General features: G+C 70.0%; 48 protein-coding genes, 1 tRNA gene and 4 pseudogenes. 35 read left to right on the top strand and 18 right to left on the bottom strand.

What is annotated here, in order from left to right:
- Positions 1–143: 143 nt before the first annotated feature.
- Complete coding sequence (locus ACWC09_RS35950; protein WP_450855198.1) at positions 144–1,799, bottom strand: hypothetical protein; 1,656 nt, start codon at positions 1,797–1,799, stop codon at positions 144–146.
- Positions 1,800–1,968: 169 nt separating this feature from the next.
- Positions 1,969–3,291 (bottom strand): type VII secretion integral membrane protein EccD, encoded by a 1,323-nt coding sequence (eccD, locus tag ACWC09_RS35945; protein WP_450855205.1) that lies wholly within the window; start codon positions 3,289–3,291, stop codon positions 1,969–1,971.
- A 211-nt stretch (positions 3,292–3,502) separates the two neighbouring features.
- Between eccD and ACWC09_RS35940 the strand changes: the two genes are divergently transcribed.
- The 20 genes and pseudogenes from ACWC09_RS35940 (at position 3,503) to ACWC09_RS35845 (ending at position 27,279) form a co-directional block, all read left to right on the top strand.
- Positions 3,503–4,264, top strand: coding sequence for an IclR family transcriptional regulator (locus ACWC09_RS35940; RefSeq protein ID WP_450855197.1), 762 nt, complete (start codon positions 3,503–3,505; stop codon positions 4,262–4,264).
- A 229-nt stretch (positions 4,265–4,493) separates the two neighbouring features.
- Positions 4,494–5,519 (top strand): annotated as a pseudogene (locus ACWC09_RS35935) (PP2C family protein-serine/threonine phosphatase); the annotation flags it as partial.
- A gap of 416 nt (positions 5,520–5,935) precedes the next feature.
- Complete coding sequence (locus tag ACWC09_RS35930) at positions 5,936–6,334, top strand: response regulator (protein ID WP_450855196.1); 399 nt, start codon at positions 5,936–5,938, stop codon at positions 6,332–6,334.
- Complete coding sequence (locus tag ACWC09_RS35925; RefSeq protein WP_450855194.1) at positions 6,334–6,708, top strand: response regulator transcription factor; 375 nt, start codon at positions 6,334–6,336, stop codon at positions 6,706–6,708. Before ACWC09_RS35930 ends, ACWC09_RS35925 begins: the two co-directional genes overlap by 1 nt.
- Positions 6,705–7,805: a HEAT repeat domain-containing protein gene (locus ACWC09_RS35920; protein ID WP_450855193.1), complete on the top strand. Its 1,101-nt coding sequence runs from the start codon at positions 6,705–6,707 to the stop codon at positions 7,803–7,805. Before ACWC09_RS35925 ends, ACWC09_RS35920 begins: the two co-directional genes overlap by 4 nt.
- Positions 7,802–9,292 carry a glycosyltransferase family 2 protein gene (locus ACWC09_RS35915; RefSeq protein ID WP_450855191.1) on the top strand — a complete coding sequence of 497 codons (1,491 nt, stop codon included), beginning with the start codon at positions 7,802–7,804 and terminating at the stop codon, positions 9,290–9,292. The genes ACWC09_RS35920 and ACWC09_RS35915 overlap by 4 nt, the downstream gene beginning before the upstream one ends.
- Positions 9,289–11,406, top strand: coding sequence for an ATP-binding protein (locus tag ACWC09_RS35910; RefSeq protein ID WP_450855189.1), 2,118 nt, complete (start codon positions 9,289–9,291; stop codon positions 11,404–11,406). The genes ACWC09_RS35915 and ACWC09_RS35910 overlap by 4 nt, the downstream gene beginning before the upstream one ends.
- A 286-nt stretch (positions 11,407–11,692) precedes the next feature.
- Positions 11,693–14,482, top strand: coding sequence for a response regulator (locus tag ACWC09_RS35905; protein ID WP_450855187.1), 2,790 nt, complete (start codon positions 11,693–11,695; stop codon positions 14,480–14,482).
- Positions 14,483–14,541: 59 nt separating this feature from the next.
- Positions 14,542–16,083, top strand: coding sequence for a diguanylate cyclase domain-containing protein (locus tag ACWC09_RS35900; protein ID WP_450855185.1), 1,542 nt, complete (start codon positions 14,542–14,544; stop codon positions 16,081–16,083).
- Positions 16,084–16,290: 207 nt separating this feature from the next.
- Positions 16,291–16,692, top strand: coding sequence for a PepSY domain-containing protein (locus tag ACWC09_RS35895; RefSeq protein WP_450855184.1), 402 nt, complete (start codon positions 16,291–16,293; stop codon positions 16,690–16,692).
- 163 nt (positions 16,693–16,855) lie between these two features.
- Positions 16,856–17,575 (top strand): response regulator transcription factor, encoded by a 720-nt coding sequence (locus tag ACWC09_RS35890; protein WP_450855182.1) that lies wholly within the window; start codon positions 16,856–16,858, stop codon positions 17,573–17,575.
- Positions 17,572–18,981 carry a sensor histidine kinase gene (locus ACWC09_RS35885; RefSeq protein ID WP_450855181.1) on the top strand — a complete coding sequence of 470 codons (1,410 nt, stop codon included), beginning with the start codon at positions 17,572–17,574 and terminating at the stop codon, positions 18,979–18,981. The genes ACWC09_RS35890 and ACWC09_RS35885 overlap by 4 nt, the downstream gene beginning before the upstream one ends.
- 136 nt (positions 18,982–19,117) lie before the next feature.
- Positions 19,118–19,465 carry a zinc ribbon domain-containing protein YjdM gene (locus ACWC09_RS35880; RefSeq protein WP_450855180.1) on the top strand — a complete coding sequence of 116 codons (348 nt, stop codon included), beginning with the start codon at positions 19,118–19,120 and terminating at the stop codon, positions 19,463–19,465.
- Between the two features lie 154 nt (positions 19,466–19,619).
- Positions 19,620–19,970: an ArsR/SmtB family transcription factor gene (locus ACWC09_RS35875; protein ID WP_450855179.1), complete on the top strand. Its 351-nt coding sequence runs from the start codon at positions 19,620–19,622 to the stop codon at positions 19,968–19,970.
- Between the two features lie 92 nt (positions 19,971–20,062).
- Positions 20,063–20,545 carry an NADH-quinone oxidoreductase subunit B family protein gene (locus ACWC09_RS35870; RefSeq protein ID WP_450855178.1) on the top strand — a complete coding sequence of 161 codons (483 nt, stop codon included), beginning with the start codon at positions 20,063–20,065 and terminating at the stop codon, positions 20,543–20,545.
- On the top strand, positions 20,542–22,575 hold the full coding sequence (locus ACWC09_RS35865; RefSeq protein WP_450855177.1) for a proton-conducting transporter transmembrane domain-containing protein: 2,034 nt from the start codon (positions 20,542–20,544) through the stop codon (positions 22,573–22,575). Before ACWC09_RS35870 ends, ACWC09_RS35865 begins: the two co-directional genes overlap by 4 nt.
- Positions 22,576–22,585: 10 nt before the next feature.
- On the top strand, positions 22,586–23,542 hold the full coding sequence (locus ACWC09_RS35860) for a respiratory chain complex I subunit 1 family protein (RefSeq protein WP_450855175.1): 957 nt from the start codon (positions 22,586–22,588) through the stop codon (positions 23,540–23,542).
- Positions 23,539–24,219, top strand: coding sequence for a hypothetical protein (locus tag ACWC09_RS35855; protein WP_450855173.1), 681 nt, complete (start codon positions 23,539–23,541; stop codon positions 24,217–24,219). The genes ACWC09_RS35860 and ACWC09_RS35855 overlap by 4 nt, the downstream gene beginning before the upstream one ends.
- The gene (locus ACWC09_RS35850) at positions 24,219–25,793 is read left to right on the top strand and encodes a proton-conducting transporter transmembrane domain-containing protein (RefSeq protein ID WP_450855171.1); all 1,575 of its coding nucleotides are present in this window, start codon (positions 24,219–24,221) and stop codon (positions 25,791–25,793) included. Before ACWC09_RS35855 ends, ACWC09_RS35850 begins: the two co-directional genes overlap by 1 nt.
- 4 nt (positions 25,794–25,797) lie before the next feature.
- Entirely contained in the window at positions 25,798–27,279 is a 1,482-nt protein-coding gene (locus ACWC09_RS35845; protein WP_450855170.1) for a hydrogenase large subunit, read from the top strand.
- 53 nt (positions 27,280–27,332) lie between these two features.
- Here the strand turns inward: ACWC09_RS35845 and ACWC09_RS35840 are convergent, their stop codons facing one another.
- From ACWC09_RS35840 to ACWC09_RS35795, 10 genes are all read right to left on the bottom strand, one after another.
- On the bottom strand, positions 27,333–27,512 hold the full coding sequence (locus tag ACWC09_RS35840; RefSeq protein ID WP_450855168.1) for a DUF6126 family protein: 180 nt from the start codon (positions 27,510–27,512) through the stop codon (positions 27,333–27,335).
- 35 nt (positions 27,513–27,547) lie between these two features.
- Positions 27,548–28,021: an ATP-binding protein gene (locus tag ACWC09_RS35835; RefSeq protein ID WP_450855167.1), complete on the bottom strand. Its 474-nt coding sequence runs from the start codon at positions 28,019–28,021 to the stop codon at positions 27,548–27,550.
- Complete coding sequence (locus tag ACWC09_RS35830; protein WP_450855165.1) at positions 28,018–28,356, bottom strand: ArsR/SmtB family transcription factor; 339 nt, start codon at positions 28,354–28,356, stop codon at positions 28,018–28,020. The genes ACWC09_RS35835 and ACWC09_RS35830 overlap by 4 nt, the downstream gene beginning before the upstream one ends.
- A gap of 5 nt (positions 28,357–28,361) precedes the next feature.
- On the bottom strand, positions 28,362–28,568 hold the full coding sequence (locus tag ACWC09_RS35825) for a hypothetical protein (protein ID WP_450855164.1): 207 nt from the start codon (positions 28,566–28,568) through the stop codon (positions 28,362–28,364).
- A 207-nt stretch (positions 28,569–28,775) separates the two neighbouring features.
- Positions 28,776–29,564, bottom strand: a complete 789-nt coding sequence (locus ACWC09_RS35820) for a G1 family glutamic endopeptidase (protein WP_450855163.1) — start codon at positions 29,562–29,564, stop codon at positions 28,776–28,778.
- A gap of 27 nt (positions 29,565–29,591) precedes the next feature.
- Positions 29,592–31,940, bottom strand: a complete 2,349-nt coding sequence (locus ACWC09_RS35815) for an RNA polymerase sigma factor (protein ID WP_450855162.1) — start codon at positions 31,938–31,940, stop codon at positions 29,592–29,594.
- Positions 31,941–32,057: 117 nt separating this feature from the next.
- Positions 32,058–34,529 (bottom strand): pectinesterase family protein, encoded by a 2,472-nt coding sequence (locus ACWC09_RS35810; RefSeq protein ID WP_450855160.1) that lies wholly within the window; start codon positions 34,527–34,529, stop codon positions 32,058–32,060.
- A gap of 108 nt (positions 34,530–34,637) precedes the next feature.
- Positions 34,638–34,874 carry a hypothetical protein gene (locus tag ACWC09_RS35805; RefSeq protein WP_450855159.1) on the bottom strand — a complete coding sequence of 79 codons (237 nt, stop codon included), beginning with the start codon at positions 34,872–34,874 and terminating at the stop codon, positions 34,638–34,640.
- A gap of 426 nt (positions 34,875–35,300) precedes the next feature.
- Positions 35,301–35,747 (bottom strand): PIN domain-containing protein, encoded by a 447-nt coding sequence (locus ACWC09_RS35800; RefSeq protein ID WP_450855157.1) that lies wholly within the window; start codon positions 35,745–35,747, stop codon positions 35,301–35,303.
- On the bottom strand, positions 35,744–35,986 hold the full coding sequence (locus ACWC09_RS35795) for a type II toxin-antitoxin system Phd/YefM family antitoxin (RefSeq protein WP_073757835.1): 243 nt from the start codon (positions 35,984–35,986) through the stop codon (positions 35,744–35,746). The genes ACWC09_RS35800 and ACWC09_RS35795 overlap by 4 nt, the downstream gene beginning before the upstream one ends.
- Before the next feature lie 413 nt (positions 35,987–36,399).
- Here ACWC09_RS35795 and ACWC09_RS35790 point away from each other — a divergent pair, with 413 nt between their 5' ends.
- A complete protein-coding gene (locus tag ACWC09_RS35790; RefSeq protein WP_450855155.1) occupies positions 36,400–37,425 on the top strand; it encodes a zinc-binding dehydrogenase in 1,026 nt (341 codons plus the stop codon).
- Positions 37,426–37,457: 32 nt separating this feature from the next.
- Positions 37,458–39,332 (top strand): glycoside hydrolase family 15 protein, encoded by a 1,875-nt coding sequence (locus ACWC09_RS35785; protein WP_450855153.1) that lies wholly within the window; start codon positions 37,458–37,460, stop codon positions 39,330–39,332.
- A 446-nt stretch (positions 39,333–39,778) separates the two neighbouring features.
- On the opposite strand, the gene ACWC09_RS35780 is transcribed toward ACWC09_RS35785, so the two are convergent.
- The 4 genes from ACWC09_RS35780 to ACWC09_RS35765 form a co-directional block, all read right to left on the bottom strand.
- A complete protein-coding gene (locus ACWC09_RS35780; RefSeq protein ID WP_450855152.1) occupies positions 39,779–40,210 on the bottom strand; it encodes a hypothetical protein in 432 nt (143 codons plus the stop codon).
- A gap of 173 nt (positions 40,211–40,383) precedes the next feature.
- Positions 40,384–41,916, bottom strand: coding sequence for a D-alanyl-D-alanine carboxypeptidase/D-alanyl-D-alanine endopeptidase (dacB, locus tag ACWC09_RS35775; RefSeq protein ID WP_450855150.1), 1,533 nt, complete (start codon positions 41,914–41,916; stop codon positions 40,384–40,386).
- Between the two features lie 620 nt (positions 41,917–42,536).
- Positions 42,537–43,103 (bottom strand): Uma2 family endonuclease, encoded by a 567-nt coding sequence (locus tag ACWC09_RS35770; RefSeq protein WP_450855149.1) that lies wholly within the window; start codon positions 43,101–43,103, stop codon positions 42,537–42,539.
- Between the two features lie 544 nt (positions 43,104–43,647).
- Entirely contained in the window at positions 43,648–43,938 is a 291-nt protein-coding gene (locus ACWC09_RS35765; RefSeq protein ID WP_450855147.1) for a CPCC family cysteine-rich protein, read from the bottom strand.
- Between the two features lie 256 nt (positions 43,939–44,194).
- Between ACWC09_RS35765 and ACWC09_RS35760 the strand changes: the two genes are divergently transcribed.
- The 5 genes from ACWC09_RS35760 to ACWC09_RS35740 all read left to right on the top strand — a co-directional run bounded on the left by ACWC09_RS35760 (position 44,195) and on the right by ACWC09_RS35740 (position 47,935).
- The gene (locus tag ACWC09_RS35760) at positions 44,195–44,461 is read left to right on the top strand and encodes a DUF6959 family protein (RefSeq protein WP_351584166.1); all 267 of its coding nucleotides are present in this window, start codon (positions 44,195–44,197) and stop codon (positions 44,459–44,461) included.
- Positions 44,462–45,277: 816 nt separating this feature from the next.
- Positions 45,278–46,327 carry a glycosyltransferase gene (locus tag ACWC09_RS35755; protein WP_450855146.1) on the top strand — a complete coding sequence of 350 codons (1,050 nt, stop codon included), beginning with the start codon at positions 45,278–45,280 and terminating at the stop codon, positions 46,325–46,327.
- Between the two features lie 46 nt (positions 46,328–46,373).
- On the top strand, positions 46,374–46,547 hold the full coding sequence (locus tag ACWC09_RS35750) for a hypothetical protein (protein WP_351584160.1): 174 nt from the start codon (positions 46,374–46,376) through the stop codon (positions 46,545–46,547).
- Positions 46,548–46,559: 12 nt separating this feature from the next.
- Positions 46,560–47,150 (top strand): class E sortase, encoded by a 591-nt coding sequence (locus tag ACWC09_RS35745; protein WP_351584157.1) that lies wholly within the window; start codon positions 46,560–46,562, stop codon positions 47,148–47,150.
- A 53-nt stretch (positions 47,151–47,203) separates the two neighbouring features.
- Positions 47,204–47,935: a TetR/AcrR family transcriptional regulator gene (locus ACWC09_RS35740; RefSeq protein ID WP_427168507.1), complete on the top strand. Its 732-nt coding sequence runs from the start codon at positions 47,204–47,206 to the stop codon at positions 47,933–47,935.
- Positions 47,936–47,969: 34 nt separating this feature from the next.
- Here the strand turns inward: ACWC09_RS35740 and ACWC09_RS35735 are convergent.
- Positions 47,970–48,161: pseudogene (locus ACWC09_RS35735) on the bottom strand (short-chain dehydrogenase); the annotation flags it as partial.
- Between the two features lie 980 nt (positions 48,162–49,141).
- Here ACWC09_RS35735 and ACWC09_RS35730 point away from each other — a divergent pair.
- From ACWC09_RS35730 to ACWC09_RS35720, 3 genes and pseudogenes are all read left to right on the top strand, one after another.
- Positions 49,142–49,618, top strand: a complete 477-nt coding sequence (locus ACWC09_RS35730; protein WP_450855144.1) for a hypothetical protein — start codon at positions 49,142–49,144, stop codon at positions 49,616–49,618.
- Between the two features lie 269 nt (positions 49,619–49,887).
- Positions 49,888–50,670: a calcium-binding protein gene (locus ACWC09_RS35725; protein ID WP_450855143.1), complete on the top strand. Its 783-nt coding sequence runs from the start codon at positions 49,888–49,890 to the stop codon at positions 50,668–50,670.
- A gap of 138 nt (positions 50,671–50,808) precedes the next feature.
- Positions 50,809–51,048 (top strand): annotated as a pseudogene (locus tag ACWC09_RS35720) (tyrosine-type recombinase/integrase); the annotation flags it as partial.
- Positions 51,049–51,103: 55 nt separating this feature from the next.
- On the opposite strand, the gene ACWC09_RS35715 reads toward ACWC09_RS35720, so the two are convergent.
- Positions 51,104–51,179 (bottom strand) — tRNA-Arg (locus ACWC09_RS35715).
- Between the two features lie 290 nt (positions 51,180–51,469).
- Between ACWC09_RS35715 and ACWC09_RS35710 the strand changes: the two genes are divergently transcribed.
- From ACWC09_RS35710 to ACWC09_RS35690, 5 genes and pseudogenes are all read left to right on the top strand, one after another.
- Positions 51,470–51,598: a hypothetical protein gene (locus ACWC09_RS35710; RefSeq protein ID WP_450855142.1), complete on the top strand. Its 129-nt coding sequence runs from the start codon at positions 51,470–51,472 to the stop codon at positions 51,596–51,598.
- Between the two features lie 283 nt (positions 51,599–51,881).
- Positions 51,882–54,203 (top strand): MMPL family transporter, encoded by a 2,322-nt coding sequence (locus tag ACWC09_RS35705; RefSeq protein ID WP_450855141.1) that lies wholly within the window; start codon positions 51,882–51,884, stop codon positions 54,201–54,203.
- Positions 54,204–54,495: 292 nt separating this feature from the next.
- Positions 54,496–55,572: an NAD(P)-dependent oxidoreductase gene (locus ACWC09_RS35700; protein WP_450855140.1), complete on the top strand. Its 1,077-nt coding sequence runs from the start codon at positions 54,496–54,498 to the stop codon at positions 55,570–55,572.
- Between the two features lie 3 nt (positions 55,573–55,575).
- On the top strand, positions 55,576–57,093 hold the full coding sequence (locus tag ACWC09_RS35695; protein ID WP_450855139.1) for an FGGY-family carbohydrate kinase: 1,518 nt from the start codon (positions 55,576–55,578) through the stop codon (positions 57,091–57,093).
- Positions 57,094–57,487: 394 nt separating this feature from the next.
- A pseudogene (locus tag ACWC09_RS35690) lies at positions 57,488–57,671 on the top strand (sugar ABC transporter substrate-binding protein); the annotation flags it as partial.

Raw genomic sequence — 57,671 nt, 5'->3', positions numbered from 1 at the left:
TTTCGGCAGCTATTTCGAAACGTTCGGGAACGGAAAATGCTCTTCGGGTGGATCTCGAATTGTTTTCGCAGCTCGCGGCTAGATCAAATCATGCGCTCAATTCTTCGAATGTTTCGAAGAATTCCCGGTATCTTATGTCCGCGTCAGCGGACCCGTACCGCCCGCTGCAACGCCTCCGCCGCCAGCCGAGTGGCCGCGCGGCGTGTGGCCGAGCCCAGCAGGTCGGTACGGATGGGGCCACCGGCGGCGAGATGACGGTCGTAGGGCAGATGCACGATGGAAACCCCGGTCTCGCGCAGATGTGCGGTGGCCGTCTTCAGATCGAGGTTGAGGTCCGGGGTGCCGGAAATGAGCGCTACGACGGTGCAGGCCAGGGCCTTGTGCGGCAGTTGGGCGAGCCAGTCCAGGACGACACGGGTGCCGCCGACGCCCTCGGCGGTGAGCGGGGCGACGACGACACGGGCGTGCGCGGTGTCCATCGCCGTACGGGCGACCTCCCCGGGCAGCGTCTCGCAGTCCACGACCGTGACGGCGAAGTGGCGGCGCAGGGCGAGGGTCACCTTGCGGTACGTCCGGATGTCGAGCGGCGCGCCGACGCGCCCCTGGCTCGCGGGCAGCAGCCAGCCGCCGCCGGACACCGGCACCAAGTAGCCGATGACATCCGTGAGTTGCATGGACGGCGTGAGGATCTGGGCGAGGTCACGGGCCGACCAACGGACCGTCTGCGCACCGAGCCGCACCGGCAACGTCCCCAGCGCGGCGTCCGCTTCGAGGGTGAGGACGGGGTCGTGGCGGTAGTGGGTGAAGGCATGGGAGAGGAGCGCGGTGGTGGTCGTCTTGCCCACCCCGCCCCGGATGGACGTCACGGCGATGACGCGTCCGGTGCCGACCGGCTGCTGCAACTCCCGCCCGATACGCGTCTCTTCGGCCACCTCGTGGGAGGCGGAGGAGGTCAGCCGACGCAGGGACTGACCGGTACGCCGGCTGAGGGAGTCGCCGTGCGGGGGTTTGCCGAGGGCGAGGGCGAGACGGGGGTCGAGGGTGGGGACGGATTCGGGGGTGGGGGTGGAGAGGGTCGGGGCGGTGGGGCGGGGGCGCACTACGGGGGTGGTGCTGGTGGCTTGGGGGTGGTGGGTGGCCGGGGCGGGAGAGGGCGTGGACGGCTGGGGTGCGGTGGCAGGGGGCGGGGGCGTCGCCGGGTGCGCGGCCGTGGGCGGGACGGGCTGTGCGGGCGCGGCGGGATACGCGGGGGCGGGGGCGGTGATGGTGTTGCCGGGAGTCGGCAGGGGGTGAGGGCGAGGGGGGACGGGGACGGGTTGAGGTGCCGGTTGCGGGGCGTGCGCGGGCAAGGGCTGGGCGGCCTGTGCGGGCAGCGGCTGCGCGACGTGCTCGGGGGAGGGGTGAATGACCTGTGCGGCGGGCAGAGGCTGTGCGGCTTGCGCGGACGCGGGCTGCGCAACCTGTGTCGGCACGGGCTGAGCGACCTGCTCGGGTACGGGCTGCGGGTCGAAGTCGGTCAGCGGCCCGGCCTTTTCCTGCTCCTGTTCCTGCTCCTCCTGAGGCCGCTCCACGTCCCCGGAGGCCGCCCCGGACCCGTTGCGCGAGCGGCGCCGCCGCCAGTGCGCCGGGTTGGGCCGCTCCTCGTCGGGCCGACGAACCGGAAGCGGAGCCTTGGCCCCGGCAGTCCCCGAAGGCTCTGAAGTTGCCGAAGCCGCCAGGTGGATGGTGCCGTCGGTCTCCTCGACGCCGGCCGAACGCTCCGCAGCCCCCGGGTCGACGGCAACGTGAGGAGCGACCACAGCCTCAGGGCCGCCCGCACTCTCAGGGCCGCCCGCACTCTCGGAACCGCCCGCACTCTCGGAACCGGCCGTACCGCCCCTCAGTTCCCGCGGCACCTCGTCCTGCCGGCCGTCCCGACCACTGCCCTGAGCCCGGTTCATCCCTGCCGCCTCATGCTCACGCTCTCGCTCACGCGAAGGTGCCGAGCAGTCGCCCGTACACCCCGAAGACGCCGATCACCAGCGGGAACAGTGCGATCACCCCGACCGACTCGAGCAGATCACCGAACCGCCGCACCCGCACCCGTACCTGCTCGGGCGGCCGCACCACCAGCACACCCAGCGCCACGACGGCCGGCACGCCGACGAGGACGAGCGCCCCGCCGGCCCCGCCCCGCCCGGCCCACACCCAGGCCAGCCGTACGACCACCACGGCAGCCGCCCCGAGCAGCGCCACGACCTCCGGCACCAACGGATAGGCCCGAGCCCGCAGCCCCAGCACCACCGCGACGGCGACCGTGAGCAACACGGTCCACACCGTGACCGTTCGCAGCACAAGCACCGCACCCACGGCGGCGGAAGCGGCCGTCACCACGGTCGCCGGCGCAAGTTCCTGATGGGTGGCCGCAAGAGCCGTAGCCACCTGATACCGACTGACGGACGCGCCGCCGGACCGCCGGTCGTCAAGCCCGGACAACCCGGAGGCCATCAAGGCGAACCGAGGAAGCAGCCCGAGCACGATCACGGAAACCGCGGTGATCAACGCTCCGGCGCGCCAGGTTGCCTGCACCCCGAGCGCAAGCTCCCAGCAGACCGCGCCCACCACGACCGCACCGGCCCCGAAAACCCCACCGCGCCCCAGCGACGAACACCACCCGAGCAGCAGCGACGCAACGGCCGCCACCCCGGCAACCCCGGCGAGCCGTACACCCCCCGACCAGCCCTGGGCATCCCCGAGGCTCCACACCCCGACAACCCCCACGGCCCCGCCGGCGACGACGAGCGTGGCGGCAACCGGACGCAGCTCCGCACCCCGCGCGACGACGACACCCACCCCACCGGCAAGCGCGGCGGCAAACAGGAGCACGACCCCGACGCCCAGCGCGGCGAACTCCTGCCGAGCGAGCACGGAGGCCACCAGCGCCCAGCCCACGACCGCACTCCCGGCGACCCCCCGCACCGCCGCAGGACCCCACCGCCAGGCCCGTACATCGAGCTCCGCGACCGCCTCATCGGTGACGCCCTGCGCGTAGGGCGCGGGCGGCGCGTCCTCGACCGGCACCAGCCGCAAGACGGCCCCGTCCACAACGCCCGCCGACTCCAAGCTGGCGTCAGGGTCGAGAACGGCACCGTCGACCCCGACCAGATGCCGCGTTTGCGGCCGCGTACCCGTTCGGTCGTCAAGCAGCCGCAACACCTCGGGGAGCAGCCGTCCGACCGGCTCCTGCGAAGGCAGTACAAGCTCGACGCGCCGACGTTCACCCACCAGGGTGATCCGGCTCAACGCCGGCACCGTACGGCTCGAAGCCCCCGTAGATATCACGCGTTCGAACTTATCACCGGCCGGAAGCCCCCTGGTCGGCCATCACTTCGGGCGCACACAACACCGCGGCGATCCCCACACCAGCAAACGGGTCAGTCCTTCGTCTACCCGCGATCGGATTGATCATGCGAGAAGGGGCGCGCGCCTTGCCTGCGTCGTGTGCTCGGCGCACGCTGGTCGTATGGGTGCTCACGACGGTGGCCCTACGCTCATCACTTCCGTGCAGCGGGCCCTCCGACTGCTGGAGGCGGTGAGCACGCACGAGAACGGCGCGCCGGCGAAGCAGCTGGCACGTGAGACGGGACTGCCCCTGGCCACCGCCTATCACCTGCTGCGGACGCTGGCCCACGACGGATACGTACGGAAGCTGGACGACGGCGGGTTCGTCCTGGGCGACAAGCTGCAGACGCTGCACACCACGGGCCGCGGGCAGGTGTTGCTCAGCCGTGTCCGTCCCACGCTCGCCGCTCTGCGGGACGAGCTCGCGACCGCCGCCTACCTCACCTTCTACGAGGACGGCGAGATCCGGGTCGCCGAGATCGTCGACGGCCCCCAGGCGCCCCGTGTCGACCTGTGGGTGGGATTCGAGGACGCGGGGCACGCCACCGCCCTGGGCAAGTCCGTGCTGAGAGAACTGGATGACGCCTCCCGCAAGGACTACCTCTCCCGGCACCCCCTCGCCGACCTCACCCCACGGACCATCACCAGCCCTCCGGAACTGCTCCGGCAACTCGACTCCTCACCCGTGGCCCCGGCCGTCACGGATCTGGAGGAGTACGCCCTCGGTACGGTCTGTGTCGCCGTGCCCGTCTACAGCGGGGACACGCTCGGCTCGCTCGGCGTCTCACTGCGGGCGGACCGGCTCTCCCGACTCGAGGAGATCCTGGGGCGGCTGATCCCGACCGCGAGTCGCGTGACCAGGGGTCTCTCGCTCACTATCTGAAAATCCTCGCCTTGTGACGTCCGGGTCGAACCTCTTTCCTGGATGAAAGAGACATTTCAGGAGTGCCCCGCGCACAGGTGAGGACTACGGACGAAGCATGAGCAACGCCCGAGACCATGGCGGCGACCACTGGCGGATACGGCCGTTCGGGAACCGAGTGGCCGGTCCCGGGTCGGTGTCCAGGAAACGCGCCGCGGCACAGTTGGCCGCAGGCACACCCGTACTGCCCGTGCTGATCGTCTCCGTCGTCGTGCTCGTCGACGTCGCGTGCGGAGCAGGGACGATCTGGCTGCCGCTGCTCGCGGCCGGGCCCGCGCTGGCCGCCACCACCGGCGGGCCGCGCGGAGTCCTCTGTGTCGGCCTTCTCGCCGCGGTGCTGGGCGCGACGCTCGGAACCCGGGACGGTGTTCCGGGACATGAGCTGACCGCCGTACTGTCCGCCCTGGTGGCCGTCACGCTGGCAAGTGGCCTCGCCAGCGCGCTGCGCGGGCGCCGTGAACGGGTGCTCGCGGCCGTCCGCTCGGTCGCGGAGGCCGCCCAGCATGCGCTCCTCAAGCCCGTACCGGCGGCTGTCGGCCCGTTCCAGGTGGCCGTCCGCTACAGCGCCGCGGCGGCGGAGGCCCGTATCGGCGGGGATCTCTACGCGCTGCTGCCCACCCCGTACGGGGTCAGGCTGATCGTCGGCGATGTGCGCGGCAAGGGGCTGCCGGCCGTGGGAACCGCCGCACTCGTACTCGGTGTCTTCCGTGAGGCCGCCTACGACGAGCCCGATCTCCTCGCCGTCGTCGGCAGGATCGAACGGAGCCTGGCGCGCAATCTCGGTCACGACGACTTCGTCACCGCCGTGGTCGCCGGGTACCCGCAGGCAGGCCATCTGGAAGTGGTCAACTGTGGCCACGCGCCTCCGCTGCTGGTGCGCGAATCCGGCACCGTCGTGGCGGTGGAGCCCGCTCATCCGGCCCCGCCCCTCGGGCTGCGCGCCCTCACGGACGAGACACCCAGCCTCCAGGTGCTGCCTTTCGCCGACGGGGATCAACTGCTGCTCTACACCGACGGGGTCACCGAGGCCCGCAACCACGGCCGGGAGTTCTACCCGCTCGCCGAGGGGCTGGCCCGCCACCTGTCCGACGAGCCGGCCGACACCCTCACCGCGCTCCATGACGAACTGCTCGCGCATGTGGGCGGCCGACTGCACGACGACGCGGCGCTGCTCCTGCTCCGCAAACCAGCCGTTCCCGATGCGACCGCTTCCGCAACCGAAGCCACCGTTCCCGAAGCGACGTCGGACGCCGGTCGCGACAGCGGCTCACGCTCCGTCGCGTCCCGATGCCGGTCCTCTGCCGAGGGCGCGGGCGACGGAAGCCGGGCTGCCGAGAGGCCCGAAGGGGCGGCGGACCCAGCTGTCCCCTTCGCGTCCTTCGCGGGAGAACTTTCGGCACCGGGCGATTCGTCCGCTCACGCGAACGGCCCCGGACGAGAAGCCCGAGACCGACTGGAGCGCCCGCTCGCCGGCGGAGGCGCGTACTCCCAAGGGTGACCGCCGCCTCACACCGGGAAACGCGTGCTCGTGCCGCGCGGTGCTCCGACTGGGGCCGATGGGTCATATGTGGTGAAAGTGCGCTCTTGGTTCTAATTTGTCACTGATGGTCTGACTTCGTGGACAGGACGGTGATGAACCCACCTCGCGTGCTCGTGATCGAGGACGACCCGGACGTGAGCGCCCTGCTGACGCGGCACCTCCGCGAGCTGGGATGCCCGGTGGTCGTCGCGTCCTCGGGGGAGGAGGGTCTCGAACTCGCCTTCGCCGACCCGCCGGACATCGCGGTCGTCGACGTGCTGCTCCCCGGCATCGACGGACGGGACGTACTCCGGAGCCTGCGGGCGGACGGGCGTACGAAGGGATGCCTCTTGGTCGTCTCGTCGGTGCTCGACAAGGAGGAGCTGTACGGCCTCGGGGACGAGGTACTGGCCAAGCCGTTCAGACAGTCGGCGGTGGTGCGGCTCCTGGATTCCTACCGGAGTTCCACGGCCCACCGGAGTTCCACGGCCCAGGAGTCCCAGGAGGATTGATGGCGCGTGTCCTGATCGCCGACGACGACTCGGACATCCGGGATCTGGTGGCCTTCAAGCTGACCCAGAGCGGCCACGAGGTCACGGTCGTGGAGGACGGCATGGCCGCCCTCAAGGCGGCCCGTGAGCAACCGGTGGACCTGGCGCTGCTCGACATCCGGATGCCGGGGATGTCGGGCCTCGACGTCTGCCGGGAGCTGCGCGCGGCGCCCGAGACCGCGACCCTCCCCGTCATCATGATCACCGCTCGCTCCCAGGAGGGGGACGTCGAGGTCGGCTTCGCGGCGGGCGCCGACGACTACATCATCAAGCCGTTCAGTCCGCGGGAGCTGTCCAGCCGGGTCACCGCGGTGCTCAGCCGGGTGGAACGGTGATCTCGAACGGCATCGTCCGCGGCGCGCTGCTGTGCCTGCCGGCGATCGTCCTGGCGCTCGGCCTGCTGATCGTCTCCAACCGCTGCGTCCGCAGACTGAGGCAGCGCAGACGTGAGCGGCGGGCGGAACCGGTGCGCGGTCTGCTGCTGCAGCTCCTGTGCGCCGAGGAGGACGAGCAGAGCGAGCTGCTGCGGCGGCTGGCGGAGGTCGACAGGCGGACCTGGACCGCCCTCGAACCGTCCCTGACGGCGCTGCTGGGCAAGGTCTCCGGCGCCGCCCGCACGGCACTGGTCCGGCTGTACGAGGAGCGCGGGGCCGCCGTGGAAGCCGTCGTCGACCTCGAAAGCCGCAGCGCGGCCAGGCGGGGGCGTGCCGCACAGGTGCTCGGCCAGCTCTCGCACCGGGCCGCGGAGCCGTCGTTGTGCCGTCTGCTGGCCGACCGGGACCCCGAGGTCCGCCTTGCCGCCGCGAGGGCGCTGGGCCGCTGCGGTGGACCGGCGACCGTGCCGCACCTCCTGGACTCGCTCAGCGGATCGCGGACCGTGCCGCCCGGAGCGGTCACCGGCGCCCTCGTCTCGCTGGGGCCGGAGGCGCAGCGGAGCGTCGCGGCCGGGCTGGACCACCCCGAACCGCTCGCCAGGGCTGTGGCCATCGAGGTCCTCGGCGCGACCGGCGTGGTCGCCCGGACGTCCGACATCGCCCGTGCCCTGTGTGCGGATCCCTCCGACGAGGTACGGATCAGGGCCGCCCGCGCGCTCGGCAGACTCGGCATGCCCGACGGCCTGGAACCGCTGCTGCAGGCCGTCCGGCCCGGTCAGCCGCTCGCCCTGCGCGTCGTGGGTGCCGGGGCCCTGGGCAATCTCGGTGCAGTCTCCGCGACGGACCGGCTGGCGGAGCTGCTCGGCGACGCCAACCGGCATGTGGCCTCGACAGCGGCCCGCTCGCTGCTGCGGCTCGGCCCGACCGGGCAGAGGGCGCTGCACAAGGCCGCGGCAGGCGCTCGGGGCGAGCAGGCCGCCGCGCAGGCCCGGGCGGCGCTCGCCGAGGCCGCGGTCGCGGGCTCCCAGCACGACGTTCGCGTGGAGGTGCCGCTGTGAGCACCCTGGCCGCCGAGCCGTGGGAGTCGCTGCTGGGTGCTGCGCACACGCTGATCGCCGTCAGCGACACCGTGATCATCAGCTACTTCCTCGTCATCAACACCGGCCAGCTGATCCTCATTCTCATCGCCCTCGGGGAGTTCGTCAGACGGCTGCGCCGGGCACCCTTCGCGGGCTACGACGACGCCGCGAGCAGCACCTTCACTCCGCCCGTGTCGCTGATCATGCCCGCGCACAACGAGGCGGCCGGCATCGTCGAGGCGGTGCGGGCCATGCTGCTGCTGCGCTATCCGATGTTCGAGGTCATCGTCGTCGACGACGGCTCGACCGACGGCACGCTGGACGTCCTGCGGGAGGCCTTCGACCTCTCGGAGGTCGAGTACGTGGTGTCGTACGACGTCCCCACCCGCGGCAGGATCCTTTCGGTCAACCTGCCCAGGGGCGGCCCGGTGCCCCTGGTGGTGGCCCGCAAGGAGAACGGCGGGGGCAAGGCCGACGCGCTCAACGCCGGGATCAACCTGGCGCGCTATCCGCTGGTGTGCCTGGTGGACGCCGACTCGATCCTCGATGCCGAGGCGCTGCTCACCGTGGCCAAACCGTTCAGCGACGACCCGGTGCGGATGGTGGGCACCGGCGGGGTGATCGGTATCGCCAACGGCTGCGGCGTGGTCGCCGGACGTGTGGTCGATCCGCACGTCCCCTCCGAACTGCTCGCACGCATTCAGGTCGTCGAGTACCTGCGCGCCTTCTTCCTGGGCCGCACCGGGTGGTCCAAGATCGGCGGCCTGCTGATCATCTCCGGTGCCTTCGGACTCTTCCGCCGGGACGCCGTGGTGGCGGCGGGCGGGATGGACGCGAACTGCATCGGCGAGGACGCCGAGCTGGTCATCCGGCTCCACCGGGACATGCGCCGACAGCGCCGCGCGTACCGCATCTCCTTTGTCACCGAACCGATCTCCTGGACCGAGGCGCCCACGCGCCTTGCCGACCTGGCATCCCAGCGACGGCGGTGGCACCGTGGGCTGACCGAGATCATGCTCAAGCACTGGCGCATGATCGGGAATCCCCGCTACGGCGTCGTCGGCACGCTGGCGCTGCCCTTCTACCTCTTCTTCGAACTGCTGGCGCCGCTGGTGGAACTCTCGGGGCTGGTGCTGGTGCCGCTGAGCGTCCTGCTCGGCGCGGTGAACGCGGACTTCCTGTGGAAGTTCCTGCTCGCCGCCTATGCCTATGCGGCGGTGATCAGCCTCGTCTCGGTCGCGGTCGAGGAGTACGCCTTCCACCGGTTCTCGCGGTGGAAGGACGTCTGGGGCGCCGTCGTCGGGGTGGTCGCCGAGAACCTCGGCTACCGCCAGCTCACGGCGTGGTGGCGGTTGCGCGGCATGTGGGACGCGCTGCACCGGAGCCCCCAGGTGTGGACGCCGCTGACCCGCGCGGGATTCGACGCGCCCGGCGAGGTGAAGGAAGGCGGAGGTGATCGCGTATGAACGGCATCGCCGACCGGTTCACCGGCTCCGTGGGGCGCCGGCTCGGGTACACGTTCGGGCTGCTGACCTTTCTGATCGCGCTGTGCGGAACCGGCACGCTGATCGGTGCGCAGCTGCTGCAGGGCCAGTACGACCGGATCATCGACCGGATCCATCCCGCCGACGACGACAACCGGAGCCTGCGCACCGAGGCCATCAGCGCGCAGCGGTCGGTCCGGGGCTATCTGATCACCGGTGACCAGAGTGAGCTCGCCGCCTTCCGCGTGTCCCGGGGCCGCATTCCGTCGATCATCGGCGCCCTCCGTGGGCACGACATCGTGCACGAGAGTGACATCGCACCGCAGGAGCGAGATCTCAACGCCTACTTCCGCGTCGCCGAAGAGCAGACGCGCAGTACTCCGAGAAGCGAGCAGGCCGCCGCGCTCACCCGTGAGGCGACCCGGCGGTTCAGGGCGTTCGAGCGGGCCAACGACCGCCTGAACCGTCAACTGGCGGCGGACGAGAAGCGTATGGACCGGCACGGCGACACGGTGTTCCGGGCCGGCATGGCCGGTCTCAGTGCCACGGTGGTCCTGGCCCTGGGCCTGGCCGTGTACGCCTCCGTACGTACCACTCGCGCCCTGACGCGTCCGCTCCGCGACGTCGAGCGGACGCTCGGCCGGCTCACCGTGGGTGCGTACTCGGCGCGTGCCCAGGAGACGGGGCCGGAGGAGATCAGGGCGGTTGCCCGGTCGGTGAACTCGCTCGCCGACGAGGGCGACCGGCTGCGCGGGGTCGAGGAGGTGCGGCAGCAGCTGTCGCAGGCCGCGAGGGAGACCGGTATCAGGATCAGGGATCACCTCGACGTCGACTACGTCCTGGACACCGCGTGCCGCGGCATCGGCGAGGTCCTGGCCGCCGACTACGTCTTCATCCTGCTCGCCGAGAACCACGGCTCGGAATTTCCCGTGGCGCGGGTGTGGTCCGCCGAGCGGGGGCTGCTCTCCGACGAGGAGCGCAGGGCGATTCCGACGCTCCCGGTGGACGTGGTCCGCGACCACTACCGGCGCGGCACGGTCTGGCTGGTCACCGACCTGCCCCGGTACGTGTCCGACAGCACGCCCATGCCGGGTGCCCCGGGCTCCTTCGGGAAGACCGGTATGCCGGCCGAGAACCGCGCCGCGGCGGCGGCCCTGCATCTGGACTCGGCGGTGATCACCCCCATCGGCGTGGGAGAGGAACCCATCGGTGCCGTGTCCGTGGCCCGGACCAGCGCCGACCGACCCTGGCGTCCGGTGGACATCGAGATCGCCGAGTCCATGGCCAGTGGCGTCGGGCGGGCGCTGCACACCGCCCTGCTCTACGAGCAGGAGTCGAGCCTGGTGGAGAAGCTGCGCGCCCTGGACAAGGCCAAGAGCGACTTCCTGTCCACCGTCTCCCATGAGCTGCGCACCCCGCTGACCAGCATCGTGGGATACATCGAACTGCTGAAGGACGAGGACACCGGACCGCTCACCGAGCCCCAGCTGCACATGCTGGACGTCGTCGACCGCAACGCGAACCGCCTGCGGGCGCTGATCGAGGACCTGCTCACCCTCTCCAGGATCGAGTCGGGGGCGTTCACCTCCCGCAAGGGCCAGGTCGACCTGCGCCGGCTGGTGACCTCGGCGGTCGACGCGATCAGGCCGGTCGCCGAGGCCGCCTCGGTCTCACTGGACACGGAGTGCGACGAACGGTCGCTGGTCATGCAGGCGGACGGCGAACAACTCGACCGGGTGCTGATGAACCTGCTGTCCAACGCGGTGAAGTTCACCCCCGGCGGAGGGAAGGTCAGCGTACGGGTCGACGCGCAGGACGGGCAGGCGGTCCTGAGCGTGAGCGACACCGGCATCGGTATCCCCGCGGCCGAGCAGGAGAAGCTCTTCAAGCGGTTCTTCCGCGCCTCGAACGCCACCGAGCAGGCCATCCCGGGAACCGGTCTGGGGCTGACCATCGTGCACACGATCGTGGCGAACCACGGCGGCCGGACGGAGGTGCGCTCCGAAGAGGACCGGGGTACCACGATCACCGCCTGGCTGCCGCTCACCGGCACGGACGGTGCGGCGGGCTCCCTGAACGGTGCTGCCGCGGGGTGAGGGTTGCATATGGAAATTGAATGGCCGTCAGAAGACGGGTGCGGGAAGCCCTGGTCATGACCGTGCCCGGTAGCCGGGCCACCCGAATGCCGCAGCCAGACCCCAACTCCGGGGCGGTGTCCGCTTCCTCGATTTGCGATCTTCAGTGGTTCATTCTTTGCTGGAAACGTCCGACGAGCGGATCGCTTGATCTCCGTCGTCGCACGCCGCACCGAAACCCCAGCGACCGGTCTGTCGGTGGTCCCGGCCGTGCCTTGTGGTCGTGCCTGACATGTGGAGGCGGACGATGGAACCGGAACCCACAGCCACGCCAGGGCAATATGCGGCCGACGACGAGGAGCGGTTTCGGCTGCTGCTCAAGAACTCTCCGGACATGGTCTTCCGCCGGACGATGGAGGGCGTCTACCGGGAGGTGTCCGCCGCGGGGCGGGCATTGCTCGGCCGTCCGGTCGAGGAGATCGTGGGGACGTCGCTGGAGTCCTGGGTGCATCCGGGCGATGTGGAGGAGTTCGAGTGGGCGGAGCGGGATCTGCTCCGCGACGGCCGGGTGGCGGTGTGTCTGCGTCTGCGGCATACCGACAGGCACTGGAGGTGGACGGAGACGACCGCCTGGGTGGTGCGGGACGCCGCAGGCGAGCCGCTCGAAGTGCGCGGGTTCGTCCGTGAGGCGGAGGGGCAGCGGCGCAGGGAGGAAGCGCTGCGGCTGTTGCAGGATCAGGCACGTTCGGTCATCGAGACCGCCCGGGATGCCTTCGTCTCCATCGACGAGGACGGCCTGGTCATCGACTGGAACCTGGGCGCCGAGAGGCTGTTCGGGTTCAGCCACCGCGAGGTGATGGGCCGTCCGCTGACGGAGACGATCATTCCCGAGCGGTACCGTGCCGCGCACGTGTCCGGTCTGCATCGGGTTCTGTCCGGCGGGGAAGACCATGTGCTGGGCCGTCAGATCGAGCTCACCGCCCTGCATCACGACGGCCACGAGATCCCGGTCGAACTGGCGGTGTGGCGGCTGAAGTCGGCGAAGGCGCGCTGCTTCAACGCCTTCGTCCGGGACATCAGCGAGCGCAAGCAGGCCGAAGCCGCTCTGGCGGAGGCCCGCGACCAGGCGATCGCCGCGTCCCAGGCGAAGTCGCAGTTCGTCGCCTCCATGAGCCACGAGATCCGCACCCCCATGAACGGCGTGATCGGGCTGAGCGACCTGCTGTTGGGCACCGAACTGGATGCCGAGCAGAGCCGCTACACGGAGGGCATTCGGGCCGCCGGTACGGCACTGCTGTCGCTGATCAACGACATCCTGGACTTCTCCAAGCTGGAGGCGGGCAAGCTCGAACTGGACGAGGTCGCCTTCAGCCCGCAGGTGCTGGTGGAGGAGGTCGTCTCGCTGGTGGCGCAGACCGCCCAGGCCGAGGGTCTGGAACTGCTCAGCGACTGCGGTCCCGACCTGCCCGCGATGGTGCTCGGGGACCCCGGCCGGCTGCGGCAGATCCTGCTCAACCTGACGTCCAACGCAGTGAAGTTCACCGAATCGGGTGAGGTCGTTCTCCGCGCCCGCCCGGCCCCGTCCCGGCCTCCGGCGGAGGACGCGCCCTGGCTGCACTTCGAGGTGGCCGACACCGGCATCGGTATCGCCGAGGCCGACCAGGAGCGCATGTTCGACGCCTTCTCCCAGGCCGATGCCTCCACCACGCGCCGCTACGGAGGCACCGGTCTGGGCCTGGCCATCTGCCGCAGGCTCACCGAGGCCATGGGAGGCTCCATCGGCGTCACCAGCCGGCCCGGCGAGGGCAGCACCTTCTTCTTCTCCGTGCCGGTACGCGCACCCGACACCCCCGAACAACCCCCGGCCCCACCGCACCCCGACATCCTTCGCGGGCTGCGGGTCCTGGTCGTCGACGACAACGACACCAACCGGCTGATCCTCGACACGCAGCTGCGCAGATGGCACATCCAGCCGACCATGGTCGCCGACGGCCCCCAGGCCCTGGTGGCCCTGCACGAGGCAGAGGCCACGGGCCGTCCCTTCGCCCTGGCCATCCTCGACATGTACATGCCCGAGATGGACGGTCTGGAGCTCGCCCGCCGGATCACCACCGACCAGAACTTCGGCCGCGTAAGCCTGCTGCTGCTCACCTCCGGCCCCCCGCCGCACGCCGCCGAGCTGCAGGCGGCCGGGATCGCCCGCAGCCTGCCCAAGCCCGTCCACCAGTCCCAGCTCATGGACACCCTGGTCGAACTCACCACCCAGACAGGGCCGGTGACCACGGCCGCCTCGGCAGCGCCCGCGCCCCCCACTTCCCCGACCGCCCACCGAGGCCATCTCCTGCTGGTCGAGGACAACGAGATCAACCAGATGGTCGCCCAGGGCCTGCTCACCCGGCTCGGCTACAGCACGGACATCGCCGCAGACGGCATCCAGGCCCTGCGCCTGACCGAGGAACACAGCTACCAGGCCGTGCTGATGGACTGCCAGATGCCCCGGATGGACGGCTACACCACCACCCGGGAACTGCGTCGCCGGGAACAGGACCACGGGCGTCACCTGCCGGTGATCGCCATGACCGCCGGAGCCCTCGCCGAGGACCGGCACCGGTGCCTGGCCGCGGGAATGGACGACTACGTCTCCAAACCCGTCACCGCCGACGAGCTGGAACAAGCCCTCACCCGCTGGGTCCACCCCACCCACCCACAGACGGACAACGACGACCTGCGCACCTCCATCGAGCAGCGGCTGAACGAGCTGCGCGGCGCCGACACCCCGGCCGAGCACGAACTGGTGGACCGGCTGGTGGACCACTTCCTCGCCCGGGCTCCGGAGATGACCAGCGCACTCTTCCACGCACTGGACCGCCACGACACCCCGGAGATCGCCGATCTGGCACACAACCTCAAAGGCGCTGCCGGCAACGTGGGAGCCAACAGCCTCGCCGCCCACTGCCAGGAGCTGGAACAGCACGCCAAGGCCGGAGACCCGGCCTCACTGGCCGATATCGCTCCCCGTCTCCAGGTCGAACTCGACCGCACCTGCCGCACCCTCGAGACGCTCCGCTTCGACCCTCCCGGCCACGAACCTGGATGAGGACGCGCCCGCACAGCGCCGCCCGGGCACGGGCGGGCCGGAGGAGGGAAGGAAGGCCTGTGGGCAAGGTTCACGTCCTGTTGCCCGCCGGCCGTGATACGGCGGCCTGGGCGTATGCGGCAGCAGGGACCGCAGTGGTCGTCACCTATCTGGTCACCTCCTCCACAGCGCGGTACATGCTGCCCGTGCTGGTATCCGCCTCGGTCGTCTTCGCGATCGCGGTGGGAATGATCAGGAACAGGCCGCCATCGGTCCTTCCGTGGTATCTCTTCGCGGCGGCCATGGCACCGTACGCGGCGGCAGACGCGATCTGGGGCCTGTACCAGGCCCGCGGCGTCGAGGTCCCGTTCCCGGGTGTGGCCGACATGCTCTACCTGGGCAGCTACCTGTTGTTCGCCGCGGGCCTGGTGACGCTGGCCCGGCAGCAGTCAGGCCGCCTGCACTGGGCGGGGATGCTGGACGCGGGAATCGTCACGCTGGGGTTCGGCACTCTGTCATGGGCGTTCATCATCGCCCCCTTCCTGCGCAGCGAACTGTCCGCGTGGCCGCTCGCGGTGTCCATCGCCTATCCCGTCGCCGACCTGGTGCTGTTGTCCATGGCCGCGCGGCTGATGCTCACCACGGGCAAGCGCACACCGTCGTTTCTTCTGTGCATCGGATGGCTGCTGGTCCTGCTCGCTGCCGACGGCCTCTACTACGGAACCATGGCGACGACCGGGACGGCGATCGCGGAGAGCGCGTCCGAAGCGGGGTGGATGGTCTCGTCCCTCCTGCTGGGGGCGGCGGCGCTGCACTCGTCCGTCGGCCGGCCGACACAGCCGGCGGAAGACCAGGAGAGGATGCCCCGGGAGCGGCTGTCGATCCTGATCGCGCTCATCCTGATGGGGCCGTTGATCGTGCTGGCCGATGTCGGGGGCATCCGGGACGAGCCCGTGAACATCACGGTGATCGTCGGCATGCTGGCGGGCCTTTCGCTGCTGCTGGTGCTGCGCGTCGCGTTCCTGGCCCAGTACGCCCAGATCAGGGCCACCGAAGCGCGGACGCAGGCCCACGATCTCGCAGCATCACTGCGAGAGCAGGCAGAGCTTCAGAAGCAGCTGAGCCATCAGGCGACCCATGACCCGTTGACGGGTCTGGCCAATCGAGCGCTGCTGAACGAGCGTCTGGAGTCCGCTCTCGGCCGGTGCTCCGCCTCCTTCTCCGCCGGACTGCTGATGCTCGATCTCGACGGCTTCAAGGAGGTCAACGACACGCTGGGGCACCCGTCCGGCGACGAACTGCTGGTCGACGTCGCACGGCGGCTGACGGGCAGGGTCCGCGAGCAGGACACGGTGGCCAGGCTCGGCGGGGACGAATTCGCGCTCCTCGTGGAAGGCGTGGACGCGAGCACACTGCACGACTACACCATGCGGATCCTCGACTCCTTCCATGACCCGTTCATCGTCGCCCACGGCCATTCGGTCCACGTGACATCAAGCATCGGAGTACGGACCATCACCAAGTCGACCACGCCGTCAGAAGCGCTGCGAGACGCTGACGCCGCCCTGTACAGAGCCAAGACCACGGGCAAGAACCGGGCCGCGTTCTTCGAATCCCCGTAGCGGTCCTCGACCGGGGGCCGGCGTCGGCGTGGGCGGCCATCTCGAGAACGGCCTGCGAAAGATTGGCGGTTTGCTGGTCTGCCGCTGTCATTTCTCTGGGCTTGCTCTGGAGGGCGTGTTCCTAGGGTCGTTGACGTCCCCCGGGGGTCCGGTACCCGGCCCCCGCACCACGTGATCCCGATGCTCTGGAGACGTCTGATGCGTGCAATGCCCCGTCGTGCCCTGGCCGCCGCCGCTCCCGCCGCCGTGCTGATGTTCGCCCTCGTCGCCTGCGGCGGCGGTTCGGACTCCGGCAGTTCGACGTCCGCCGACACCCAGCAGTCGGCGCAGACCGAGGCCGGCGCGCAGGCGGGCGAGGCCGCGGGTGACACCGACGACAAGAAGGAGCCGCCGCTGACCGGCGAGGTCAAGCAGAAGGCGGAGGCGGCGGCGCTGGCGAAGTATCCGGGCACGGTCGTCAAGTCGGAGGAGGACGCGGAGAAGCCCGGCATGTACGCGGTGGAGGTCAAGAAGGCGGACGGTTCGACGGTCGAGGTCTACCTCGACACGTCGTACACCGTCACCGGCACCAAGCAGGAGGGCACCGAGGAGACGGAGAACGCCGGCTGACTCCCCACCGCAGGTACCAGGCACGGCCTCACCGCTGCCGCCCGGTCGGTCCCTCTTCCCCCTCGATGACCGGCCGGGCGGCCCACCTGCCCTTCCCTCCAGACCCAGGCGGGTTCTCATGAACGCCCCGACTCCCGTGACACAGCTGTGCGAGCCTTGCGCCATGCGGCTGCTGCTGATCGAAGACGACGACCGGATCGCCGGGCCTCTCACCGAGGGGCTGGGCCGCTACGGCTACACGGTCGACCGCGTGCGCACCGGCGCCGCCGGACTGGCGGACGCCGCGGCCGCTCCCGATCTGGTGCTGCTGGACCTCGGTCTGCCGGACATGGACGGCCTGGACGTGTGCCGTGGCCTGCGGGCGCGCTCGGCCATCCCGATCATCATGATCACGGCGCGGGGCGACGAGGCCGACCGGGTGGCCGGCCTGGAGCTGGGGGCGGACGACTATCTCGCGAAGCCCTTCGGCGTACGGGAGTTGGTGGCCCGCATCCGCGCGGTCACTCGCCGCACCGGCGCCCTCCCCGCCGTACCGCCGGGCCCGGAAGCCCCGCCCGCCGCGCCGGCTCCGCAGCGGCTCGGCCCGCTGCACCTCGACCGACGCACCCGGCAGGTCTGTCTCGGCGGCGGTGAAGTCGCCCTCACGCCAAGGGAGTTCGACCTGCTCGCCTACCTCGCCCAGGACCCCGGCGCCGTGCACTCCCGCCAGCAGATCATGGACGCCGTGTGGGACCCGCACTTCTTCGGCCCCACCAAGACCCTCGACGCCCACGTCGCCGCGCTGCGCCGCAAGCTCGGCGACCCGGGGTGGATCACCACCGCGCGCGGCGTCGGCTTCCGCCTGACCGTACCCGGCGATGCGCCGCCCGAGGCCGCCCGGTGACCCGGCGCCTGCTGCTCAGCTACCTGGGCCTTGCCCTGCTCGTACTCGCCGGCCTGGAGATTCCGCTCGGCTGGATCTACGCCGACGGCGAGCGGGCCCGCCTCTCCCAGACCGTCGAGCGGGACGCGACGATGCTCGCCGAGGTCGCCGAGGAGAACATCGAGAAGGGCAACCTCGCCGAACTGCCCACGCTGATCGGCGACTACACCGCCCGCACCGGTGGCCACGTCCTCGTGACCGACCGCGACGGCATCGTCCTGGCCGCAACCGGCGAAGCGGTACGCGCGGGCACGGACCTGTCGGGTGCCCCGGACATCGCGACCGCCCTGCGCAACCAGCCCACCACCGGCATGCAGCAGGAGGAGAGCCTGTACTCCACCCAGCCGGGCGCCTCGGGCACCACGATCCGTGGCGCACTGCGGCTGACGTACCCGATGACGACGGTCACCGACCGGGTGCACCGCATCTGGTACGCCCTCGCACTCGTCGGCGCGTGCGTCCTGGCCCTTGTCGCGCTGGTCGCCTTCACCCTCGCCCGGTGGATCACCCGCCCCCTGCGCACCCTGCGCCGCGCCACCGCACAGCTCGCCGACGGGTATCTGGCCAACCCGCCGGACGCCACCACCGGGCCGCCCGAACTGCGCGACCTGGCCGCCGCGTTCACCCACACCGCCACCCGTCTGCAGCACCTGCTGAAGGCCCAGCACGCCTTCGCCTCCGAAGCCTCCCACCAGCTCAAGACTCCGCTGACCGCGCTGCGGCTGCGGCTGGAGAACTTCGAGCCCCACCTCGACCCCCGCGCCCACGGCAGCCTGGAGGAGGCCGTCGGCGAGGTCGAGCGCCTCGGCCGTATGGTGCAGGGGCTGCTCGCGCTGGCACGGCTGGAGAACGCGGCGACGGCCCCCGAGCCGGTCGACCTGGACGCCGTAGTGGCCGAGCGGGCCGCGATGTGGGAACCGCTCGCCGCCGAACAGTACGTCTCGGTCGGCGTCACCGGCATGCCGGTCGGACAAGTCTGGGCGATTCCAGGGGCGTTGGAGCAGATCGTCGACAACCTGGTCGCCAACGCCCTGCGCGTCTCCCCGCCCGGCACCACGATCATGCTCGCTCGCACTCCGGGCGCCGAACTGCACGTCCTCGACCAGGGCCCGGGCATGTCGGCGTCCGACCGTGAGCGTGCCTTCGACCGCTTCTGGCGCGCCTCCGACACCCACCACGACGGCACCGGCCTCGGCCTGCCCATCGTCCGTCACCTCGTCCACGCCTCCGGCGGCGAGGTCACCCTCGACGCCGCTCCGGGCGGCGGTCTGGATGCCCGCGTCCGCCTTCGGCCGGTCGCCGGCGGACGCTCGCACATGGGGAGCGGGCCGTCGCGTACGACGTGGGCGAGGGCGACCGCGCGCTGACCGGCTTGTCCCACGCCCTGGCGGCGAGCCGGGCCGAGGGGAACGCCGGTCTGGTCATCGACCCGTGTTCCGCGGAGTTCTGCACCCTGTCGCCGGAGGGGATCGTCCGAGGTGCGGGGCCGGATACGCTGACGGGATGATCGAGAACCCTCCGCCCTGTCCGAAGTGCTCCTGCGAGTACACCTATGAGATGAACGCCCTGGTGGTGTGCCCGGAGTGCGGCCACGAATGGGCTCCCGCCGAGGGCGGCGACGGTGCCGGTGAGCGTGTCGTCAAGGACGCCGTCGGCAATGTGCTGCAGGACGGCGACAGTGTGGTGGTCGTCAAGGCACTCAAGGTCAAGGGCAGCCCCTCGGGGATCAAGGCCGGGACCAAGGTGCGCAACATCCGGCTGGTCGACGGGGTCGACGGGCACGACATCGACTGCAAGGTCGAGGGCTTCGGGGCGATGCAGCTCAAGTCGAGCGTGGTCAAGAAAGCCTGACCCCAGGCGCCCCCTCCACGGCGGGGGGCCGGGCAGCGGTCTGATGCTGAATTGCATAATTTAGCAATTGGTTAGATGCTATGTTGACTGCACTCGTAAGTAGGGAAGCCGAGGAGTCGTGTCCGTTCCGCTGTACGGGGGAGGAGAAGGCCCGGTGAGTACGCCGCTGTACCAGCTGAAGGCCGAGTTCTTCAAAACCCTCGGCCACCCCGCGCGAATACGTGTCCTGGAGCTTCTGAGCGAGCGCGAGCACGCGGTCGCGGAGATGCTGCCCGAAGTCGGTATCGAGGCCGCGCATCTGTCGCAGCAGCTGGCCGTGCTGCGCCGGGCCAACCTGGTCGTGACCCGCAAGGAGGGCTCGACCGTGTACTACTCGCTGACCAGCCCGCACCTCGCGGAGCTGCTGCGGGTGGCCCGCACCATTCTGTCCGGGGTGCTGGCCGGGCAGGCCGAACTCCTCGCCGACCTGCAGGCAGCGCAGGGGAAGGCGAAGCCGCCGTCGTGACGACGGCCCTCGAACGGCGGCCACCTCCTGGGAGCTGGACAGCACTCCGTGGTGCAGGGGGTGGCCGCCCTCACCGTGTCAGGGAGGGGCTCATGGGCCTGTTGCGCAAGATCCGCACCACCGGCCGGGTGGCCGAGCCGGCACCGCCGCGCCCGGAGGGGGAACAACTCTCCGCGGCCAAGGAGTTGGGCGGTTCGGTGCAGGTGCGGTGCGTGGACGCGGGTTCCTGCAACGGCTGCGAGATCGAGATCGCGGCGGCCTTCAACCCGGTGTACGACGCCGAACGGTACGGCGCCCGCCTGGTGGCCTCGCCCCGGCACGCCGACGTGGCGCTGGTGACCGGGCCGGTGACCCGGAACATGGCCGAGCCGCTGCGCCGCACCGTCGCCGCGATGGGCGAACCGAAGCTGGTGGTCGCGGTGGGCGACTGTGCGATCGACTGCGGTGAGTTCGCCGGCGGTTACGGCGTCGAGGGCGCCGTCGCCGACGTCGTACCGGTGGATCTGGCCGTGCCCGGGTGCCCGCCGGAGCCGGACGAGATCGTCGCGGCGCTCAGGAGAGTGACCGGACGGTGAGCGTGATCCCGGCCGCCCTCGCGACGGCCACCGCACTGGCCGGGGCGGGCGCGCCGGCCGGGTTCGTGCTGCCGTACCGGTTGCGCATCCCGGTCGTCGGACTCCTGACGGCGGGCGTGGGGGTGAGCGGTGGTGCGGCGGGTGTGGCAGCGCTGGGCGGCAGCCGCTGGGTGGCCACGTTCCCGGGAATGCTGCCGCTGGCCGGGGTGCATATGGCGGTGGATGCGCTGGCGGGCCTGTTCATGGCGGTGTCGGGAGCGGTCGTGGTCGCGGTCGCCGTGTACGGCATCGGGTACGCGGCCGGGCACGGGGCGCACGGCCTGGGATCGCGTACGGCGCAGGCGGTGCTGCCGCTGTTCGCACTCACCCTGGTGTCGGTGCCGGTGGCGGCGTCGGTGTCCACGTTCCTGGCGCTGTGGGAGCTGATGGCGCTGGCCTCGCTGCTGCTGGTGCTCGCCGAGCATCGGGAGCGGACCTCGGTGCGGCAGGCCGGTGTCTGGTACGCGGTGATGACGCACCTCGGCCTGGTGCTGCTGCTGGCAGGGTTCGCCCTGTTCGCGGCGCAGGCGGGCGGGGAGACCTTCGCCGCGCTGCGGGCGGGCGCGTCCACCGTCTCGCCGACGGTGCGCGGGCTGGTGTTCGTGCTGGTGGCGCTCGCGTTCACGTCGAAGGCGGGTGCGGTGCCGCTGCACGCCTGGTTGCCGCGGGCGCATCCCGAAGCGCCCAGTCCCGTCTCGGCGTTGATGAGCGCCGCCATGGTCAATCTCGGTGTCTACGGCCTGGTACGGACCGGGCTCGATCTGCTGGCCGGCGGTCCGGCCTGGTGGTGGCTGGCGCTGATGACGGTCGGTGGGGCCAGCGCGGTGTACGGGATCCTGCAGGCCGCGATGGCCTCCGATCTCAAGCGGCTGCTGGCGTACTCGACTTCGGAGAACATGGGGCTGGTCCTGATCGGGGTCGGGGCGTCCGGACTGTTCGCCGCCTACGATGACCGGCCGCTGGCCGCGCTGGCCCTGGCGGCGGCTCTGCTGCACGTGGTCAACCACTCCGCGTTCAAGGCCCTGTTGTTCTGCGCCGCCGGGTCGGTGCTCAGGACCACCGGCCTGCGGGACCTCGACCGGCTCGGCGGGCTGCGTTCCCGTATGCCGGTCACCGCCGCCCTGTTCGCGCTGGCCGCTCTCGGCGCGGTGGCACTGCCGCCGGGCAACGGGTTCATCAGCGAGTGGCTGCTGCTCCAGTCCCTGATCCACGGGCTCCAGGTGCCGGGCGTCGCGGTGGCCGTCGTGCTCCCGCTGTCGGTGGCGCTGATCGCCCTGTCGGCCGGCATCGCCGCGGCCGCGTTCGTCAAGGCGCTCGGGGTCGGCTTCTTCGCCCGCCCGCGCAGTGAGCAGGCCGCCTCGGCCAAGGAAGCGCCTGTCCTCATGCTGGCCGGGATGACGCTGCTCGGGGCGGCGTGCACGGCGCTGGCGCTGGTACCGGGGCTGCTGGGTGACGCGCTGGACCGGGCCGTGGCCGCGGTCGGTCTGCCGGGCAGCGGCGCGGTGTCGGCCGACGGGCTGAAGGTGCGGCTCGCGGACGTGTCGGCGACGCTGTCCCCGCTGTGGGTGGTGGCCGCCCTCACCGCGGCGATCCTGCTCGCTGTCGGCCTGCCCAGGTTGTACGGGCGTCGGCGGCGCCGAGTGAACGCCCGGCTGTGGGACTGCGGCGGCGGGGCACCGACCCCGCGCATGGCCTACACCGCGACCTCGTTCGCCGAGCCGTTGCAGCGGGTGTTCGACGACGTCCTCGCCCCGGAGCAGGACGTGAACGTCACGCCGGTGCGGGAGTCGGCGTACCTGGTGGAGCGGGTGCGTTTCCAGCGACGGGTACCCGACCGGATCGAACACCGCCTGTATGAACCGGTGTTGCGCTCGCTGGCCGGCGTGGGGCAGGCGGCCCGTCGGCTGGCGGGCGGCAGCGTCCACCTCTATCTCGGCTACGGCTTCGCCGGCCTGGTCGTCCTGCTGTTGGTCCTGGCGGTGGGCTGGTGAGAGCGAACAGATGAGTGCTGTCGGATATGCGGCCGTGGCCGGCCAGATCCTCGTGGTCGGTGCCGGGGCGCCGCTGCTGACCGGGTGGATGCGCCAGGTACGGGCGCGGCTGGAGGGCCGGGCCGGGGCCGGGGTGCTCCAGCCCTGGCGGGACCTGCGCAAGCTGCTGCGCAAGGAACCGATCACCCCGGTGGGCACCGGGCCCGCCTTCCGTGCCGCCCCGGCCCTGCTGGTCGCCACCACCGCGGTCGCCGCCGCCCTGGTGCCGTTGCTGTCCACCGACACCGCGGTCAGCGGGCACGCCGACCTCATCGTGGTGGTGGCCCTGATCGCGCTCGGCACCCTGGCGCTGGCCCTGGCCGGGCTGGACACCGGCACCGCGTTCGGCGGGATGGGCGCCTCCCGGGAGATGACGGTGGCCGCGCTGGTGGAACCGACCCTCCTGCTGTCGGTCTTCGCCCTGTCGATTCCGGCCGGGACGACCAACATCCCGGCCATCGTCGACGGCGCGGTCCACGAGCCGGCGCGCCTGGCCTCGCCGGCCGGTCTGCTGGCGACCACCGCGCTCGCCGTCGCCGTGCTCGCGGAGACCGGGCGGATTCCGGTGGACAACCCCTCCACCCACCTCGAACTGACCATGATTCACGAGGCGATGGTGCTCGAATACGCCGGCCCGGACCTGGCGCTCGTCGAACTCGGCGCCCAGATGCGGCTCACCCTGCTGCTCGGCCTGCTGTCCTCCCTGTTCGTGCCCTGGGGCATCGCCACCACCGCCTCCTGGGCCGCGCTCGTCGTGGCGCTGGTGCTGTTCGCGGCGAAACTCGTCCTGCTGGGCGCGGTGCTGGCGGCGGCCGAGGTGTTCTGGGCCAAGGTCCGGCTGTTCCGGGTGCCCGAGCTCCTCGCCGGATCTTTCCTGTTGGCGCTGCTCGCGGTGACCGCCTCCTACTTCCTGAACGGCACCTCATGAGCGGCGGCCTGTACACCCAGCTCCTCGACCTGGCCTGCGGCGCCTTCCTGCTGGCGGCCGTGATCGTACTGTGGCGGCGCGAACTGGCGGCGATCGTGCGGGTGTTCGCCCTGCAGGGCCTCGCACTCGCGGCCATCGCCGTGCTGCTCGGCGCGCACGAGCGGCGGTGGGACCTGGTCGGCGTCGGGATCGGTATCGGGCTGCTGCGGGCGGGCGTGCTGCCGTATCTGATGCGCCGTGCCCTGGCCGCGCTCGCCGCCGACCGCGCACACAGCGAGGAGGTACGCGAGACGCGGCCGCTGGTCAACGTCGCCGCATCCCTGCTGACCGCGGCCCTGCTGACCCTGCTGGCCTACGCGGTGGCCCGCCCGCTGACCCAGCTGAACCCGACCTCCGCCACCCGCGCCCTGCCCGTCGGCCTCGCGGTCGTCCTGATCGGCTTCTTCGTCCTGGTGACCCGTCGGCGGGCGCTCGCCCAGGTGGTCGGCTTCCTGCTGCTGGACAACGGCATCACCGCCACGGCGTTCCTGGCCACCTCCGGGGTGCCGCTGATCGTCGAACTCGGCGTCTCCTTCGACGTGTTGCTGGCGGTCCTGGTGCTGCAGATCCTCACCACCCGGATGCGGGAGGCGTTCGGCACCACCGACATCGACGACCTGCGGGAGCTGCACGACTGATGAACGCCACGGTTCTGCTGACCGCGCCGGCCACCGTGCCCATGGTGGTCGCCGGAGCGTACGCCCTGGCGGGGCTGCGCACCCGCTCGACCCCCGCGGCGTCCGTCATGGCCGAAGCGCGGACTTCCGCCCAGGGCACCGTGTTGGTGGCGGAGGAACCCGAGCCGGACCGGCCGGCGCAGCGGTCCCCGTCCGGCTGGGCCGCGCTCGTCTCGCCCGCGGTGATCCTCGCCTGCGGCAGCCTCCTCGCGGCGGCCGTCGTGCACGACGGCCCCCGGACCGCGTACTCCGGCCTCCTGCGCGCGGACGCGCTGACCGCCTGGCTGCTGCTCGTGGTCGGCGCCGTCGCACTCATCGCCTGCGGCTCGGCGCCCGCGTATCTGGCGGGTGAGCGGACCGCCGGGCGGGCGAGCGAGCAGACCGTGTGGCGCTACCACTTCCTCGTTCAGGCGTTCCTGGCCGCGATGTGCCTGGCCGTGGTCACCGCCAACCTCGGCGTGTTGTGGGTGGCCATCGAGGCCACCACCATCGTCACCGCCTTCCTCGTCGGCCATCGCCGCACCCGGACCTCGGTGGAGGCCGCCTGGAAGTATGTGGTGATCTGCTCGGCCGGCATCGCCCTCGCCTTCCTCGGCACCGTCCTGATCTACTACGCGGCCCGGCAGGCGGGCATCGCCGAGGCGTGGGCGCTGGACTGGCCCACCCTCGTCGCCCGTGCCGACCGCCTGGACCCGGCCGTCACCCGGCTCGGCATCACCCTGATCGTCCTCGGCTTCGGCGCCAAGGCCGGCCTGATCCCCCTGCACGCCTGGCTCCCCGACGCTCACAGCCAGGCCCCCGCGCCGGTCTCCGCGCTGATGTCCGGCGTCCTGCTGTCGGTCGCCTTCACCGCGATCCTGCGCTACCGGGTCATCGCCGACGCCGCCCTCGGCCCCGGCTTCACCCAGCTCCTGCTGGCCGCCGTCGCCCTGCTCACCCTCGCGCTCGCCGCCGGTCTGCTGCTCGCCCAGCGCGACTACAAACGGATGCTGGCCTACTCGTCCATGGAGCACATGAGCCTGATCGCGCTGGCCGCGGCGATCGGCAGCCCGCTCGCCCTGTCCGCCGCCCTGCTGCACATCGCCGGCCACGGGCTCGCCAAGTCGGTCGCCTTCTGCGCCTCCGGCCGGATCCTGCAGCTCACCGGCACGGCGCGGATCGGACGGGTACGGGGGCTGCTGGCCGGTGCCCCCGCGACGGCCGGGGCGTTCGGGCTCGCGGTGGTGGCGCTGGCGGCGTTTCCGCCCTTCAGTCTCTTCGCCTCCGAACTGGGCATCGCCCGCGCCGGGTTCGCGGCCGGTGCCGCCCTTGCCTGGGCCACGGCGGCGGCCCTGCTGCTCGTCCTGGTGGCCTTCGCCGCGCTGGCCGCCCGCACGGCCCGGATGCTGCTCGGGCCCGGATCCCCGGGCGAGGAGAGTCCGTCCGGACTCGGGCCGCTGGTCCTGGGCCTGGCCGCCTGCGCCGCCCTGGGCGTCACCCTCGGTCCGCTCACCGACCTGCTGCACGCCGCCGCCCATGCGATCGGAGGCCAGTGACACGATGCGCAAGACCTATCAGAGCAGTGCCGTCACCCTGCCCCAGCACGCCGAGAACCTGCTCACCCGGGGACACCGGCTCGCCCTGGTCGCCGCACACCTCGATGAGGCCGGGCCACGCGTGGTGTACCTGTTCACCTCAGGCCCGCCCGATACACGGGTGGAGCTCCACATCCGCCTCGACCCCGACCGTCCGGAAGTGCCGACGCTGGCCCATCTCTCCTTCGCGGCGGGCCGGTTCGAGCGGGAGATGCGCGACCTGTTCGGCATCGTCCCCCAGGGCCACCCCCTCCCGCGCCGCCTGGTGCGCCACTTCCACTGGCCGCGCGGCTGGTACCCGATGCGCCCCGACGCCGGACCACCCCCGGCCTTCGGCGAGCAGGAGGGCCCGTACCCCTTCCTGGAGGTGGAAGGCGACGGCGTCTACGAGATCCCGGTCGGCCCGGTGCACGCCGGACTGATCGAACCCGGCCACTTCCGCTTCTCCGTCGTCGGCGAGACCATCCTCAAGCTCAAGGCCCGCCTCTGGTTCGTCCACAAGGGAATCGAGAAGCTCTTCGAGGGACGTTCGGTCGCCGCCGGCCTGCCGCTCGCCGAACGCATCAGCGGTGACACGGCCGTGGGTCACGCCCTCGCATACTGCCTGGCCGTCGAGGAGGCCACCGGCACGGAGGTTCCGGAACAGGCCCGGCGTGCCCGCGCCCTCCTCCTCGAACTGGAGCGCGTCCACAACCACGTCGCCGACCTCGGCATGCTCTGCAACGACGTCGGCCACGGCATCCTCAACACCCACGCCCAGCGCGTCCGCGAACAACTCCTGCGCCTCAACCAGGAGATCACCGGCCACCGGCTGCTCCGCGGAGGCGTCGTCCCCGGCGGCGCCGCTCTGCGCGCCCTGCCGGAACCGGCCCGGCTGAAGGCGATCGGCGAGGACATCCGGGAGATCGCCGGCCTCGCCCTCGGCCACCCCACGATCCGCGACCGCTTCACCGGCACCGCGATCCTGCACACCGCGGCCGCCCAGGAGATCGGCTGCCTCGGCTACGTCGCCCGCGCCAGCGGCATCGCCGCCGACGCCCGCATCACCCACCCCTTCACCGGATACGGCGACCGGCTCGCCGTATCCGTCCACGACACCGGCGACGTCCTGGCCCGCTTCCTCGTCCGCGCCGAGGAGATCGACGTCTCCCTCGCCCTGATCGAGCAGTTCGGTGAAGGCCTGGACGCCCCCGGAGCGGTACTGGCGCCCCAGCCGCCGCCCGGCGCGGGCCCGAGCAGCGGGGTGGGTCTGGTCGAGGGCTGGCGCGGCACCATCGCCACCCGCGTCGAACTCGCCCCCGACGGCACCCTGGCCCGCGTCAAGCCGGTCGACCCGTCCTTCTTCAACTGGCCGGCCCTGCCGGTCGCGCTGGCGGACACGATCGTCCCGGACTTCCCGCTGACCAACAAGAGCTTCAACCTGTCGTACGCGGGCAACGACCTCTGAACGCCTCGGAGACCGCCCTCAGGGCGTGCGGATGCCCCGGGGATCGTGCCGGGTCACTTGTGTGCGTGCTCACCCAGGTAGAAGAGCAGCCACACGAACCCCGCGAAGAGATGCGTGCCGAAGATGTAGAAGCCCGCCCGGATCGCGACACCGCGCTCGATGTGCCACTCCCGGTCCCTGGTCTTCTGCCCGCGCTGCTTGTCGTCGGGCTGGTCGCCCGCTTCGTCGCCCACCGTGTCCTCTCCCTGTTCCCTCTGAAGTCCACGCCCTACGACGGCATGCTGAACCGCACGAGGACGACCTTGCCGTCATGGTCGACGGCGGGCTCCGCGCTCACGTCGCCGTCGTAGTCGGCAGCCAGCTCAGCGATCATCCGCAGCCCCGCGCCCATGCCCGCCTCGCTGAGATCCGGCAGCGTCGGCTCGGCGTCCGCGACGCTGATGACCAACTGCCGAGCCCCGACCGTGATCCCCACGTCCAACACCGGCGACCGAGGAGCGTGCCGCAGCACGTTCACCACCAGCTCGCTGGTCACCAGCAGCACCGCGTCCGCGAACGCGGAGGCCGGCGCCACCCCGGCAGCGGGAAGGTGCTCGGCCACCGCTTCCCGGGCACGCCGCACCGCCTCGGGCCCCGGCCGGAACGAGGCAACATGGCGCCGCACCGCGGGCAGCGCATGCTCGACCGCCGCGACCGGCCTGCCGTGCCGCCAGGGCATCGGGAACCCGCCGCTGCCGCTCAACGCGCCGGCCCCGAGGCGCGCAGCTCGTCCAGCAGGTCCTGCCGGCCGGTCAGCAGGGTGGCCAGGATCCGCCGCGCGGCGGCGAGCAGTTCGGCCACGTCGCCGCCGGCCAGCTCGTACACCACCGTCGTCCCGGTGCGCGTGGCGGTCACGATGCCCGAGCGGCGCAGCACGGCGAGCTGCTGGGACAGGTTCGACGGCTCGACCTCGATCTCGGCGAGCAGGTCGCGCACCGGCTTCGGCCCGTCCTGCAGCAGCTCCAGCACTCGTATCCGCACCGGGTGGCCGAGCATCCGGAAGAACTCGGCCTTCGCCTCGTACAACGGAACCGGCATCCCGATCACCCTTCGTCCGACCCTGCCGCCTCGACGTCCAATCCGTGTCTCCGCGCCAGCCGCACCGCGTCATCCAGCTCGTCCTGGGCCACCGCGATCGCGTACGCGTCGTCGGCGGCCACGGCCGCCGCCAGACCGGCCCGCGCCGCATGTACCCGCGTCAGCAGTGCCTCGGCGACTTCGCTCACTCCGACCTCCAGGCTTGGGATCATCTAGCCTCCACGGCAACTGACAAATTGAAGAACTCTTCAATTATACGGCCGGGCACGGTCGGCGACAGTCCCCCAGACCTGGCCGCCGGCGCCGGAACCGTCAGCGTCGGACAGAAGCCGCGCGCAGAGTGCTGGAGGAGACGGTCGACCCTTCTATGGACGGCTTGACCCGGGCTTCCCTGCGACTCCTCCGGATGAGCGGATCCCTCAGCCGGTGCTGAGCCAGGTGGCGGTGAACCTGCGGCCGCCGTTGGAGAGGGCGGAGATCGTGTCTTCCTGGACGCCGCTCATGTCGGCGAGGTTGCCCGTCCAGAGCGGCCACGAGCCCAGGGGCTTGCCGTTGACGGTGGCGCCGGAGAACGTGACGGAGCCGAAGTCGGTGACGTGGCCGGAGGGGCCGCCGGTGTCGGAGTTGGCCTCGACGATGACGTTCGCGGAGGCCGGGGTGCCTCCCGTGGAGACCTGGGTCTTGTTCTCGGTCCTCGTCCAGCCCCGGGTGATGTCCCGGATGGTGAGGGTGAACTTGTTGTTCCCGTGGTAGGTGACCGAAGCACGCATGTGGTCACCCGGCTTGGTCGGCACGCTCATCGGGACGCCCGCCGCCGGATACATCTCCCACCACGAGTAGTAGTCCGGCGTGGTGCCGTCGCAGTTGGCGGCGGTGCCGGTCTGGGCGATGGTGCCTTTTCCGCTGAGGCCGACCCAGAATCCGGTCTGCTGCTCGCCGCCGCGGCAAGTGGCCGTCGGCTGGATCCAGTTCGCCGAGACCGAGGTGTGGGTTCCGTTGATCGCCGAGTAGCCGGAGCCGAAGTTGTAGGCGGGCTTGGCCTTCGCGGTCTTGGCCGCCGCGGTCCTGCTCTTTGCGCTCTTGGCCGCCGTCGCGTTGCTGGAGGCGTTGGCGAAGCCGGCCACCGCGCACAGCAGGACTGCGGCCGCCCCGCCGCCGACGGCCAGGACGCGGCGGGAACTGCGGCGAGCCCGGTGATGGGTGTCCACGGGATGTGGTCAGCCTCTCGATGGTGGTCAGGGGCGCAGTCGGGCGACGGACAACGTGGTCGTGGCCGGTGAGGCCCCGCCCATCGGCCGGCTGTAGTCGGGGGTGGCCTGGGCGAAGGCCCATACGAGGCTGCCGTCCGGCAGGGCGGCGATGTCGCCGGCGATCCGGGCGCCCACGACCTTGTCCGGAGCGACCGTGTGGCCGGACCAGTCGATCACCCGCAGGTGGGTGCCGGAGAACCGTCCGGTGCAGGTGCCGTCCTTGCAGGACGCGCCGCTGATGCTCTCCCAGGAGACCAGCAGTCGGTTCTTGCCGAACGGGGCGATACGGACGTTCACGTGGTCCGTGCCCGGCTCGTCGGTCAGCGGTACGGGCTTGCCGGCCGGGGTCGAGCCGTTCTTCAGGAAGGCGACCGCCACCTGGTGGGTGGGGGTCCGCGCGGTCACCGACCAGCCCCGCCCGCTGGCGTCCGCGCTGTTCTTGACGGCGGAGGCGGCACCGCGCGAGGCGAACGCCGTCGCGTACCGGCCCGCGGAGGACTTCACCAGCCCGCCGGCGTTCCCGGGGAACGCGCCGCCGCAGTAACCGGCCCAGCACTGCTCCCGCTGCACCACCGGCGCCTCGTCCGGTGCGCCGATCCCGGTCGACACGAACAGGCCCGAGCGCCAGTCGTCGAAGCAGAGGGAGGTGAAGGGCCCGGAGGCCTCCTGGTGCAGGGCGATGCCCTCGTTGTGACTGCATCCCCAGGTCCAGCCGCCGGACAGGGTGGCGCCGGACGGGCCGACGTACGAGAGTTTGTCGCCGTAGTGGCCGTCGGCGAAGCCGCCCGCGCCGTGCACGACGAAGTACGCGCCGTACTTGCTCCCGTTCCACTTCAACTGGCTGTCCAGCACCGGTGAGGTGTCGTTGCTCGCGGCTCCGGTCAGCTTGGTGCGGAAGGCGAGGGCGCCGCCCCGGTAGCGGACCAGGGCGGCCGCCGTGTCGCCCCACTTGTTGCTGTCCGGGACCCTGGTGAGCAGCGCGAACCCGCCGTCGTGCGCCACAAGACCGCCGACCTCACGGGCACCGGACACGACCGTGTCGGGGCCGCTGCGCCGCAACGAGCCCGAGAGCGCGGTGACATGGACTCCGTCGCCGGCCGGCCAGGCCACCCGCAGCGTCCCGTCCGGTGCCGCCTCGGTGTCGACCCGGGTCCACTCCGGGACTTCGTTGTAGCCGGAGGTGAGGTAGGAGAAGGCCGCGGGCAGGGCGAGCTTCGAGATCGTCAGCCCGGGTCCGTGTACCGGAGCCGCCCGTCGCCGGGGCTTGGCGGGGGCCTTGCGCGCGCTGGGCGACGGGGAGGCCGGAGAGCTCAGCACGTGCGTGGCCGCCGGGTGGGAGGCGGGAGCCGCGGCCACTTTCCGGGGTGCGGTGCCGTGGGCCGCGTAGACGACTCCCGCGCCGGCGGCGACGGCCAGCACCGCGCCCACGGCGACGGCCTTGGCCGACGCGGAACCCGCGAAGCGCCCGTGCCCCGCACCATGCCGTCCGCCACGGTGGCGAACGCGGCCGGCCGGCGAAGGCATCGACGCCGCCGCCCACTTGGCCGCGAGCGGCACGGGCACCGGCACCAGGGCCAGCCCGGTCAGCAGCCGTTCGGAGGGGACCAGCCCCTGCCAGTGCGCGGCGCAGGGGACGCAGTCGCGCGTGTGACGGGCGAAACGCTTGCGCCATAGCGGCGACGGGTGCCCGCCCCATCCGCTCGCGAGCTCACCGAGAACGGCGCAGTACTGTACGGCGGCCAGCGCACGCACCACGACACGCGCCGTCTCCAACTGCTGCTTCAGCCGCTGCACTTGCACGGAGACATGCCCGGCCGGCAGTCCAAGGGCGCCGACCAGCTCGGCCCGGCTCAGCTCTCCCGCCGCCTCCAGCCACCACAGCGCGAGCAACTCACGGTCGTCCGCGTCCAGCCACCGCGTGGCCAGCGCGGTCTCGCGCCGCTGATCGGACAGTTCGAGGCGCAGGATGGTCAGATCGACGAAGTCGGCGCCCGGGTCGGCCGCGTCCAGCGAAGCCTCGAACGTCTCGCCGTACGCCACCGGCTGCGCCTGACGGGCCCGCCACCGGTCGCGCACCTGCCGCATCGCGATCGCCACGAGCCACGAGCGGAACGCGGACGGATCACGGAGATCGCCCAGGTGGTCCACCGCGCGGATCAACGTCTCCTGTACGGCGTCGTCCACGTCCTGATGCCCGTCCAGGGCGCGTCCGACGATGTTGTAGACCAGCGGCAGACAGCCGGCCAGCAGTTCGTCGAGGGCCCGCCGGTCCCCGTCCCGTGCCGCCTCCACCAGTGTCCGGTCGACGAGCTCGTCCCGCTCCCCAGTTCGCATTCCTCGCTCCCTGCTCTCTTCTCCGCCCTGCGCGGGCCGTCTCCTGTGCGTCGGTTGCATGGGAGACGGCCCGCGCCGCACCCGGAAAACACAAATCCGCGAAACGAGCCCGAGGGGCTACAGCGCCGGGTAGGCCGGGAAGCTGCACGACGGGACGGAGCCGCCGCCGGAAACCTGGGTCACGGTGACGCCCGTCCCGGACGGGGTGATCGTGCTGTTGTGGACGCCGACCTTCGCGTACGAGGCGGTACTCGCGTTCCGGTCCAGGCTGACGTCGCTCAGGGTCAGCCCGAGCGGGTGGTCGGCGCTGTAGCCGTTGAACACCGAGTGGGCGTTGGACGGCGAGTTCACCGCGCGCAGGCCCGTCACCGTGATGCCGGTGAAGAACGGGATGTGGGAGCCGCTGCCGTTCGCGTAGTGGGTGTCGAAGACGAGCGGGTAACGGACGCCGGTGACGCAGGTGTCGAGGTAGCTGACGTCGGACACCGTGCCCCCGCTCTTGGTGGAGCTCTTGATGCGGATGCCGTTGCTGCTGCCGCTGACGATGCCGGAACTGTCGGTGCCGGCCACGGTGTTGTTCTCCACCAGCACGTTGCTCACCCCGCCGGCCGTCTCGCTGCCGATCGAGATGCCGTGGGTGCCGTAGAAGTGGTTGCCGGCGATGGTGACGTTGCGGACGGCGCTGCCGCCCTTGACGGCGATGCCGTCGTCGCCGTCCTGGATCCAGGAGTCCTTGATGGTGACGTCACTCGCGCCGCCGGGGTCGATGCCGTCGGTGTTGCGCGCGTCGGCCGGGGTCTTGATGCGCACGCCCCAGGCGGTGAAGCCGGTGCCGCCCTGGTAAGTGACGTGGAAGTTGGCCGAGTTGAGCAGGTCGATGTCGTGCAGCGCGAAGTCGTCCGAGTTCTTGACCTGGATCAGTCGCGGGTCCTGCTGGTTCTTGCCCTCCGTCTGGGCCTGCCGGGCCAGCGCCCACCAGGTGGTGGAGGTGCCCAGGATGTCCTGGTCGCCCCGGCCGTCGATCCGCCCCTGGCTGCCGCCGGCCGACCGGACGCCCTCGATGCCCGCATGGGCGCCGGAGACGGAGATCAACGGTACGCAGCCGCCCTCGGCCGCGGACAGCGTGCCGCAGGCCGGTTTGCCCTGCGCCTGGTAGGAAGCGGGATTGCGCGAGCCGTAGAGAGTGACCCCGCTGTCGACGAGCAGCACCTCGCCCTGGTGCACGGTCAACGGCCCGGCGAGGAAGGCGTTGTGGCTGCCGGACGCCTTCAACTCCACGGCCACGGGGGCCGATCCGCTTCCGGTACAGGCGTCCAGCGCGGCCTGCAGGCGGGCGGTGTCCGGCGGGCTCTTCTCCGTCGCGGCGTCGAAGGTGCGCCCGGAGACGGCGAGTTGGGCGGTGACCGTACGGCAGGTGACGGACGGCCGGCGCGGCTCGGTCACGTTCCGGCTGTCACCGGTGGCGAGCCCGGAGGCAGCCGTGTCGGTGGTGGCCGTGGTGGCGGTGGCGGCCGCGGGGTTCCAGCCGTCCTTGCCCGCAAGGTACTTCTTGACGGTGTAGTCGGCCGCCTGCGCGGCGGTGAGCTGCGGCGTACCGGCGTTGACCGCCGCGCCCGCCCCGGTGTCGGCGTATGAATCGAACCGGGCCGACTTCCAGGAGAAGCCGCTCATGTCCGTCCACGGGGTCGCGCTCTTCACGGCGGCGGGCAGCACCGTGTTGCGGAACAGGACCTGGGCGACGGCGGTGGCGGTGGGGTGCCAGGGGCGGCCCAGGTAGTAGGTGTTCGCCTTGGCGGTGCTGCTGACCGTGCTGTTGGCGATGAGGAAGCCGTACTTCTGCGCGGAGTCGGTGTTGGCCGCGGTGATGAAGCCGTTCAGGCCGCCCGCTGCGGCGCCGTTGTCCCGGGCGACGATCGTGTCGTGGTCGAAGACCGCGTCGGCGTCGCCGAAGATGAAGTCGGTGTCGCCGGTGATGCGGTCGTCGTGGAAGTACTGCCGGGTCGGGCTGGTGGTGCTGGGCTCCCAGGCGAGCAGGGTGTCCTGGTGGCCGAGGAAGGCGTCGTTCTCGTAGACCTGCCGGTCGCCCTCGGCGTTCACGGCGACGGCCTGGCCGCCGCTGGCCCCGGGGTGCGCCGCCTTGTCGTAGGAGTTGACGACGGTGACGTTCCTGACCGTGAGGTCCTTGGCGGCGAAGGTCGCCGTGGCGCTGCCCGCGGTGCCCAGTTGGCCGCCGCCGGGCTTCTGCGTCCCGGCCGAGTTGCCGTACGTGATGACGACGTCCGCCGCGTTGCCGGTGGCGCCCTCGATGGTGAGCCCGCTCTTGGCGGCGGGCACGGTGACGACCTCGTGGTACGTCCCCCTGGCGACGGAGATCGTGTCCTTGGGCGAGGCGGCGTCGATCGCCGCCTGGATGGTCCGGTAGGCGGCGCTGCCGTCCGCGGCGACCTTCAGCGTGCGGGCGGAGGCGCTCGGATTCGCCTGGGCGAGCAGGGGGACGCAGGCAAGACCGCCGAGCGCGAGGACGGCGCCGACCGCGAGCGCCGTGCGGCGGGCCGTACGGGAGCGCCGGTGGGACTGATGGGACACCACGGGTGGGCCTTCCACGAGGGGGGAGTGACACCCCCAAGTGGCGCGGTGGGCCTGAAAGGTTGGCGGCTTGGAGAAGCCTTTACGGACTCTTGCCGGCGTCCGCCCCCGCTACTCCGGGCCGTCGAAGGTGACGAAGACCCTCTCCACGGCGCCCCGCGTGAGCGCGACTCGACAGCGCCCTCGGTTCCCTCCGCGGGCACCTCCCTCGACGAACGCCTCGCCGTCACCGTTGAGTGGGGCGGAGACCAGGGCGCCGACGCCATGGCGGAACTCCTCAGCGGGCCCGAACCGCTGCGCCGGGCCGGCCGCATCCCGGACGATGGCGAGCCACTGGATCCGGCTCATGCCGCCCTGTACCGAGGAACCAGTGCCGGCCCGCGGAACGTCCCGGGTCGGCAGCCGTGCCGTCGTCGAAGGACTGTACGGAGCGTTCACAACGCTGCGCCGGGCTAGTGAACGAGGTGCGCCCCACCCGGTCGCGCTACGGGACGGACACCCGCTCACCGGCGAACCGCAGAACGGGGACACCTGGACGTTCTCGTAGAACGTCAACAGCATGGACAACCGCGTCCAACCGGACGCCGCCCACTACCGGGCCCCGAGCATCTACAAGCAAGGATGCTTTCCATGACCGTCAGCGCCGCTTGGGAACGCATTGGCAAGGAGGACGGGCCGTCCTTCGGCGAGAATCCCGTGTTCACCTCGCTGCCCCACTTCTTGGACGGAGTCGCTCAGGCCTTGAGCGACGGAGTCTTCCAAGGGCCGCCGTGACTAGAGATCTTCGGGTAGGAGCCGGAATGCCGGGTGGCCGGTCAGGGGCCGGACCATGCGGAAGTGGTGGTCGGTGGTGAGCACGGCGTCGGTGCGGTAGGCGGCGGCGAGAGCGACGTTCATGGCGTCGGTGAGGCCGATGCCTTTGCCGCCGTCAGCGTCCGCGTAGCCTTCGGCGACCGCGGCTGCCGCGCTCAGGTGAGTGCTGACGGAGGGCACCTCGAAGCGTCGGGTCGCGACGTTACGTTCGATGAAGCGCGCCGCGATCAGGGCCTTCTGGGTTCCGGCACGGGTTGAGATCAGGTAGTCCAGTTCGGCCAGGACCATGGGGGAGACGATGAGGTGGCTGGTTGCTGCCAGGGCCTTCTTGTGTTCCTGGTGGCCGGTGAGTTTCGGGTCGAGCAGCCGGTACAGGCCGTTGGTGTCGGCGACGGTGACCAGGCTCACGCGCCCATCCCCTTGAGGGTGTCCTCGATCTCGTCGTCGGTGAGGTCGGGCAGGCCGAGGTCGGGGAGATCGAGGTCGCCCATGGCATCGGTCGGGTACGGGGGCACCTCGGTGTCGTTTATCGGGACGACCCGTGCGACGGGGGTGCCGTTCTTGGTGACCGTGACGGTCTCGCCGCGGGCTGCTGCGGCGAGGATCTGGGACGACTTCTGGTTGAACTCGCGGGCCGTGGTCTCCATGTAGTACATGTTACTACGCGAGCAATGTGGATCGGTGGCCACCTCGTGCACATGGAGCACGTGGCTGAAGTGCGGGATGCCGGGCGGGTGCGCACCATGGCGATCACCCGTTTTAGGAGTTTTCCCCGGGCGGGGCTTTGACCTGCGGAGATGGCGGCCTGGTGGTGTCCGGCCTGGGGAATCACCCCTCTGTGGTTCTCGCTTGTTCGCGGGTTTCCCGGCCTCATGTGTGCTGGATCCGTTCCGCTCTGCCGCCCTCTGTCCCCTGTGCTGCCGGGGGCCCGGCTCAGCCCGGGTCGCATGGTATTGAGCCACAAGATCGATCAGATGCGAGGACAGTGCGGCCTGCCTAGGCTGAAGGGATGAAACGGGTTATTGTTGATCATTTCGGTGGCCCTGAGGTCCTGAGGGTCGTGGAAGAGGACGACCCGCGGCCGGGGCCGGGTGAGGTGTGCGTCAGGGTGCTGGCCGCAGGCGTGTCGTTCACCGATGCCCAGCTGCGCGCCGGCACGTATCTCGGCGTACCGAAGCCGCCGTTCACGCCCGGCTACGAGCTCGTCGGCGTCGTCGAGGAGCTCGGTCCGGGCTGCTCGAGACTGCGCGTGGGGGACCGCATCGGTGCGCTGACGGTGTGGGGTGCCGACGCGGAGCGCGTTTGCGTGCCGGAGGCGGAAGCGGTCGAGGTGCCCGAGGAACTCGACCCGGCGGAGGTTCTGAACCTCGTCTTCACCTACATGACCGCCTACCAGCTACTGCACCGCGTGGCGAGGGTGAAGCGCGGCGAGACGGTGCTCGTGCACGGTGCGGCCGGCAGGGTGGGCACCGCGGTCCTCGAGCTCGGAGCGGCCGCTGGGCTTCACCTCTACGGAACCGCATCGGCCCGCGACCGCGCCGCGGTCGAACGGCTCGGCGCGGTGGCGATCGACTACCGCAACGAGGATTTCCTGGCGCGGGTGCGCGAGCTCCCCGGGAAAGGCGTGGACGTCGTGCTCGACGGGCTCGGCGGCGTGCTGTCGCTGCGCTCCTTCCGCGCGCTGCGGCCCGGCGGAAGGCTTGTCGTGTTCGGCCACTACGCCACGCTCGAACACGGGCACAAGAACTGGAGAGCGTGGGCGGAGTGGTACGCGGCGACCGGGACCGTCTGGCTCTGGAGCATGCTCTCGCCCCACCGGCAGGCGCTCGCCTACCGGATCCAGAAACTGCACGGACATCACCGCCAAGTGCTTCCGGTGGCCGGTGGTCACCCGGCGCTTCCCGTGGGTGGAGGTCCCCGCGACCCGGACCGGTTCCGGGAGGACTTCCGCGCGCTGCTCGAACTGCTCCGTGAGCACAAGATCCACCCGGCCGTGGCCGAGCGCCTGCCGCTGTCCGAGGCTCGTCGAGCGCACGAGATGCTCGAGCGCTCGGCGGCGAAGGGAAAGCTCGTGCTCGTGCCGTAGGCCGAGGTCGAGGCTGAGGAGGACGCTCGCCGATGGTGCGCGACGGCCCTGCCGGCCGAGTGGAGGGGGTCTCGTCCGGCGAAGCCCGGCAGGTAGCGCGGGCGCGCTACCTGCCCATCGCCGAGCACGGCCTGATCGGCGACATGCACACCGTCGCTCTCGTCGGCACCGACGGGACGATCGACTGGTACTGCTGCCCCCACTTCGACTCGCCGAGCGTCTTCGGGGCGATCCTCGACGCCGACCGCGGGGGCCTGTTCCGTATCGCGCCCGACTGCGACGGCTGGAGTTCCAAACAGCTCTACCTCCCCGACACCAACATCCTCATCACGCGCTTCCTGATGCCGGACGGCGTGGGAGAGGTGCATGACTTCATGCCCCCGCCGCGTACCGGCGAGGCGGCGCACCGCCACCGTATGATCCGCCGGGTGCTCGCCGTGCGCGGGCGAATGCGCTTCGTCGTCGATGTCGCCCCACGCTTCGACTACGCGCGCGCCCGCCACGAGGTCGAACTCACCCCGCACGGCGCGCTCTTCCGCTCTCCCGAGCTTGAGCTCAGCCTCTCGACGCGGTGCCCGCTCGAGATCGTGGGCGGCCAAGACGTGCGCGCGGGCGTCACCGTCCGAGCCGGGGAGACGGCCACCTTCGTGCTCGACCGCGTGCGGCCCGGCGAGACGCAGGCGTCGTCCTCCGATGCCGCCATCGCCGCCGAGTTCGACGCCACCGTGGCGTTCTGGCGGCACTGGCTGCGCGGCTCGCGCTACAGCGGGCGCTGGCGCGAAGCGGTGCACCGCTCGGCGCTCACGCTCAAGCTGCTCACGTACGCCCCCACCGGCGCGATCGTGGCCGCCCCCACCACCAGCCTGCCGGAGGAGCTCGGCGGCGCACGCAACTGGGACTACCGTTACACGTGGATGCGCGACGCCGCCTTCTCGCTCTACGCGCTGCTCAGACTCGGGTTCACCGAGGAAGCCGGCGCGTTCATGGAGTGGCTGGAGCGGCGCTTCCGCCACGCGGCCGACTACGGCGAGTCGGGCCCCCTGCAGATCGTGTACGGCATCGACGGGCGCGGGGACCTGCCCGAGGAGCAGCTCTCCCACCTGGAGGGCTACATGGGCTCGGCGCCGGTGCGGATCGGCAACGGTGCGGCGACGCAGCTGCAGCTCGACATCTACGGCGAGCTGATGGACTCCGTCTACCTCTGCAACAAGTACGGGCGGCCCCTGTACCACGACGGCTGGATGGAGCTCACCCGCAACCTCGAGTGGCTGATGGACCACTGGGACCAGCCCGACGAGGGGATCTGGGAGACCCGCGGCGGCCGCCGTGACTTCACGTTCTCCCGGCTGATGAGCTGGGTGGCGGTCGAGCGCGCGGTCCGGATCGCCCGCCAGCGGGGCCTGCCCGCCGACCTCCCTCGCTGGACGGCGGTCCGGGACAGCATCTACCACCAGATCATGGAGCGCGGCTGGAACCCCGACCGCCGGGCGTTCGTCCAGCAATTCGACACCGACGTGCTCGACGCCTCTCTGCTGCTCATGCCCCTGTGCAAGTTCGTCGCGCCCACCGACCCGCGCTGGATCTCCACACTCGACGCCATCACCACGGAGCTGGTCTCCGACAGCCTCGTCTACCGCTACAACGCGGAGGCGTCGCCCGACGGGCTCGCCGGCAATGAGGCGACCTTCTCGATGTGCTCCTTCTGGTGGGTGGAGGCGCTCGCCCGGGCCGGCCGGCTCGACGAGGCGCGGCTGGCCTTCGAGAAGATGCTCACCTACGCGAACCACGTGGGGCTGTACTCGGAGGAGATCGGTCCAACGGGCGAGCAACTCGGCAACTTCCCCCAAGCTTTCACGCACCTGGCGCTGATCAGCGCCGCCTACAACCTCGACCGCCGGCTCGGGTGAGCGTCGGGGGGGCTCGATTGTCCTCATGCCTCACGAGAGTCTGACAGGGAGGGCTCCACGCAGCTGTGGTGGCACGCGTGTGGCACGACCCCGAACACGGCAGAGGGTCAGCCCGGGAGGAAACCTCTCCTGAGCTGACCCTTCTCTCTGTGCCCCCGGCAGGATTCGAACCTGCGACACCCGCTTCAGGAGTTCGAGCGGAGGGGCCTTGGAGAGCACCTGACCATGTGGGGCATGACCGCTCACGATCGTTCAACGCCGGGGCTGTCCGCTGTCGTTGATGTCACCTGGCGATGTCAGGTTGGATGGCGGCACGGATGCGTGTCGTGGCCGAGCTGTTCACGGACGGTGGCAAAAACGCAGTGGTGCACCTGCCTGGCCGCCGTTTCCTGGTGTGCGGATTCAGTGCGACTCTCTCTCCATCCAAGTCTTGTTGGTGGGATGACTCACGACGGGTCCGTAGGCAAGATGCGCGCCGGATCGGTCGCTCCGAAGAAAAAGGCGAGGCTGCTCGGGGCGCCAGAGTCTTCGTTGTCGGTGGCCCAGCCGACGGCGGCGGAGATCACGTAGTCCGTGCCGCCGTCCGAATTCTCAAGGATGTGGACGCGGTTGCTCCGGGCGGACCCTCCGGCATCCGCCACGACGCGGGAGCGCTCCTCGGGGGTTGCGCATCGGATGACGAGACCGTCGTAGACCAACCCTGTCTGTATCGCCACGACGGGCTTGAAGAGCACATCGATCCTCGGGCCATCGAGTGCGCTGCGCAGCAGGAGCTGGCTGTGACTGAGCGAGTAGGCCCAGACTTGGAACGTCTGTTCAGAGCGGAACAGCACTCGGCCCGGCGTGAAGTCGTCGTCTTGGTTGAGCCACGCATCCATCTGCAGGTGGGGATACGGAGGTGGTACCGGTACGTGCAAGGGGGAGGGCGCCGGAGGCGCCTGCGGCTACCGAGGTCGGCAAGCCGACCGGCTGTGACACCGTCTTGCGGGTGTCACAGCCGGTCGTACCACGCGGTGTGCGGATCCCCTCGATCGGCCGCGATGCAGTGCTCTCAGTCTTCTCGCCGCGCCGCCGCCTCCTGCAGGTAAGCGGAGATCGTGGCGAGGTCGTTGGCGATGCTCAGTACGCCGTTGACGTCGGTCGTCGGGGTGGAGGCGCCGTTGACGCCGGCGAAGAAGACGTCGAAGCGGCCGTTGCCCTTGTCCAGGTAGCCGGCGATCGTGATGGCGCCGACGGCCAGGCGGTTGCTGAGCGCATCAAGACCGACGGCGGCGCCGGTCTTGGCGAACACCTTTCCGCGCGCGGGGCAGTCGGTGCAGTTGTCGGCCAGCAGGCCGTCGACGCCGAGGATGGGCAGCGCGTTCCGGAAGACCTCTGCCTCGGGGGTGCGATGCCAGTACGTCAGCATCTGCACCACCGCGTTCGGCGTGGTCCGGTCGACGGGGTTGCCGCCCCGGCCGTCCAGGAGCTGGATCTGCTTGCGGTCGACACCCGCGCGGTCCAGGAAGTCGGCCAGCACGGGGAAGCCGTCCATGCAGTCCTGGCTGCCCTTCGCGACGGCCATCAGGCAGATGGCGAGGTTGGCGCCCAGGTTGTGGCTGACCTTGAAGATGAGCTTGGCGTACTGGGTGTAGGGCGGGGAGGTGTACTGGGCCACGCGCGGCCGGCCGTCGTACCCGTCGGGCAGCCGGTCGACCGGGTTGGCTCCCGTCGGGTTGGCGGTGACCTTCACCCCGGCCCGTCCGAGCGCCTCGATCAGCGCGGTGCGTCCGAAGGCCGCCGGATCGGCGATGTCGGAAACCTTCAGCGCCGGTTCGGAGTCGGCCGCGATGGTGCCGGACAGCTGGATCCGGGTGCCATTCTCGGAGGTCGTCACCTCGATGTCGGTCGGCTGGCCCGCCGCCACGGTCCGCACCGTCGACGTGACGTGGTACGGGGCGACCTTGGGCCGCCAGTCCAGTCGCGCGGGCGCGCCGGGCCTGGCGCCGGGGGTGGTCAGCAAATCGATGAGATTGTCGTTGATGATCAGCGGGGTCGGGACCGGGACGAAGATCGGCTCGGGCTGGAAGAGCCGGTTGTCGACGATCACGTTGCCGTCGACGCGGGTGATGCCGGAACGCCGTACTTGCTGGGCGATCTGGTTGATCCCGGCGAGCGGGTTCTCCGGGGTGAGCGTGGCGCCGGGGAAGCTGTTGGCGTATGTGTGGTCGAGGTCGGTATAGGCGACCGTGCCGTCGGGGCGGGTTCTGCCGCCCATGGTGAGGTCGCCCTGGGCGACCAGGTCGAGATTGCCCTTCAGGGTGCTCCCGCGGCGCTCGCCGATCGCGTAGACCGGGGTCCGGAAGCGGTGGTCGCCGCCGAGGGTGTCCCACGCCCCGGACACGCCGAACAGCTTGGCCACCGACCCAGGGATGAAGAGCTGCTCGGCGAACCGGCTGTGGATCACCCTCCCGCTGTCGGGGTCGCGCTGGAGCAGACCCCACTGGGCGTTGGGGTAGTCCGGCTTCCGCATGATCTCCGTGATCCGCGGGTCCAGCCGGTCGGAACCGCCGTCGTCGGGCGACGAGGCCGCCTGGGCTGCCACGCCCGGCGTCAGGGCCAGGAGCAGCAGGGCACAGCATCCGGCAACGACGCGACGCCGAAAGGATCCGAAGTTCTCTCCTCGCACTGCAACACGTACCGTTCGTCTCGGCAGTTTCCTGTCCATGGGGTCAGGTATGGACTCCGATGGGCGCCGGAAATGGGCGGCGCGAACGGTAGTCACCCGAACGGCACGGCGCATTCGTCGAAATGCGTAGCGAACGGCCGGTCGGGACAGTCGGTCAGCGGCCGGGCTCGGACTTCAGGCGACTTGCCCTCAGCGGGCCGGATGCTGCCCCTCTGACGTCGCTTGGATGTCTTGGTCGCCATGGTCCTGGAACCTATTCATGGTTAATGCCATGGCTACGACGAACAGGGCGCCCATCCCGGAAGGACGAACGGGCTGGTCAGACGCTGTGCCCCAGGCAGGATTCGAACCTGCGACACCCGCGTCAGGAGCGGGATCGAATCCTTGCCGGGGGGTGCTCGCCGCTGCCGCGCGGTGCTGTTTCCCCTGGTCGGAACGGCACAGCGAGCCACTTGATCCGGCTCATGCCGCCCTGTGCCGGGCCGTCCGCTCACGCATCGCTCACGCGCCGCTTCCGGTTGCTGAGCAGCGCCTGCTCAGACCTGCCCGAGGTCGATCTGCGCCGGGAACGGGGCCACTACCTTGAGGACGCCGGTGAACACGTCTCCGTCCCGGTAGGTCTTCGTCGCGGGGTCGAGAACGTAGGTGTATACGAGAGGAACGCCTGTCGCGGCCTGCTCGATCCGCCAGTAGAAGCCGATGCCCGCCTTGGCGTACTGGTCGACCTTCACGATCCGGTCGGTGGTCTCCGAGCCTGGCGACACCACCTCCGCGACCAGCAGCACGTGCTCAGGGCGGGTGGGGGTGATGTCGATCGTGTCTGCTCGGTACACGACGACGTCCGGGCGCCGATTGGTGAGCGGGACGTCCTGAAGCCGGACGTCGAAGCCCGTGTCGGCGTTCCACTCCGGGCCCGAGGCAGCGTCCAGGGCGTTCGCCAGAATCCGGGCCAGCCGGTTGTGGCGCTTGGACGCACTCGGACTCACGACGACCATCCCGTCCACGATCTCGATACCGGCGCACTGTTCCTCGGACCAGGACTCGTACTCCTCCGCCGTGATCTGCTCATGCATCCACGCCGGGGCCACCATCTCGGCCGTCATGAAGCACCTCCCGGACACTGTGCTACGGGCCCGATCCCGCTGGATTCAGCGTACTGTCTGCCGTCCGTCCGGCACGCTGATCCCGCTCACGCCCGCTCCCGTCGGCCGGCATCCGACGAGGGAGCCCACGACAAGGGAGGAACCAGCACGGTGGACTCGTCACCGGGGGATCGGAACGGGCCGGCGGCACCACTGACCCGGTGGCCCACGCCGCAGAGCGCGGCAACGTTCGGCCCGGCGAGTGCCGGTCAGAGCCGTGGCAAGGCTTGTGGCCGGGTTCGGGCTCGCGGCGCGACGCTCACGCAAAACGGCCCCGGACGAGGAGGCCGAGGCCGAGCTGAGCGCCTCACTGAGGGGGAAACCCCAGGTCAGGGCGGTAATGCGTTGTGCCCCCGGCAGGATTCGAACCTGCGACACCCGCTTTAGGAGTTCGATCAGCGGGAAGCGCGGGCGGCTTAGGTTCGTGCTCGCAGGGAGAATCGGAATCCAGCCTGGGACGCTGAGATGCGTCGTCGTCTGGCGACGTTGATGTCAGCCGGTGATGTCAGGCCGTGGGGTGTTCGCTGGGCAGAGGGGGGCGTACGAACTGGGTACACCGCTCATCACAGGCTCCCATGGCATGGAAGTTCAGACGTGCCTCTGCGAGGCTCAGCCGCCCGTTCGGGCCGCCCCGAACCCGGTCGGCATCGTGGTCGTCCTGCCCGTCGTCCTCCCAGAAGCACACGGGACAGATCTCGAAGTTGCCACGCTCGTCGAGCGTTAGGAAGCCGCAGCAGGGACAGCGGTACGGGCCGCCCTCGGCCTTCCCACGGATATTCAAGAACGGAGTGACCACGCCGGCATCCTGCCCCCGCCATGCCGCCGATGGCGACCCAATAGATGCACGCGGCTCAGTCTGCTGAGACACGACCGCGATGAGGTTCGAGCGCGGCCAACACGTTTTCCAACTGTGGTGGTGGGATGGTGGGCGTCGTTCAAGGGTGTTCACCTGCGTTCAGCGCTGTTCGAGAGTGCTACTGGCATCGGCCTCGGGGCCGCTGCGAACGGCCCTGAACCAAGCTGAATGAGACGGAAACTGAGACGGGGACCCGATGGAACGAGTGGAAGCCGAGCTGTTCACCGATGCCGGCAACAACGCTGTCGTGCGCCTGCCTGGCCGTCGCTTTCCTGGAGTCCTGGTCCAGGGCGACACCCTCAGGATCCTCTCCGCCGACGTCGCCGAACTCGTCGAACTCTGCGCGGCCGGCGATCTGGAGGAGGCCCGCCAAGCGGCAAGCCTCCTCCACGAGGAACTCGGAGCGAAGCTACAGCGCTACACCGATGCTCTCGACGCCCACGGAGAGCGACACCCGTTCTGATCCGTAGCTCTGTGTGGATCGGTCAGTGGCGGTCATACCGGTTGCGCTACGGCCCTTCAAGGACGCTGCCAGGCGGGGTCGGTTACCGATCTTGCCAGTGCCGATGACGTTTGCCCTGGTCGCAGCGTCGGGCTGCCGTGGTCTCGGGTGGTTTCGAAGGGGCTCGGGGAGCGGGTTGGCTCCCAGATGGCTCCCAGGCGTCCGGACTGGCTGGGCCTCGCCGCGCAGGGCGAGGCCGACCGAGAAGCCGGCGTTGTGCAGTCTTTGTGTCGCCCGGACGTCGATCGTTGCGATCCTCGATGGCCTCCAAGACCTGCTGAACTGCTGGACCGGCCTGTGCACCACGTGCCACCAGCCCCTGGCCCGACCCTGGACCACACACCAAACAGCAAGATCCCCCCGACCTGACGGAGTCCTACCAGGCCGAGAGCCCCTGTTCCCTCAGGGCCGCCGCCGTCCGTTCGGCCACGGCCGCGTCGGCGTCGGTCACCAGGACCCGGGCGCCCGTCGCGTCGGTGAACTCCGTATTTCTCGAAGCGCTTTGTATCGCTCATGAGCCGAACCCACGGCCGGAACGATCAGCCGGGCAGACACCCCGGCAGGCTTGGGCGGCCCGAGCGGCGATGCAGTCAAACTTTGACATTACGCACTAAGTATCGTATGTATGGATACATCGTAAACTTACGAGCGAAGGGCGGGACGACGAGAAGGCAGCCCTCCAGTCGCACGGAGTACGTGGTGATCGACATGACGACGAGTTGCAATCAGCCCTTCCCGAGCCCCCTTCGCCGGCAACCCGAGCCGGGAGCCCCGAGGGTGACGGCGCTCGTACCCGCCTACAGGGAGGCGGACTCGCTCCCCCAAGTCCTCGATGCGCTGCAGACGCAGACACGTCCCGCGGACCGCATCATCGTGACTCTGGATCCGCACCAGGACAGCGGTCGAACCGAAGAACTGGAGCGAATTGCCCAAGAGGCGGGCGCCGAAGTCTGGCATTCGGTCGGCAACAGGCATAAGAAGGCCGGCAATCTCAACGGAGCGCTGGACAGATTGCTGCCGGACATGGCAGACGACGACTCAATCCTCATCCAGGACGCCGACACCTATCTGGATCCTTACTTCATCGAGGTGACCACCCGGAAGTTGGGGCAGGGCTACGGCGCCGTGGGCGGGAACTTCCGGGGTCGTTCGGGCGGCAGGCTCTGTGGCGTCTTCCAACGCAATGAGTTCGCCCGGTACGCCCGGGACACGGCTCGAAAGAACGGCAAGGTACTTTGCCTGACGGGCACCGCCTGCCTTTTCAAGGCCGGCGCTCTGAAAGGTGTGCTCGCCGCCCGAGAATCTGGTCTTCTGCCACCGGCCGACGGAGTGTACGACACGAAGGCACTGACCGAGGACAACGAGCTCACGCTCGCTCTGAAGCATCTCGGATTCCGCATCGTCGCTCCGGCCCGCGCGACCATGAGCACTGAAGTCATGGAAACATGGCGAGCCCTTGCGAAGCAGCGACTTCGCTGGAAGCGCGGAGCGCTCGAGAATCTGATCGGCTACGGCGTGACTCGTTACACCGCAGAAGGTTGGGTCAGGCAGGTCGTGGCGTTCCTCGGGGTATCCGTGTCGACCGTATATGTAGGTTCGGTCCTGTGGTTCCTCGCTTCTGGGTCGGGCCTGAGAATTGCTCCGTTCTGGATCGCCTTCACCGTCTTCTACGCGATTGAGCGGGCGATCACCGCAAAATCCAGGGGTTGGCGCGTGTCGGTTGCCTCGATGCTGGTCATACCGGAATGGTTCTACGACCTGTTTCTGCAGGGAGTGCACCTCCGTGCGCTCGTCGATACAGCTCTTCAACGAGAGCGAAACTGGTAGTTCAAGCAGTCCCCGGAAAGGGACCGAACAGACAGAGGAGACAATCATGGCAAACTATGCAGGCGCAGGGGCCACAATGGGCGGAACCAGTGGGGCAGGGGTTCTGCCCCTCACAGGCGGCCCGGACACCATCTGGTTCTGGATCGTCATGTTCGTTCTGATCTCGTCGGGATTCGCTGTGCTGCGGCTGTTTCCCCGAAAGGTCAAGGACGACTCCTGACCGGGGTCGGACATGAAAAAGGCAAGTCAACTTCTGGGTATCGGCCTGATACTCGTCGGTTTGCTCCTGGGAGGCTTCACGCTTCTCCAGACCTGGCACTCGGACAATCAGTACAGAGCCATCCAGCAGACACTGCACAAAGAGATCCAGATGTCGGCCGAGGTCCCTCACGAAGGCGGCGCGCTCGCGACGCTGAGGATTCCTCGATTCGGCTCGGGCTATGACCCCGTGATCGTTGAGGGCGTGTCTCAGAGTGCTCTTGCGAAGGGCCCCGGGCACTTTCCGGGGACGGCCATGCCGGGCGAAATCGGAAACTTCGCGATTGCCGGTCACCGCACGGGGTGGGGGCAGCCGTTCCATCGGCTGCCGGACCTGACAAAGGGCGACGAAATCAAGGTCTATTGGCACCGTAAGACATACACCTACCGGGTCACCCGGACCGAGGTCGTCAAGCCCTCCGACGTCGGCGTCGTGCTTCCCGTTCCCAACAGGCCGGGTGTCAGGCCGGACAAGGCTCGGATCACGCTCACCACCTGTACGGACCGCGGGTGGAAGGGCACATACATCCACCGGCTCGTCGTATGGGGCGAGCTGGAGAAATGATCACTAGGTGGCATAGGCCCCGGCGCCGCGTCGAGCCTTGAGGAGGCAGGCGAATGGCGAACGAATCAGCCGCCGGCACGGGTCGATCCGGCGACCGCGGGCGTCCTGCGAGACTCAGCCGTGAGCGTGTCCTGGCCAGCGCTTTGGAACTGGTTGATCGCGAAGGCCTCTCCGCACTGAGCATGCGTCTCCTGGGAGCCGATCTCGGCGTGGAGGCCATGAGCCTGTACCGCTATGTGCCCGGCAAGGAAGCCCTGGTGGACGGGCTGGTCGAGGCCCTCTACCTGCAACTGGAGGACCGCCTCGACCAGGCGCCCGTCCCGGCCGCGGCACCGACCGCCGGTGACTTCGAGCAGCGAGCCGGCCTGCAACGCATCGCTCTGACCATGTACCAGGTCTGCATCGACCACCCCCAGGTGGTGCCGCTCCTGTCCACCCGCATGATGGCGGTCCCGCTGGCCCGCAGGCCGCTGCCCGTCCTCAGGCATCACGAACGGGTGCTCACCCTCCTTCGCGACGCCGGACTGGACGAGGCCCAAAGCGCCACAGTCCTCCGCGCCTTCACCGCCTGGGTGCTCGGGTATATGTCGGTGGAACTGCGCGCCATGGTGGACAATCCAGAGGAACCGGACCCCGCGTTCCGGTTCGGCCTGCATCGCCTTCCCGCCCAGGACCTGCCAAAGCTGCGCGAGAGCATCCCCGCCCTCGCCGAACGCGGCGGCCCGGAGGGCCTGGCAGCCGGATTGGACGCACTGCTCGACCGCTTCTCCGGGCCACACGAGTAAGCCCCCGGCCAAGCACGCTCCGGCAGCATGCGGGTCACCAGTATCCGGTCGTGCCCGCCGGTTTGCCCGCGTCCTGGACCTCGACGAGGTAGCGCAAGGAGTCGGGGCGGGCGGTTGCCGTCGAGGTTCGTGAAGCCGTGGACCTGGGCGAGTCCGCCGCTGGAGAGGGACCAGCCGTTGAACCGCGCCACGTCGCGAGGGCGACGGCGCGCCCCACGAAGCGCGGCGGGAGCGCCACACCGCGACGTGCCGGCGTGGACACCACGGGAGTTGCGGCACAGCTTCGTGTCGTTGCTCTCTGACCACGGCATCCCGTGGTAGCGGATCGCCCTCTTAGTCGGTCACAGTAGCCAGGCGACGACAGAAGCTGATCTATCAGCACTCCTATGACGATCGATCAGCGTCCTGGCGCGAATCTGGCACGCGACCGCTGACCATCACGGACAGCAAAAAGGCCCGGTTCTCCGCTGCAGTTCGGCACTGACCGTTGCTGTACGGGCTTGTTGGTGTCAGGTGTTGGTGTCAGCCGCCAGGGGGGATTTGACAAGTTCCCACCTCATTGCCTCAAGGGCACGACCTTCCCCGTCCTCCGCTAGCAACCCACGGCCGTACCTGGCTAGGGCTTCGACGAGGTCGGGGTATCTGTACGCCGGATCATCTTTAGAACGTGCGCAGCATGTACCGCGTGGACCCACAGTCGTACAGGCCTCACAGACGATTCACACTCGATCACCAGCGCGTCGCTCGGGAGCCACAGCTTCTCGCGAAATGTTGCTTCGCGTACGCAGACATAGCGCAGATCTGTCGGGAGTTCACGCAGCCGCGTCCACGACCAGCGAGGTTTCCACCGGAACTCACTCCCGACCGGTACCCGGCCAAGGCTGTATCGGCGTCCCTCGTCCGGCAGGTTAGCCCCGACCGGGAAGAGGACTGCTTCCCCTCCCACGGCCCGAGCAGCTGTCCGTCGCACTCGCCGTGCCACAACGATTGTGCCGATCATCATGCCAAAGAAGCCGCAGAGCCCCGTAATCACGCCCGAAATCATGTGCGAAGTAAAACAGGCGGCCAACCGATGACCAAGAGGTTAGGCGCGGCCTCTGACCTGACATCACCCACCACTCTCCCCAGTTTCCATCCCGGCTGTGTCAGTGCCCTCATCTAGGGTGGCGGCGATCTCGAAGAGCTCACACCGTGAGGAGCGACACGATGGGCGCCAGTGGCTGGGAGTACGTCACTCCATACAAAAACACCGTCGAGGAGTCATTGGAAGCGCTGCACGCGCAGACCTTCCAAGAGCTCTACGGCGATGGCGATACCTACGAGGACCTTGAGGAGCTGTGGCAGGACGAGGAGTTCATGACCGAGGAGGGAACCCACTCGATCCTGGACATCCAGCGCGTTGTCCATACAGACGGGACACCATCGGCCCACAACATTCAGGACTACGGGACGCTACGCCCGCTAGCTCTTGAGCGCGTCATACATCATTTCGGCACTGATCGACCCAGATCGGGCCAGTTCGAGGAAGTGCTCGCCCAGGCCTATGCGGCGATCGGATCTCCGTCCGACCATACGGACACCCTCCTTGACGAGTGCCGCATGCGGTGGACCGGCGTGTACGTCGTTCTTTACACGGGAGACGAGTCCACTCACCTGGGAATTTTCGGTTACTCCGGCGACTGAGCCGCTTCGGAGAAGGAGCGCAAAAAGCTATGCGCTCCTGTTCACAAGAGTCGGTAGGCAAACAGTCTTCGTCGTCTGGCATCGTCTGTCGTCATTGGCTGCTCCGGGACGGCCCACACACGGCCCGGCGGAAAGGTATGGGGCACGCAGCTGTCAGTACTTGTGTCCTGCGCCCCAGGCCCGTCTTCAGTCCCTGATCACCGATGCGTACACTGCCTGCACTTATCGGCGGCCTGCTGCACGGGGCGGGCCTGACCTTCGGGAACACAATGCGAAGATCGACGTTCGGCTCTGCTCTGCTCGGCTCTCTGGCCATAGCCGCTCTACTCGCTCCAGGTGCCCAGGCGACTGAGGGTGACCTTCATGTCAGTGACTTCCGGATCACCGGCGGAGGCGGCGCGGGCAACGACGTCGTCCTGGGCATCACCGACTCAAGGACGATCACCGTCAAGGTGACGTTCAGCGACGACTCGGGCATCAAGTCCGCGGACTTCACGCTCTTCCACGGAAGCAAAAGCAGCCTCAGCGAGGCCGACGCGGTGCTGAAGCCCAGCGAAGCGGCGCCGGTGTGCTCAGCCAACGGAACCAGTTCCGTCTGCACCAAGCACTACACGATCGACCCCCGGCGTGATCTGAAAAACTCGCTGGCCGGCATCTGGAAGCTCAGCGTCACAGCCCAGGCCAACGACGGGGAATCAATGAACACGGACGGTCTCACCACCTTCTTCATGAAGCGCTACGGGAAGCTGACCGCCAACGCCTCTCCCGAGCCGGTCGCCAAGGGCGGCACCATCACCGTCACGGGCAAGCTCAGCCGGGCCAACTGGGACACCCATGACTACCGCGGCTACACGGGCCAGCGCGCCTACCTCGAGTTCCGCCGACCGGGCATCAGCTACTACGAGTCTCTGGGCTACGTCACCACGAACTCCACCGGGGTCGCCACCGCGAAGGTCACCGCAACCGCCGACCGCTACTGGCGCTATGAGTTCAGACCCACCATGACAACTAGTGCCGTCAAGGCGACGGGCGACTTCGTAGACGTCCGTTAGGCGTGTCGGGCTCGGTCGATCGGTCGGGCCCGGTGCCCCTCACCGCGCGGGCGGTGTAGCGACTTTGGCCGGGAACTGCTTTGGCGCGAGTGATCATGGCCCCGTAAGCTTCCGGCGAGTCGGGCAGTCTGTGGACCTGTCGCCGAGTCCGCCGGTATCCGCGTCATCCGGCTGCACGACGCCCGCCACGGCACGGCCACCCTTCTCACGGCGGCCGGAGTCGCACCCCGCGTCGTGATGGAGATCCTCGGGCACAGTCAGATCAGCATCACCATGGACGTGTACACCCACGTCGTGCAGGACACCCAGCGCGAGGCCATCAGCCACATGGACCGGCTGCTGAAGCGGCGGCCGGTCGCGAGTGACCGCCCCCGTTGATGTCAGAAGTAGATGTCAAAGGCCCCGGACCATGATCGGTCCGGGGCCTTTCGCCTGGTGCCCCCGGCAGGATTCGAACCTGCGACACCCGCTTTAGGAGAGCGGTGCTCTATCCCCTGAGCTACGAAGGCAGGGGCTTGCAGAAAACCTTGTTGAAAGTCCAGGACGTGGATCTTCAACCAGGAGTACAAGCCCGCTGGTCAGACGTGGCGCGACGCTCTCTGTGGGGTGCCCCGGGCAGACAACGTGACGTACCAACGGCCGACCAAGGACAGCGTAGCGGATGCGTGCCGGGGAGCGTCGTCGGTATAGGGGCAGGCGAGCAGGCCGGTCGGCGAGAGCGCTTCTGAACTGCTGCTTCTGCAGCCTCCGGTGAATGACGGCTCGACTCTGACGGGGCCGGGACCGAGGTGATGGGACCGTGCTGCTCCTTGCGTCAGCCTGCGGGGGTACGTGGCGCTGTCTCGTGGTGGTCGGCAGCGCTCCTCGCCGCCGCCTGCTGCACCACCTCCTGGACGTCACCCGCACGTCCGTGGAGCCGGCGCTGTGAAGACTCCGGCGCAGGGACTCGCGTGCACTGCGGTCGCGGCGCGCGCCGAGGTGACTGGACGCCCGGAGAGTGGCGTTGAGCCCCTGGCTTCGGGGTGTAGCCCGCTACACCCCGAGTTCGGGAGGGTGCTCCCTCGTGACGGAAGTCGCCCGACGGGATCGTAGAGATCACTGAGGCACGCCGTCCCGGTCTCCGCCCGAGGCGAGCGGAACGAGAGCCTCCGTTCCCCCCTTTGTCTTGCACCGCTTGTCTTGCACCGCCGATGTGGAGGCCTTTCACCGCCATGGCAACTTTCCTGTACCACGTGGGTCGCATCACCTTCAGGTGGCGATGGTTCGTCACGTTCCTGTGGATAGCCGTCCTCGGTGCCGTCGGCTTCGCCGCCGCGAAGGCCCCCGCCGCTCCCGACGACGGATTCGCCATGCCGGGCATCGAGTCCCAGAAGGCGTTCGACCTCCTGGACCAGCGCTTCCCGGGCTCGGCAGCCGACGGGGCCAACGCCCGCATCGTCTTCATCGCACCGAACGGAGAGAAGGTCACCGCCGCCAAGAACAAGGCCGTCATCGAGGATCTGGTCGACGAGGCCGCCGACGGCTCGCAGGTGGCCGGCGTCGTGGACCCCTTCCAGGCGAAGGCGGTCAGCAAGGACGGCTCCACGGCCTACGTCACCGTCGCCTTCAAGACCGCCGCCGACGACCTGACCGATGCCAGTAAGAAACACCTGGAGCGCGCCGCCGACCAGGCCCGGGATGCGGGCCTGACCGTCGAGATCGGTGGAGACGCCCTGGCGACACAACCTGCGGCGGGCGGATCCGCCGAGGCGATCGGCATCGCGGTCGCGGCGGTGGTCCTGCTGATCACCTTCGGGTCCATGGCCGCCGCCGGGCTGCCGCTGCTGACCGCCGTCATCGGCGTCGGCGTCAGCATGACCGCCATCATCGCCCTGGGCAGCACGTTCGGGCTGTCCCTGACCAGCGGGACCCTCGCCTCGATGCTCGGCCTTGCCTGCGGCATCGACTATGCCCTGTTCGTCGTCTCCCGCTACCGCGAGGAACGCGGAAAGGGCCGTGCGCCGAGGGAGGCCGCGGGAATGGCCGTCGGCACGGCGGGGTCCGCGGTGGTGTTCGCCGGCCTGACCGTCGTCATCGCGCTCGCCGGGCTGTCGGTGGTGGGCATCCCGATGCTCACCAAGATGGGCCTCACCGCAGCCGGCGCCGTCCTCGTCGCCGTCCTCATCTGCCTGACCCTGGTCCCCGCCCTCCTCGGCTTCTGGCCCAACGCCGTACTCGCCCGACACGTCCGCAAGGGCAGGAAGTCCCGCGGCGCCAAGACGAGCAACGCGAGCAACATGAGCAACGCAAACAACAGGAACAACGAGAGCAACAGGAACAACGAGAGCAACAGGAACAACGCCAACAACACGGACAGCGCGGGCAAAGCACAGAACGCGGGCAGCCGCTGGGCCCGCCTGGTGATACGTCACCCCCTGCCCGTGCTTCTCCTCGGCGTCGTGGGCCTGGGCGCGCTCGCCGTGCCGGCCGCCGACCTCCAACTGGGCATGCCCGGCGACGAGGCCAAGTCCACGTCCACCACCGAGCGCCGCGCCTACGACGCCCTCGCCGAAGGCTTCGGCCCCGGCTTCAACGGCCCCCTGACCATCGTCGTCGACGCCAAGGGCGCAGCCGACCCGAAGGCCGCCGTCTCCGAGATCAGCCGGCGAATCGGCGACACCAAGGGAGTCGTCTCCGTCTCCCCGGCGCGGTTCAACCAAGCCGGCGACACCGCCGTGCTCTCCGCCACCCCGTCCACCAGTCCCACCGACGCCAGGACGGTCGACCTGGTCAAGACCATCCGCGCCGAGCGCTCCAGTATCGAGCAGCAGGCCGGGGCCACCTACGAAGTCACCGGCACCACCGCACTGAACATCGACGTCGCGCAGAGATTCCAGGACGCACTCGTGCCCTACCTGGTGGTCGTGGTCGGCCTGGCGATCGTGCTGCTGCTCCTGGTCTTCCGCTCCGTCCTGGTACCGCTGAAGGCAGCCCTCGGCTACCTGCTGTCCGTACTGGCCGCCCTCGGTGTGGTCGTCACGGTGTTCCAGCACGGCCATGGCGCGGAGCTGCTCGGCGTCGAGACGACCGGCCCGATCATGAGCATGATGCCGATCTTCCTCGTGGGCATCGTGTTCGGTCTCGCCATGGACTACGAGGTCTTCCTGGTCTCCCGCATCCGGGAGGCGTACGTCCACGGGGACCGGCCCGGGCAGGCGATCGTCTCCGGGTTCGGCACCAGCGCTCGCGTGGTGGTCGCTGCCGCGCTGATCATGATGGCTGTCTTCTCCGGGTTCATCGGTGCCAGCGAGTCGATGATCAAGATGATCGGGTTCGGTCTGGCGGCCGCGGTCCTCTTCGACGCCTTCGTCGTCCGGATGGCCATCGTGCCGGCCGTCCTCGCCCTCCTCGGTGACCACGCCTGGCGCCTGCCCCGCTGGCTCGACCGGTTGCTGCCCAGCGTCGACGTGGAGGGAGAGGCGATCACCCGCAAGCATCCCGTGCCCTCGGCGCTGGTCGACCAGCACGGTCCCGGACTCGTGCACAGCCGGTAGATCCCCGCACAACCCGGTGGCCGCCTCCCGCAGGCGGCCACCCCCGATACCGGGGCCGCCCTGGCGGTATCGGCCCCGCACTCGCCGAACCCGTGGGGACGGGGAGCGGCGAGCACCCCGGCCCGGCGGCGAGCACCCCCTGCTCGCCGCCGGGCACACAGGCGTTCACGGCCCTCCCGCCGACCACCACGCATGCGACGGACGGACCGACGTGTCGAGCGAACGAGGCTTCCCTCCCCATGGCTGTTCCGGCGCGTCGGCCTCTCGCGTGGGACGATCAGGCTCATGGGCGGTGACTTCGGCACGCGAGGAGACCGCATTGCGCGTTCTGGTCGTCGGTGATCGGTTCATCCCCGCCGGGTACTACGTCGATGCCCTGGCGGAGGTGTGCGGACCCCGCCTCGGGCCGGTCCGCCGTGTCGACTGGTCGGGGACCAAGGCGGAGCAGCACGCGGCGCAGCAGACCATGGAGTGGCACGGGGCCGGGGCCGTGGCGGTGCCCGGCGAGATCGTGGGCGCGGTGGGTGACGCCGAGGTGCTGGCCGTGCACTTCGCGCCGGTGCCCCGGGAGGTGCTCCAGGCGGCTGCACGGCTGCGGGCCGTCTGCGTGGCCCGTGCGGGGCTGGAGAACGTCGATGTCGCCGCCGCGACCGCCGCCGGCGTGGCCGTCGTACCGGTGTTCGGTCGCAACGCCACCGCCGTCGCCGAACTCGCCGTCGGGCTGATGCTCGCGGAAGCGAGGGACATCGCCCGTGCCGACGCCTCCGTCAAGGCCGGCGGATGGCGGAAGGAATTCGGCGGGCCCGGCCGGGAGATCGGGGCAGGCACGGTCGGCCTGATCGGTCTGGGGCATGTGGGGCGGGCGTTCGCCGGGCGCATGCGCGGCTTCGGCGCGCGCCTGATCGCGTACGACCCGTATGTGCCCGACGACGTCCTGGCGCGCCACGGCGTCGTGCGGGCGGGCGACCTGGACACCGTGTTCCGCGAGTCCGACGTCGTACAGCTCTTCGCCCGGCTGACCGCGGAGACCGAGCGGTTCATCGGCGCACGGCACTTCGCGCTGATGAAACCGACCGCCTCCTTCGTGAACACCGCGCGCAGCCGTCTGGTCGACACCGACGCCCTGTACGAGGCCCTGGTGCACCGTCGTATCGCCGGAGCGGGACTCGACGTGCACGACCAGGAGCCGCTCCCGGCGGACAGCCCCTGGCGCGCGCTGGACAATGTCACGATCACCACGCACTACGCCGGTGACACGACGACCACGACGCTGCGTTCGGCGCGGCTCGTCGCCGAGGCGGTCGCCGAACTCGCCGCGACCGGCCGCTGCGTCGCGGCGGTCAACGCACGCGAACTCGGGTGGGTGTGAGCGGTGGCGCGTGAACTGGTGCTCGGTGTCGACGCGGGACACACGGTGACCAAGGCCGTGCTGTTCGACGCCACCGGCCGAGCGGTGGCGCGGGGCACCGGCGCACTGCCGCTGAACACCCCTCAACCCCACTGGGTCGAGCGGGATATGGACGACGTGTGGCGGACGGCGTACCAGGCCGTCGCCGCCTGTCTCGCCGAAGCGGGACCGGACGCGGGGCGGGCCGTCGCCGCGGTGGGGCTGGCCGGGCACGGCGACGGGCTGTACGCCGTCGACGGGCGGGGCCGGCCGGTGCGGGCCGCGATCGTGGCGATGGACACGCGCGCCGAAGCGGTGCTGGAGCGGTGGCGGGGCACTCCGGTCTGGTCCCGTGCGCTGGAGTTGTCGGGCACGGTGCCCTTCGCGGGTTCCCCGGCCGCCCTGTTGGCCTGGCTGTCCCGCCATGAGCCCGGAGCGCTGCGAGCGGCCCGCTGGCTGTTGTCCTGCAAGGACTGGCTGCGTCTGAGGCTGACGGGCGCGGTGGCCACCGATCCCACCGACGCCAGCGCCTCCTTCACCGACATGCGGCGCGGCGGCTACTCGCCGGAACTGCTCGACCTGTACGGCCTCGGAACGCTCGCCGGCCTGCTGCCGCCCGTGCTGGCCTGCGACGCGGTGAGCGGAACCGTCACGCGCGAGGCCGCGGCGCTCACCGGGCTCACCGCGGGCACGCCCGTCGTCACGGGTGCCCATGACGTCGACGCCGCCGCGCTCGGGATCGGAGGCTCGACGCCGGGCGAACTGTGCCTGATCGCGGGGTCGTTCAGCATCAACCAGGTGGTCAGCGAGCAGCCCATGGTCGATCCGCGCTGGCAGGTTCGTCACTTCGTCCGCCCGGGGCAGTGGATGACCATGTCCACCTCACCGGCGTCGGTGGCCAACCTGGAGTGGTTCCTACGGGTCACGGGCGCACCGGCCGAGCAGCGCGACGGCGCCCACGAGGCGATCGGCCGCGAGGTCGAGGCACACCTGGACGGTCCGTCGGAGGTGTTGTTCCACCCCTTCGTCTACGGCTCCCCGTACCCGCGTCCCACCGCCGGGACCTTCCTCGGTCTGCGCGGCTGGCACGGCCGCGGCCACCTGCTGCGGGCCCTGATGGAGGGCGTCGTCCTCAATCACCGCTGGCACGTCGACGCCCTCTGCTCGAAGCTGCCGGTCACGGGGGCGGCGGCCCGGCTGACCGGTGGCGCCGCGCGCAGTGAGGTGTGGAGCCAGATGTTCGCCGACGCCCTGCGGCGACCGGTCGTGGTGACCGACGTGCAGGAGAGCGCCGCCCGGGGTGCGGCCCTGCTCGCCGCCACCGCCGTCGGCCTGCTCGACGACGTCACGGACCCGCGCGCCGCAGCCGCCGTGCTCAGGCGCCACGAACCCCGCCCCGACCGGGTCGCCGTACTCGACGAGGCGTACCAGGTGTACCTGGAGGCCCTGGAGGCTCTCGGACCGGTCTGGGCGCGCCTGGACGCGCCCGGAACCGCGGAGTGACTGGCCGAGGCCAACGGCAGAAGTAGTCGGTGGAGACCGGCGACGGCGGGCTGATCTGCGGTTTTCCTGTCTGTCCGGTCTGGCGCTCATGGGGGATTCCTCGGGGACGGCGGCGGCGCGGTCGGGGTGCCTCGCGGCCTTGCGAGACGGCTCGACGATAGATTCCCAGAATTTATCTCGCAAGATGTGTTAACAACGGCGCAGTCTCCTGCTAATAATTCCGCCATCGACAACGCGCCCCACACCCCCGGGCCGCATCCACCCCCTCCCTCCACAGCCAGGACCTCGGTCGAGGTCCCGGCAGACCCGCCAAGCGGCAGCTCCCGACGAACGGTGCCGCCGTGGGAGCCCGCTACGCCGTTTCCCGAGCCACCCGTACGAGAGGTCCCCCGTCATGCGATCGACCAGATACGCCCTCATAGCCGGTGCCGCCGCCACCGCGCTCCTCGCCACCGCCTGTTCCGGGGCCGGAGCCGGCGGCTCCTCCGGTGGTGGCAAGAGCATCAATGTGTTGATGGTCGGCAATCCGCAGATGGAGGACATCCAGAAGCTGACCAGGAGCACGTTCACCAAGGACA

It is taken from the genome of Streptomyces sp. NPDC001617, from assembly GCF_053596855.1.
The sequence above is the reverse complement of the archived record's forward strand: the minus strand, read 5'-3'. Positions and strand labels throughout refer to the sequence as shown.

What these genes read in the sequence shown, in the direction of transcription:
- ACWC09_RS35760 (WP_351584166.1), top strand. Translation starts at nt 44,195, where the DNA reads ATGGAACGAGTGGAAGCCGAGCTGTTCACCGATGCCGGCAACAACGCT.
- ACWC09_RS35870 (WP_450855178.1), top strand. Translation starts at nt 20,063, where the DNA reads ATGGGCCTGTTGCGCAAGATCCGCACCACCGGCCGGGTGGCCGAGCCG.
- ACWC09_RS35860 (WP_450855175.1), top strand. Translation starts at nt 22,586, where the DNA reads ATGAGTGCTGTCGGATATGCGGCCGTGGCCGGCCAGATCCTCGTGGTC.
- ACWC09_RS35745 (WP_351584157.1), top strand. Translation starts at nt 46,560, where the DNA reads ATGAAAAAGGCAAGTCAACTTCTGGGTATCGGCCTGATACTCGTCGGT.
- ACWC09_RS35770 (WP_450855149.1), bottom strand. Translation starts at nt 43,103, where the DNA reads ATGACGGCCGAGATGGTGGCCCCGGCGTGGATGCATGAGCAGATCACG.
- ACWC09_RS35855 (WP_450855173.1), top strand. Translation starts at nt 23,539, where the DNA reads ATGAGCGGCGGCCTGTACACCCAGCTCCTCGACCTGGCCTGCGGCGCC.
- ACWC09_RS35805 (WP_450855159.1), bottom strand. Translation starts at nt 34,874, where the DNA reads ATGAGCCGGATCCAGTGGCTCGCCATCGTCCGGGATGCGGCCGGCCCG.
- ACWC09_RS35850 (WP_450855171.1), top strand. Translation starts at nt 24,219, where the DNA reads ATGAACGCCACGGTTCTGCTGACCGCGCCGGCCACCGTGCCCATGGTG.
- ACWC09_RS35750 (WP_351584160.1), top strand. Translation starts at nt 46,374, where the DNA reads ATGGCAAACTATGCAGGCGCAGGGGCCACAATGGGCGGAACCAGTGGG.
- ACWC09_RS35895 (WP_450855184.1), top strand. Translation starts at nt 16,291, where the DNA reads ATGCCCCGTCGTGCCCTGGCCGCCGCCGCTCCCGCCGCCGTGCTGATG.
- ACWC09_RS35725 (WP_450855143.1), top strand. Translation starts at nt 49,888, where the DNA reads ATGCGAAGATCGACGTTCGGCTCTGCTCTGCTCGGCTCTCTGGCCATA.
- ACWC09_RS35730 (WP_450855144.1), top strand. Translation starts at nt 49,142, where the DNA reads ATGGGCGCCAGTGGCTGGGAGTACGTCACTCCATACAAAAACACCGTC.
- ACWC09_RS35910 (WP_450855189.1), top strand. Translation starts at nt 9,289, where the DNA reads ATGAACGGCATCGCCGACCGGTTCACCGGCTCCGTGGGGCGCCGGCTC.
- ACWC09_RS35925 (WP_450855194.1), top strand. Translation starts at nt 6,334, where the DNA reads ATGGCGCGTGTCCTGATCGCCGACGACGACTCGGACATCCGGGATCTG.
- ACWC09_RS35940 (WP_450855197.1), top strand. Translation starts at nt 3,503, where the DNA reads ATGGGTGCTCACGACGGTGGCCCTACGCTCATCACTTCCGTGCAGCGG.
- ACWC09_RS35795 (WP_073757835.1), bottom strand. Translation starts at nt 35,986, where the DNA reads ATGGAGACCACGGCCCGCGAGTTCAACCAGAAGTCGTCCCAGATCCTC.
- ACWC09_RS35930 (WP_450855196.1), top strand. Translation starts at nt 5,936, where the DNA reads ATGAACCCACCTCGCGTGCTCGTGATCGAGGACGACCCGGACGTGAGC.
- ACWC09_RS35785 (WP_450855153.1), top strand. Translation starts at nt 37,458, where the DNA reads ATGGTGCGCGACGGCCCTGCCGGCCGAGTGGAGGGGGTCTCGTCCGGC.
- ACWC09_RS35705 (WP_450855141.1), top strand. Translation starts at nt 51,882, where the DNA reads ATGGCAACTTTCCTGTACCACGTGGGTCGCATCACCTTCAGGTGGCGA.
- ACWC09_RS35845 (WP_450855170.1), top strand. Translation starts at nt 25,798, where the DNA reads ATGCGCAAGACCTATCAGAGCAGTGCCGTCACCCTGCCCCAGCACGCC.
- ACWC09_RS35890 (WP_450855182.1), top strand. Translation starts at nt 16,856, where the DNA reads ATGCGGCTGCTGCTGATCGAAGACGACGACCGGATCGCCGGGCCTCTC.
- ACWC09_RS35905 (WP_450855187.1), top strand. Translation starts at nt 11,693, where the DNA reads ATGGAACCGGAACCCACAGCCACGCCAGGGCAATATGCGGCCGACGAC.
- ACWC09_RS35880 (WP_450855180.1), top strand. Translation starts at nt 19,118, where the DNA reads ATGATCGAGAACCCTCCGCCCTGTCCGAAGTGCTCCTGCGAGTACACC.
- ACWC09_RS35830 (WP_450855165.1), bottom strand. Translation starts at nt 28,356, where the DNA reads ATGCCGGTTCCGTTGTACGAGGCGAAGGCCGAGTTCTTCCGGATGCTC.
- ACWC09_RS35740 (WP_427168507.1), top strand. Translation starts at nt 47,204, where the DNA reads ATGGCGAACGAATCAGCCGCCGGCACGGGTCGATCCGGCGACCGCGGG.
- ACWC09_RS35825 (WP_450855164.1), bottom strand. Translation starts at nt 28,568, where the DNA reads ATGATCCCAAGCCTGGAGGTCGGAGTGAGCGAAGTCGCCGAGGCACTG.
- ACWC09_RS35780 (WP_450855152.1), bottom strand. Translation starts at nt 40,210, where the DNA reads ATGGATGCGTGGCTCAACCAAGACGACGACTTCACGCCGGGCCGAGTG.
- ACWC09_RS35815 (WP_450855162.1), bottom strand. Translation starts at nt 31,940, where the DNA reads ATGCGAACTGGGGAGCGGGACGAGCTCGTCGACCGGACACTGGTGGAG.